The sequence below is a fragment of the Modestobacter sp. KNN46-3 genome, assembly GCF_011039295.1.
In genome coordinates this window covers 1-41676 of the sequence record NZ_JAAKGN010000029.1, presented here as the reverse complement: position 1 = coordinate 41676, position 41676 = coordinate 1, and the positions used below count along the sequence as shown (strand labels likewise).

Sequence of the window (41676 nt, the reverse complement as noted above, 5' to 3'; positions counted from 1 at the left end):
CCACGTGATCTCACCATATGTCTTGGTTGGCGAGTGAGAATGGGATAGGCCGAACTGCCTCGCCGAGTGTCGAGTTGTCGACCTGTCGCCCCCGCACGAGGGGTCGACGAGTCGACACTCAGCGAGCCAGTTCGGCCGCGATCCGGGTGATCAGCTGATCGGGCCGGTGCAGGTCGGCCGGTCACGAAGAGGACCCGCCAGCCCGCGGCGAGCAGTCGGTCGAGCCGGCGGCGGTCGGCGGCGAACTGGCCGGGCTCGGCGTGCCAGAGCCCGTCGTACTCCAGCGCCAGCCGCTGCTCGGGCCAGGCGAAGTCGACCCGGGCCACGAACACCCGCCCGTCGTGCAGGGGGAGCTGGGCGACCGGCGTCGGCAGCCCGGCCCGGTGCAGCAGCAACCGCAGCCGGGTCTCCTGGGGCGAGCCGGCCAGCCCGTCCGCCAGCCCGGCGGCGGCCCGGGCCCGCCGGCACCCTCGGCCGGTGGTCGCCGCGGCCATGGCCCGGACGTCGCCGAGGTCGAGCAGGCCGACGGCGGCGAGCTGGTGGATGAGCACCACGGCCTCGTCGAGCGGGCGGTCGGCGCCCAGCGACACGGCGGTCCGTGCGGGCGTGGTGACCGGGACACCGCGCCGGCGGGTGACGTCGCCGGGACGGAGCGCCGCGCGGCTCACGCGTACGCCGCTGACCACGCTGGTCCGCGTCGCGGGCGGCACGGTCAGCTGCACGTCGTCCTCCGGGCCGGCTGCGGCCAGGCCCCACAGGACGGCGGCACTGGCTCCGGTGACGACAGCGCCCGGCAGCAGGACCGACGCGGCGGCCACGGCGCGGAGCTCGTGCGTGACGGCCACGTCGGCGCACGCGTAGACGTCACGGAATAGCCGGTGCCAGGCGCTGCTGTCCAGCTGCCGCCGGGTGAGCAGGCCCGCCCCGACCGCTGCGGTGCCGCGGAAGACGCGTCCACGCAGCGCCGGTGGACAGTGCGCGGGTACGACCACCGGGCGAGCCTGGCCGACGCAGGGCGGTGACCGGGCCCGCCGTCCACAGGCATGCCGCGGCCGTGCGCCGAGTGTCGACCTGTCGACGTGTCCCTGCATCGACAGGGGTCGACAGCTCGACACTCGGCGGCGGCGCCGGCGGGGGCCTGGCGGAGGCGGGGGTGCGGCGGCGGAGAACTAGCCTCCCGGTCATGGTGCGACCGCTGGGCCTGCCCTTCGACCCGATCGAGCGCGCGGCGCAGAGCTGGGAGCAGCACTTCGGCCCGGCCGCCTCGATGCGGGCGGCGACTAGCGTGTTCCGGGTGCAGCAGATCCTGCTGGCCCGCTTCGACGAGGCGCTCAAGCCACACGGGCTGACCTTCGCCCGGTACGAGGTGCTGGTGCTGCTGACCTTCTCCCGCACCGGGCAGCTGCCGCTGAAGGTGATCGGCAGCCGGTTGATGGTGCACCCGACCAGCGTCACCAACGCGATCGAGCGACTGGTGGCGGCCGAGTACGTCGAGCGGCGGCCCAACCCCGCCGACGGCCGCGGGGTGCTCGCCGCGATCACCGACGCCGGACGGGACGTCGTCCCGCGGGCGACCGAGGCGCTGACCGGCCAGGACTTCGGGCTCGCCGACCTGCCCGACGCGGAGCTGGACGTGCTGTTCGACGTGCTCAAGAAGGTCCGGCTCGGCGCGGGGGACGTCGCCGACGACTGACCCGCCCGGAGGGTGGCCGCAAAGTAGTTGGACGTCCTACTATCTGGGCATGACGGAGCAGCCGGGCAACGAGGCCCGCAGCCGGTGGCAGCAGCGCTACGACGCGGCCCTGGCCGCCGGGCGGGTGCGGGACGCGGACTTCACCACGCTCTCCGGGCTGGAGGTGGAGCCCGCCTACGGGCCGGCCGACGAGTCCGCCGTCCCCGGGTTCGACCGGATCGGCTGGCCCGGCGAGTTCCCGTTCACCCGCGGGCTGCACGCCACCGGCTACCGCGGGCGGGCCTGGACGATCCGCCAGTTCGCCGGCTTCGGCAACGCCCGGCAGACCAACGAGCGGTTCCGGTCGCTGCTGGCCGAGGGCGGGGGAGGGCTGTCGGTCGCCTTCGACATGCCGACCCTCATGGGCCGGGACTCCGACGACCCCCTGGCGCTCGGCGAGGTCGGGCACTGCGGGGTGGCGATCGACTCCGCGGCGGACATGGACGTGCTCTTCGAGGGCATCCCGCTGGACCGGACGACGACGTCGATGACGATCAGCGGCCCCGCCGTCCCGGTGTTCTGCATGTACCTGGTCGCGGCCGAGCGCCAGGGTGCGGACCTCGCGCAGCTCGACGGCACGCTGCAGACCGACATCTTCAAGGAGTACATCGCACAGAAGGAGTGGCTGTTCGCCCCCGAGCCGCACCTGCGGCTGATCGGCGACCTGATGGAGTACTGCGCCGCGGAGATCCCGGCCTACAAGCCGATCTCGGTGTCCGGCTACCACATCCGGGAGGCCGGTTCGACCGCCGCGCAGGAGCTGGCGTACACGCTGGCCGACGGCTTCGCCTACGTCGAGCTGGGGCTCTCCCGCGGGCTGGACGTCGACGTCTTCGCACCAGGCCTGTCGTTCTTCTTCGACGCACACGTCGACTTCTTCGAGGAGATCGCCAAGTTCCGCGCCGCCCGGCGGATCTGGGCCCGCTGGCTGCGCGACGTGTACGGCGCCCGCACCGACAAGGCCCAGCAGCTCCGGTTCCACACCCAGACCGCCGGGGTCTCGCTGACCGCCCAGCAACCGGACAACAACATCGTGCGGACGGCGGTCGAGGCGCTGGCCGCGGTGCTCGGCGGCACGAACTCGCTGCACACCAACGCCCTGGACGAGGTGCTCGCCCTGCCCAGTGCCCGGGCCGCCCAGATCGCGCTGCGCACCCAGCAGGTGATCGCCGAGGAGACCGGGGTGCTCAACGTGGCCGACCCGCTCGGCGGCTCCTGGTACGTCGAGGCGCTGACCGACGAGCTGGAACGGCAGGCGGAGGAGGTGTTCACCCGGATCCGGGAGATGGGCAGCGACGGCACGATGACCGCCGGCATCCTGCGCGGCATCGAGGACGGCTGGTTCACCGGCGAGATCGCCGAGGCGGCGTTCGTGTACCAGCGGGCGCTGGAGAAGGGCGAGAAGAAGGTCGTCGGCGTGAACACGCTGACCGGCGCCGGCGCTGCCGCCGACGACCTGGAGATCCTCCGGGTCAGTCACCAGGTGGAGACCGACCAGCGGGCCGAGCTGGCCGACCGGCGGCAGCGCCGGGACGACGCCGCGGCGCGCGCCGCCGTCGCCCGGATGGTCGAGGTGGCCCGGACCGAGGAGAACATGGTGCCGGCGATGCTCGAGGCGGCCCGGGCGGAGGCGACGCTGGGCGAGATCTGCGACGCCCTGCGCGCCGAGTGGGGCACCTACACCGAGGCCGCCCGGTTCTGACGTACCCGCCGGGCAGCATGCGCGGCATGGCAGACCACACCGGGCACCGTCACCACGCCATCGACTACGTCGAGCTCACCGTCCTCGACCTCGCGGAGGCGCAGCGGTTCTACGCCGACGCCTTCGGCTGGGAGTTCACCGCCTACGGCGACACCTACGCCGGCATCCGCGGTCCCTCCGGCGACCCGGCAGCGGAGGTGGGCGGTCTGGCCGTCGGCAGCGAGGTCCGCCCGGGCGGCCCGCTGGTGCTGCTCTGGTCGGCCGACCTCGACCGCACCCTCGCCGCAGTGGAGGCGGCCGGGGGCCGCGTCGTCCAGGGGCCCTACGACTTCCCGGGTGGCCGGCGGTTCCACTTCGCCGACCCGAGCGGCAACGAGTTGGGGGTCTGGTCACCGGCCTGACCCGGCCCGGGGCGGTCCGTCGCCGGCGAGTGGGATGATCGAGGTCATGCAGCCCAACCGTCCCGCTCGAACCGATCCCCGGGCCGCTGCCCAGCAGGCCCAGATGGCGGCGTCGTTGGCCGGTGCGGTCGACCTCGCCGCTGTCCAGGCGCGCAACGAGGCGGCAGCCCGCGCCGCGGCCGCCCCGCCGCCGAGCGCCACCGCCCCAGCCGGTGCGCCCGGCAGCGCCGTCATCGACGTCACCGAGGCGACCTTCCAGAGCGAGGTCCTCGACCGTTCCTTCCAGGTCCCCGTCGTCCTGGACCTGTGGGCCGAGTGGTGCGGGCCGTGCAAGCAGCTCTCCCCGGTGCTCGAGCGGCTGGCCGCCGAGGGGGCCGGTTCCTGGGTGCTGGCCAAGGTCGACGTCGACGCGAACCCGGCGCTCGCCCAGGGCCTGCGGGTCCAGGGCATCCCGGCGGTCAAGGCCGTCTGGCAGGGCCAGCTGGTCGCCGAGTTCACCGGCGCCATCCCCGAGGAGCAGGCCCGGCAGTTCGTGACCGAGCTCGTCGCGGCCACCAGCGGGGGCGCGGTGCCCGGGGCCGCGGAGGGCGACGGCGAGGCCGAGGAGCCGGAGGACCCGCGCCTGGACGCCGCCGAGGCCGCTCTCGACCGGGGTGACCTGGCCGCCGCCGAGGCTGCCTACCAGGCGATCCTGGAGACCGAGCCGGAGCACCCGGTGGCTGGGCTGGCGCTGCGTCAGGTCCAGCTGTTCCGCCGGGCCGAGGAGGCCGGGCCGGATGCGCTGGCCGCCGCCGAGGCCGCTCCCGACGACATCGCCGCGCAGACCCGCGCCGCGGACTTCCTGCTCGGCACCGGCGACGTCGACGCCGCGTTCGGCTGGCTGCTCGACGTCGTCCGGCGCACCGCGGGCGAGGAGCGGGACGCCGCCCGGCAGCACCTGGTGGAGCTGTTCGGCATCGTGGGCGACGAGGACCCGCGGGTCGGCCCGGCCCGCCGCGCCCTCATGACCGCCCTCTTCTGACCGCGGTCAGCAGTGATCAGGTCCCCTGATCACTGACTGTCCTCCCGCACCAACGCTGGTGCGGGGGGACAGCGGGTGATCAGGTCACCTGATCACTGCCGGGGGCTCAGGCGCCGATGTCGCAGGCGGCCAGGCCGTCGACGACCCCGCTGCGGAAGACGTCGACCAGCTGGAACCCGGTCAGCTGCACATCGGGCAGCACCGCGGGGTCGGTGGCGTGCTCGAGCAGGAACGAGACGCTCTCGTCCGCGTCGCCCGGGGAGATGCTCAGCACGGTGGTCTCGTCGCCGAGCACCGCGGAGGTGAAGGCGCCGGACAGGCAGACGGCGGACCGCAGCGCGGCCCGGTCGTCGACCGACAGCCCCAGCTGGTCGCGGGCGGCGAGCGCGTAGGGGATCGCCACCGCGGTCAGCACGGCGTAGTCCCCGCCCTCCTCGGCGGCGTACAGCGGCAGGGTGAGGTCGGCCTCGTCGAAGCGCACGGTCGCGTCGGCGGGGCAGTAGTGGAGATCGACGTCGGTGTCCTCGCCGGCGCAGTCCGGGGCCTCACCGGAGAACGGTTCGACGTCGGGCGGGGTGAACTCCTCCCCCAGCTGGTCGAAGGCCAGCTGCCAGAACTCCCCGAGCCCGTCGGGGACGAAGTCCTCGACCGTCTGCTCGTAGGGTGCGTCGCCGCCGGTGGCGAAGTCGAGGTCGCTCTGGAAGGCGCTCTGCGTGTACAGCCGGGTGGCGTCGAAGTCGTCGCGGCAGGCCGAGGGGCCGTCGTCGAACCCCTGCTGGAACGCCGACACCCGGTCGAAGTAGGAGCCGTGCGCCTCGCCCTCGTAGGCGCCCGTCCCGACCGGGTCGCGCAGCAACAGGTAGCCGCGCAGCACATCGTCCAGCTCACCCGGGCGGATCGAGTTGTACCGGGCGTTGCCGTCGGCGACCCACGCCGTCCAGGCGCCGGCGAAGCAGTCGGCCTGGGTCTCGATGTTGATCGACCGCTCCACCGGGTAGCCGACCCGGCCCTGCACGGCGTGCCCGAACTCGTGCGCCATCACCAGGGCCGGGATGAACCGGCCGTACCCCTCGCTGCCGACGGTGCCGAAGGCCAGCGCACCCAGGAACGCCCGGTCGTACTGGATCGCGTCACCGTTGGGGTACTCGGTGCCCGGGCCGCAGTAGAAGGCGTTGTCGACGACGGTCTCCGGTGGTTCCCCGCAGCCGATCTCCCCGTTCGGGTACTGCGCTGGGTCGAGGTCGCCCGGGTCGACGGAGTAGTAGCCGCCGGCCAGCGGGGTGAAGGGCTGCCCGAACGTCGGGGTGAACTGCGCGGTCCAGTAGGCGTTGAGGTCGGCGAGCGCGTTGCGGGAGATCCGGTCGACCTCGTCGTCGGCCGCACCGATGATCGGGAACTCCGCGGGCGTGACGTCGCCCTGGGGCCCGGCTGCGGGGCTCGCGCGCCCCTGGATCAGGGTCACCGCGCAGCCGGACAGCACGGCCGACCCGAACAGTGCACCCGCGACGGCGCCGGCGAGCAGCCGGCGGGGCGAGGAGGACATGGGTTCTCGAATCCGTTCAGGCCGCCTGCGGCGGCAGCACCGCCGTCCATCCTGCCGGACCGTGCCGGTCTCGGCAGGCAGGGGAGGACCGGTCGGGCCGCCGGACGGCGACGGGGCGGGGACCCTCGCAGGTCCCCGCCCCGTTCCCGATCGACTCGATCCGGTCAGCGCTCGATGGGCTCCAGCCCGCTGCCCGGCCCCTCGGCCGCGCCGGATGCCTCGGCCGCCGCGATCTGCGCCTGGTCGGCCGGCGCACCCGCGTCGGGGAGCTCCGGCTCCGGGCCCTCGTGCACGAACCACAGGGTGGCCAGCGGCGGTGCGGTCAGCGTCGCCGACCACGGCTGTCCGTGCCACGACTGCGGGACCGCCTCGATGCCGCCGAGGTTGCCGACCCCGGAGCCGCCGTAGCCCTCGAAGTCGGTGTTGATCACCTCGCGCCAGCGTCCGCCGCGGGGCAGCCCGATCCGGTACTGCTCGTGCGGCTGGCCGGAGAAGTTGACCACGCAGGCCAGCAGCTGCCCGCCCTTGCCGAGGCGCAGGAAGGTGAGCGTGTTGCCACCGGCGTCGTTGGCGTCGATCCACTGGAAGCCGGCCGGGTCGACGTCCTGGCTCCAGAGCGCCTCGCTGTCCCGGTAGACCGTGTTGAGGTCGGTCACCAGTTCCAGCACGCCGCGGTGCGCCGGGTCGTCGAGGTGCCACCAGTCCAGCGACCGGCTCTCCGCCCACTCCGACAGCTGCCCGAACTCCGAACCCATGAACAGCAGCTGCTTGCCGGGGTGGGCCCACATGTAGCCCAGGTAGGCGCGCAGGTTGGCCAGCTGCTGCCACCGGTCACCGGGCATCTTCCGCAGCAGGGAGCCCTTGCCGTACACAACCTCGTCGTGGCTGATCGGCAGCGTGTAGTTCTCCGAGTAGGCGTAGACCATGGAGAACGTCAGCTGGCCGTGGTGGTAGCTGCGGTAGACCGGCTCGTTGGCCATGTAGCCGAGCGAGTCGTGCATCCAGCCCATGTTCCACTTGAAGCCGAAGCCCAGACCGCCGAGGTACGTGGGCCGGGTGACGCCCGGCCACGCGGTCGACTCCTCGGCGATCGAGATGACGCCGGGCACCTCCCGGTAGAGGGTGGCGTTCATCTCCTGCAGGAAGGCCACGGCGTCGAGGTTCTCCCGGCCGCCGTACTGGTTGGGCGTCCACTCGCCGTCGTTGCGCGAGTAGTCCAGGTAGAGCATCGAGGCGACGGCGTCGACCCGGATGCCGTCGACGTGGAACTCCTGGGCCCAGAACAGCGCGTTGGCGACCAGGAAGTTGCGCACCTCGGGCCGGCCGAAGTCGAAGACGTACGTGCCCCAGTCGGGCTGCTCGCCGCGCTTCGGGTCCGCGTGCTCGTACAGCGGCGTGCCGTCGAAGCGGGCCAGTGCCCACTCGTCCTTCGGGAAGTGCGCGGGCACCCAGTCGACGATGACGCCGATGCCGGCCTGGTGCGCGGCGTCGATGAGGTACCGCAGGTCGTCGGGGGAGCCGAAGCGCGACGTGGGCGCGTAGTACGAGGTGACCTGGTAGCCCCACGAGCCGCCGAACGGGTGCTCGGCCAGCGGCATGAACTCCAGGTGGGTGAACCCGGCGTCCTTCACGTAGGCGACCAGCTCGTCGGCCATCTCGCGGTAGGAGAGCCCCTGCCGCCAGGAGGCCGCGTGCACCTCGTAGACGCTCATCGGCTGCTCGTGCCACTTGGCCTCGGCGCGCTGGGCCAGCCACTCGGCGTCGCCCCACTCGTGGGCGGAGGTGGTCACGACCGAGGCGTTGGCCGGCGGCACCTCGGTGGCGAAGGCCATCGGGTCGCTCTTGACCCGCCACTGACCGTCGGCGCCGAGCACGTGGTAGCGGTACCGGGTGCCGGCCTGCGCACCGGGCACGAAGATCTCCCAGACGCCGGAGGAGCCCAGCGACCGCATCGGGTAGGCGCGCGCCTCCCAGTAGTCGAAGTCGCCGGTCACCTTCACGCCGCGGGCGTTGGGCGCCCAGACGGCGAAGGAGACGCCGTCCACGCGGCCGCCGGGGGTGTCGTAGCCGATCACGTGGGCGCCGAGGACGGTCCACAGCTTCTCGTGCCGGCCCTCGCGGAAGAGGTGCTGGTCGAGCTGGCCCAGGGTGGGCAGCCAGCGGTACGGGTCGTCGACGGTGAAGGTGTCGGTGCCGCCCTGCCCGTTCGGGTAGACGACCTCGATCCGGTAGTCGCCGGGCTGCTGGGGGAGCCGGGCCTCGTACACGCCGCCGCGGAAGATCTGGCGGGCCTCGTAGCGGCTGCCGTCCTGGTCGACGACGGCGACGGCCTCGGCGTCCGGGCGCAGCGTGCGCACGACCCAGCCCTCGGACACGCGGTGGGCGCCGAGGACGCCGTGCGGGTCGAAGGACCAGCCGTCGACGACCGCGGCCAGCTGCTCCTGGTTCACCTCGGGAGCGGACGGGGTGGACTCGGCCGGCACCGAGGTGCTCACCGGCGGCTCCCCCTCGGGGAGGGCGTCGACGAGCCCGGCGGCAGCCGGCTCGGGCGCCTCGTCCGGCGCGGGAGGCAGGTCGGTGACCTGGTCGGTGACCAGGTCGGCGGTGGTGACCGCCGCACCGGCCTGGTCGTCAGCGGCCGGGGCGCCCGTGGCGGGGCTGTCGGCCGAGGCGGTCTCGATGGAGGCGGTGTCGGTGGAGGCGGGGGAGACCGTGTCCGGAGCGGGCTCGGAGGCCGTCTCCGCCGGGGAGTGGCCGCCGGTGCCGCCCTGCTCGCCGCCCTCGGGGGCCTGCGGGGTGTTCGGCTCGGCCGGGTCGGGGCTCGGCGGCTCCGGCTGGGGAGCCGGCGGGCCCGTCGGGTCGCCCGGCTCGGCGATCGGCGCCGGCGCGATCACGGGCGCGGCGGTGACCTTCTTGGTCGCCTTCCGCGGTGCCCGCTTGGCCGGGGTCTCGCCGGGCGCGGCCTTCTTCGCCGCGCGCTTGGCCGGGGCAGCCCCGTCGGCGGCGGTGCTCACCTGGTCACCGTCGGACGCGGCGGCGGCAGCGGTGCCCTTCGCCGGTGCCTTGCGGGCGGTGGCCTTCTTGGCGGGGGCCTCGGCCGCCGCCTTCTTCGCCGGCGCCTTCTTGGCGGCGGCCTTGCGGGTGGCCTTCGTGGCCGGGGCGGGCGGGCTGTCGGTCTCGCTCGCCTCGCGGACCTCCTCGGTCTTCTCCTCGACCCGGCGCATGAGCTCTGCCTTGTCGGCGGGCTCGCTGTTGGTGTCCGTGCCCGGCGGGGTGCTGGCGTCGTCGGTGCTCATCGGTGGTCCTTCCAGGTCTGTCTCGTCGTCGTGCTGGTCGTCCGGTCAGGCCCTTCTGCAGGGTCCCGCCGCGAGGGTGCGAGCGGTGGGGGCAGCGGGGCCCTCCTTCAGTTGCCGGCGGCCAGCCGGGACAGCGAACTGAGCGGGATCATCAGCCAGTGCGGTCGGTTGCGTGCCTCGTACACACACTCGTACACCGCCTTGTCGGCCTCGAAGGCCCGCAGCAGCGCGGAGTCGCTGGACAGGGTGACCCCGCCGGCGGCGGAGTAGCCCTCGCAGAAGGCGCGCCGGTTGCGCTCGGCCCACTCCTGCGCCCGGTAGGCCCGCTGCGGGTCGTCGGGCTGCTCGACCAGCATGTGCCGCGCGGCGTAGTCGAAGGAACGGAGCATCCCCGCCACGTCCCGCAGTGGGGTGTCCAGCTCGCGTCGTTCGGCCAGCGGACGGGCCGGCTCGCCCTCGAAGTCCAGGACGATCCAGCCGGTCGTCGTCCGCAGCACCTGGCCCAGGTGGAGGTCGCCGTGCACCCGCTGACGGACGACCGGCTCGGTCGTGTCGGCGACCGCGGCGTACAGGCTGCGCAACGCGTCGGCGTGCTCGGCGAGGTCGGGGACGACCGCCAGGGCCGCCTCCAGCCGAGCCGTCATCTGCCCGGCGACGGTGGCGTACCAGTCACGGTCGGCCGGCTCGGAGGGGAGCACCTGGGCCAGGTCGGCGTGGACCGAGGCGGTCGCCTCGCCCAGCCGCTCGCTCTCCCCGGCGAAGTCGCCCCCGACCTCGTCGGCGTGCAGGTCGGCCTCGGCGTACAGGTCCCGGACGCTCGAGGTGGCCAGCCGCCACCCGTCGCTGGCGTTGGGGACGAAGGTCTGGAGCATGGCCACGGTGGCCGGCTCCAGCCCGTTCGGGTCGTCGACCTCGATGTACCCGAGCAGCCCCGCGATGTGCTGGTTGTCCGCCTGCCGCAGGGCGTCGTGGATCTCCACGTCGGGGTTCAGCCCGGGCTCGAGCCGGCGGAACAGCTTGAGGATCGCCGTCTCGCCGAAGACCAGTGAGGTGTTGCTCTGCTCGGTGGAGATCACGTCCCCGGGCAGGCCCTCGGGGATGTAGGCCACGCCGGCCGGGTGGAACCGCATCGGCCCGACGGTGGAGGCCGCCACGAGGTGGGTCAGCCACGGCACGGTCGCGTCCCGGTCCCGCATGGCGTCGTAAGCGTAGTTCTCGCCGTGCGACCCGGAGACCGCGCCGACGAAGGCCGTGGAGAGCTCCTCGGCCGGTGCGCTGCGCCAGGACAGCGGCACCAGGTACGTGTCACTGGCCCCGTCGGTGTACTCGACCCGCACGCGGTGCACCGACAGCGCCGGGTCGGACTGGTCGAGGAAGAAGCCCTCCTCGGTCACCCCTGCCCACTCGCGGCCCTTGCCGCCGAACCAGCGCTGACCGGGCATCCAGTCGGCCAGCATGTCGGTCAGAGCGCTCATCGGGACTCTCCGTCGGTCGGGGTCGTGGTCGTCGGGGCCTCGGCACCGAGGCCGCCGGTGCCGGCGGTGGCGTCGGCGGGGCCGACCACCCCGGCCTCGAGCAGCGACTGCGCCACGCTGCCGCTCGCGGTGGTCTCCCAGTCCTCGTCCTCCTCGCCCGCCGAGGCGGTGGGCTTGGACAGCTCGAACCAGTAGAAGCCGTGGCCGCCGAGCGTGAGCATGTACGGCAGGACGCCGATCTGCGGGAACTGCACCCGCCCGGTCAGCTCGACCGGGGTGTAGCCCTCGAAGCGGCGGAGGTCGAGCTCCACCGGCTGCGGGAACCGGGACAGGTTGTTGACGCAGAGCACGACATCGTCCCCGAACTCGCGCACGAAGGAGAGCACCGTCGGGTTCCGGGAGCCGATCTCGGCGTAGCTGCCGACACCGAAGGTCGGGTGCTGCTTGCGCACCGCGATCATGGTGCGGATCCAGTTCAGCAACGAGTTGGAGTTCCGCAGCTGGGCCTCGACGTTGGTGACCTGGAAGCCGTACTCCGGGTCGGCCACCAGCGGCAGGTGCATCCGCTGCGGGTCGGCGGTGGAGAACCCGCCGTTGCGGTCCGGGGTCCACTGCATCGGGGTGCGGACGCCGTCCCGGTCACCGAGCCAGATGTTGTCGCCCATGCCGATCTCGTCGCCGTAGTACATGACCGGCGAGCCCGGCAGCGACAGCAGCAGGGCGGTGAAGAGCTCGAGGGTGTCGATGTCGTTGTCGAGCAGGGGCGCCAGCCGCCGGCGGATGCCGATGTTGGCCTTCATCCGGGGGTCCTTGGCGTACTCCCCCCACATGTAGTCGCGCTCCTCGTCGGTGACCATCTCCAGGGTCAGCTCGTCGTGGTTGCGCAGGAAGACACCCCACTGGCAGTTGTCGGGGATGTCCGGCGTCTGCGCCATGATCTCCGAGATCGGGAACCGCTGCTCCCGGCGCACGGCCATGAACAGGCGCGGCATCACCGGGAAGTGGAAGGCCATCTGGCACTCGTCGCCGTCCTCGCCGAAGTACTCGACGACGTCGGCCGGCCACTGGTTCGCCTCGCACAGCAGCACCCGGTCGGGGTACTCGGCGTCGACGACCTTGCGCACCTTCTTGAGGAACTCGTGGGTGCGGGGGAGGTTCTCGCAGTTGGTCCCCTCCTCCTCGAAGAGGTAGGGGACGGCGTCGAGCCGGAAGCCGTCGATGCCCAGGTCCAGCCAGAAGCGCAGGGCGTCGATGATCGCCTCCTGCACCTTCGGGTTCTCGAAGTTCAGGTCGGGCTGGTGGCTGAAGAACCGGTGCCAGAAGTACTGCTTGCGCACCGGGTCGAAGGTCCAGTTCGAGCTCTCGGTGTCGACGAAGATGATCCGGGCGTCGGCGTAGCCGGTGTCGTCGTCGGCCCAGACGTAGAAGTCGCCGTAGGGGCCGTCGGGGTCGCTGCGGCTGGCCTGGAACCAGGGGTGCTGGTCCGAGGTGTGGTTCATGACGAAGTCGATGATCATCCGCATCCCGCGGGAGTGGGCCTCGCCGATGAGCTCCTTGAAGTCCTCGATGTCGCCGAACTCCGGCAGCACCGCGGTGTAGTCGCTGACGTCGTAGCCGCCGTCGCGCAGCGGGGAGGCGAAGAAGGGCGGCAGCCAGAGGCAGTCGACACCGAGCCACTGCAGGTAGTCGAGCTTGCCCAGCATGCCGCGCAGGTCGCCGATGCCGTCGGCGTTGCTGTCGGCGAAGCCGCGGACGAGCACCTCGTAGAAGACGGCGCGCTTGAACCACTCGGGGTCGCTGCCAGGGGCGGGCAGGCCCGACTGCTCGCCCGCGCCGGGGGTCGACTGTGCGGGGACGTGGAGGGTCATGAACTCGGTCCTCGTTCGTTGCGGGGGGCGGTGGATCGGTGCGGCGGGTGCGCCGGCCGGGGGCTCGGCCGGCACACCCGCCGCTGTCGAGGACGGGGTCAGTGCGGCGGGTGCGACCCGGACAGGCTGCGGTGGACGGTGAACACGTGCGCCGGCTCCCGGTAGGGGTCCAGCTCGACGTAGTTGGCCTGGCCCCAGTCGTAGTGGGCCCCGGTGATGTCGTCGGTGACCGAGAAGCCGTCCGACCAGTCCAGGCCCAGGGCGGGCATGTCCAGGGCGGTCGTCCCGATCTGGGTGTAGGTGCTGTTGAGCGACACCACCACGAGCACGCAGTCGTCGGAACCCGGGTCGGTCTTGGAGAAGCAGAGCAGGTTCGGGTTGTCGATCGGGTGGAACCGCAGTGTGCGCAGCTGCTGCAGGGCCGGGTGCGCGCGCCGGATCTCGTTCAGCCGGCGCAGGTAGGGCGCCAGGGTGCGACCGGAGGCCTCGGCGGCAGCCCAGTCACGGGGACGCAGCTGGAACTTCTCGGTGTCCAGGTACTCCTCGCTGCCCGGACGGAGACCGACGTGCTCGAACAGCTCGTAGCCGGAGTAGACGCCCCAGGTCGGGCTCATCATCGAGGCCAGCACCGCGCGGATCTTGAACATCGGCGGGCCGCCCACCTGCAGCGTCTCGTGCAGGATGTCCGGGGTGTTCACGAAGAAGTTCGGGCGCATGTAGTGCGCGTTCTCGGCCAGCTCCCGGCCGTACTCCTCCAGCTCCCAGCGCTCGGTGCGCCAGGTGAAGTAGGTGTAGCTCTGGGTGAAGCCGATCCGCGCCAGCTGGTGCATCATCGCCGGCCGGGTGAACGCCTCGGCGAGGAAGAGGACGTCGGGATCCGTCTTCTTGACCTCCCAGATCAGCCAGTGCCAGAAGTTCAGCGGCTTGGTGTGCGGGTTGTCCACCCGGAACACCCGGACCCCGGCGTCCATCCAGTGCCGGACGACCCGCAGCACCTCGGCGTAGATGCCCTCGGGGTCGTTGTCGAAGTTGATCGGGTAGATGTCCTGGTACTTCTTCGGCGGGTTCTCCGCGTAGGCGATCGTGCCGTCGGGCTTGGTGGTGAACCACTCGGGGTGCGAGGTGACCCAGGGGTGGTCCGGCGCCGCCTGCAGGGCGAGGTCGAGGGCGACCTCCATGCCCAGCTCGCGCGTCCGGCCGACGAAGGCCTTGAAGTCGTCGAGGGTGCCGAGCTGGGGGTGGACGGCGTCGTGCCCGCCCTCGTCGCTGCCGATCGCCCACGGTGAGCCGACGTCGTCGGCCTGCGCCACCAGGGTGTTGTTCTTCCCCTTGCGGTTGACCTTGCCGACCGGGTGGATCGGCGGCAGGTACACCACGTCGAAGCCCATCTCGGCGATGGCCGGCAGGCGCTCGGCAGCCTGGGCGAACGTCCCGTGCGTCGGGGTGCCACCGACCACGGGGCCCTCCGAGCGGGGGAAGAACTCGTACCAGGAGCCGTACAGCGCACGCGACCGGTCGACCCACAGCTCGTGCCGCTGCGACCCGGTGACCAGCCGGCGCACCGGGTGGTCGTGCAGCACCTGCTGCAGGGTGGGGGAGAGGGCGGGGGCGATCCGCGCGGTCAGCTGCAGCGACTCGTCCCGCAGCGCGGTGGCCGCACCGGTGAGCGCCTCGCGGTGCTCCTCGGGGGCCTCGGCAGCCACCTCCTCGAGCAGCCGGGCACCGGACTCCAGGTCGTTGGCCAGCTCCTCGGGGCCCTGGCCGGCCTCGACCTTCACCTCGACGTCGTGGTGCCAGGTGCTCAGCGGGTCGTCCCAGGCCTCGACCTGATAGGTCCAGAGACCCTCGCGGTCGGGCACGACCGTGGCGGTCCAGCGGTCGGGCTCGGGCCCGAACTTCGTCATCCGGAGCAGCGGGGCCGCCGAGGGCTCCTCGCCCGGAGGCGTGAAGACCACGTTGGCGGCCACGGCGTCGTGGCCCTCGCGGAAGACGGTGGCGGTGATCGGCAGGTGTTCACCGACCACGGCGCGGGTCGAGAACGACCCGCAGGACACGACGGGGGCGACATCGGAGATGCCGAGGCGGAGGTCAGCGCGGCCAGTCATCGGGGCAACGCTATCCAGATCATCAGCTGCGCACACGTCGGCGGGGGACGGGCTCAACCGGGAGGGGGAGTGACGAGTGGGGTCGGAGTGGTCCCGGGCGGGTCCACATCGATCGTCGTCCCGGCCTGGAGGTGAGCGTCGTCACGCTAGGGTCATGGAGGTGCGAGCCCTCCGCAGACTCACCGTCCGCGCCTCCCTCCCCGAGGCACTGATGCCGCTGTCGCAGCTGGTCACCAACCTGCGCTGGTCCTGGCACCCCGAGACCCGCGACCTGTTCGAGGCGCTGGACCCGGAACTGTGGGCGAGCTGTGGTGGTGACCCGGTCAGGGTCCTCGGCGAGGTCAGCGCCGAGCGGCTGGCCGCGCTGGCCGACGACCCGGTCTTCCTGCAGCGGCTGAGGGCGGTCGCCGACGACCTCCGCGAGTACCTCGACGCGCCGCACTGGTACCAGTCCCTGGGCGCCGAGGCGCCGGCCACCATCGCCTACTTCTCCGCCGAGTTCGGCATCACCGAGGTGCTGCCGCAGTACTCCGGCGGGCTGGGCATCCTGGCCGGTGACCACCTCAAGGCCGCCTCGGACCTCGGCGTCCCGCTGATCGGGGTGGGCCTGCTCTACCGGTCGGGCTACTTCTCCCAGGGCCTGTCCGCCGACGGCTGGCAGCTGGAGCACTACCCGGCGCTGGACCCGCACGGCCTGCCGCTGAAGCTGGTGCGGGACGCCGACCGCAACGCCGTGGTGATCGCCGTGCCGCTGCCGGAGGGGCGCACGCTGTACGCCCACGTCTACCGGGCCCAGGTCGGTCGCGTCTCGCTGCTGCTGCTGGACAGTGACATCGAGGAGAACAGCCCGGCCGAGCGCGGGGTCACCGACCGGCTCTACGGCGGCGGCGAGGACCACCGGCTCCGCCAGGAGATGCTGCTGGGCATCGGCGGGGTGCGTGCCCTCCGCGCGTTCTGCTCGCTGACCGGCACCCCGCCGCCGGAGGTCTTCCACGCCAACGAGGGACATGCCGGCTTCCAGGGCGTCGAGCGGATCCGGGAGCTCACCGAGTCCCACGGCCTGTCCTTTCCCGAGGCGCTGCAGGCGGTGCGGGGCGGCACGGTGTTCACCACCCACACCCCGGTGCCGGCGGGCATCGACCGCTTCCCGAAGGCGCTGATCGAGCGCTACTTCGCCGGCTTCGGCGTCCCGCTCGACCAGCTGCTCCCGCTGGGCGCCGAGGACGACCCGAGCAAGTTCAACATGGCCCACATGGGGCTGCGGCTGGGGCAGCGGGCCAACGGGGTGAGCGAGCTGCACGGCCACGTCAGCCGGGACATGTTCGGCCCGCTGTGGCCGGGCTTCGACCCCGACGACGTCCCGATCGGGTCGATCACCAACGGGGTGCACGCCCCGACCTGGACCGCCCGCGAGCTGGTGGAGCTGGGCACCCAGACCACCAGCCAGGGCGACCCGCTCGAGGTGGACGAGGACGTGCACTTCGACGGCGTCGACCGGATCCCCGCCGCGGAGCTGTGGCGCACCCGACGGCTGCTGCGCGGCCGGCTGGTCGAGGAGGTGCGCCGCCGGGTGCGCGCCACGGCGTTGTCCCGCGGGGCGGCGGAGGCCGAGCTCGGCTGGACCGAGACCGCGTTCGACCCCGACGTGCTGACCATCGGATTCGCCCGTCGGGTGCCCTCGTACAAGCGGTTGACGCTGATGCTGCGCGACCCGGGTCGGCTCAAGGCGCTGCTGCTGGACGAGGAGCGGCCGGTCCAGCTGGTCATCGCCGGCAAGAGCCACCCGGCCGACGACGGCGGCAAGCAGCTGATCCAGCAGATGGTGAAGTTCGCCGACGACCCGGAGATCCGGCACCGGATCGCCTTCCTGCCCAACTACGACATCGGCATGGCCCGCTACCTGTACTGGGGCTGCGACGTCTGGCTGAACAACCCGCTGCGACCGCTGGAGGCCTGCGGCACGTCGGGGATGAAGTCCGCCCTCAACGGCGGGCTCAACCTCTCCATCCGCGACGGGTGGTGGGACGAGTGGTTCGACGGCCAGAACGGCTGGGCCATCCCGACCGCGGACGGCGTCGAGGACCCGGAGCGGCGGGACGACGTCGAGGCGCAGGCGATCTACGAGCTCCTCGACCGGCAGGTGGTCCCGCGCTTCTACGAGGTCGACAGCGACGGCCTCCCCACCCGCTGGGTGGAGATGGTCCGCGACACCCTGCGGGAGACCGGCCCGAAGGTGCTGGCGACCCGGATGGTGCGGGACTACGTGCAGCGGCTCTACGTGCCGGCTGCGGGGGCCGCCCGCTCGATGGCCGCCGGCGGCTACGAGCCGGCCCGCGCCGAGGCGGCCTGGCGGGCGAAGCTGCTGGAGCACTGGCCGGGTGTCCGGGTGGCCCACGTGGAGGCGGCCGGCGTGGGGGAGACCCCGGAGATCGGTGGCGGGATCGACCTGCGGGCCGAGGTGGAACTGCCCGGGCTGGCCCCGTCCGACGTGCTGGTCGAGGCGGCCTACGGCCGGGTCGACGACGCCGACGGCCTGCACCAGGTCACCACGCTGGAGCTGCGACACGACGGCGTGGAGGGCTCGCGGCACTGGTTCACCGGCACCGTGCCGCTGACCCGCACCGGCGCGTTCGGCTACACCGTGCGTGTGCTCCCGCACTCGGCACACCTGGTGGTCCCCGCCGAGCTCGGCGTCGTCGTCAACGCCTGAGGAGAGGAACCGGCGGTGGTGGTCACCTGACCCCGGTCGGTGTCCACACGGGTGCGGCGGGTGTGGCGGCTGGGGCGGGTCGTGCGCAATGGACCGACGTCCCGGCGAGCCACGCGCCCGTGCGGCACGGGATCCGTGCGCGGTCATTAGGCTGGCCGTCATGCCCGACCGCTGTGAGGTCCTCCCCGGAGACTCTGTCGTCGCCCGCCATGGCGGTGGTCTGCTGTGGGTCGATGCCCCCGGGTCACCGGCGCTGGTGGCCGCCCTGCACGCCTGCCTGGGGGTCTCCGGCCCCGGGGCCGAGCGCGTGCTCGGCGCCGTCGCCGGTCAGGTGTCCCGGCTCGCCGACGGGCCGGCGTCCTTCGCCCTCGTGCTCGCCGACACCTCCGGTGGCACCGGGGCCGGCGTCGCGCTCTGGTCGGGCAAGGGCCAGCCGGCCGTGGACGGCGTCCCGGTCTCCGGCTCGGCGGTCGACGGCTGCACGCTGGCCTCCGGGTTCGCGCTCGGGCAGACCCTCTACGTCGGCCCGGGCCAGCCCGCCGCGGCGATGCCCCCGGGCGTCGCACTCGACCTCGTCGAGGGCACCGTGCCCGGTTCCGGTGCCCTGCTGCAGCTCGCGGCGCCCGCATCGCCGTCCGTCGCCGTCCCGCCGGCCACCTCCCTGCCCACCGGTGAGTCCTTCACCGCCGGCTCCGACGCGGGCTTCGGCAACTCGGGTCGGGTCGCCAGTCAGCCGGTCGGTCAGGGCGGGGAGCAGACCGCCTTCTGGCGGCCCGAGCCCCCGGCCGCGCCGGTGCTGCGCTTCGACGACGGCCTGGTCGTCAACGTCGACGAGGACCTGGTCCTCGGTCGCCGTCCCGACGGCCACGACCTGGTGACCACCGGCAACGCCCGGCCGGTGCCGATCGCCGACACCCAGAACGTGCTCTCCTCCGCCCACGCCGCCATCCAGCGCGCCGGTCGGGAGGTCTCCCTGACCGACCTGGGCTCGCTCAACGGCACCCACGTCGCCGGCCCGGAGGCCACCGAGTGGACCCAGCTGGAGCCCGGCGTGCCGCACCCGCTCGCCGACGGTGACCGGCTGCTCCTCGGCTGGACCGTCATCACCTTCGAGCAGGCCGCGGAGTGATGCGAGGCCCCCTGTGCGGGGGGCCTCGCCGGGATGCGCCCGTCAGCGCACGCCGGACCCCGGGTTGCCCGCGTCCCACTCCGCCCGCGACCGGGTGACCGCCTCCCGGGTGCTCGCCGACCAGTCCGCGAGCACCCGCACCAGGCCGCTGAGCTCGCGGCCGCGCTGGGTCAGCTCGTAGGTGACCGTGGCGGGCACCGTGGGGTAGACGGTCCGGGTCACCAGCCCGTCGCGCTCCAGCCGCCGCACGGTCAGGGTGAGCATCCGCTGGGAGACGCCCACGACCGCCCGCTGCAGTTCGCCGAAGCGCCGGGTGCCGGCGGAGAGCTCGGCGATGACCAGCACCGACCAGGTGTCGCCGACCCGGTCCAGGACGTCGCGGATGCCGCAGTCCGGGTGGGTGGGAGAGCCGCAGGGGTCGAGCAGGTCGGTTCCCCCGGTGTGCCCTGCTGACATGGAAGTGCCTCCTTGTCCGGCCCCGGTGGGCCGTCGACGATCACGCCAGTCGTGCATCGTCCCCTCGAGGAAGAAGATCCCATGCTGCTCGTCACCGGCGCGTCCGGTCAGCTCGGCTCACGCGTCCACACCGGCCTGGTCACTGCGGGGCTCCCGGCCCACGCGGGCAGCCGCACCCCCAGCGCGTTCGGACCCACCGGCCGGCTCCTCGACCTGGACGACCCGGCGACGCTGGACCTCGCCGGCGTCGACGTCCTGGTGCTCGTGTCGGCGGGGTACGCCGAGGACGACGTCGTCCTCACCCGGCACGACCGGGTGCTGACCGCCGCCGAGGAGCAGGGGGTCGGGCACGTCGTCTACACCAGCCTGACCGGGGCCGGGGACCACCTCGGGTTCGCCCTGGCCCACCGCTGGACCGAGCGGCGGCTGGCGTGCAGCGGGTTGCGCTGGACCGTGCTGCGCAACGGCCTCTACGCCGAGCTGTTCGGGCAGCTGGCCGCCCCGCAGGACGGGGTGGTGGCCGCCCCGTTCGGCTCGGGTGCGCTCGCCGCGGTGGCGCGGCAGGACCTGGCCGACGTGGCCGTCCGGGTGGCGGCTGACGTCGCGGCCGACTCTTCGGCCCACGTCGGCCGGGTCTACGAGCTGGCCGGCACCACGGCGTTCACCGCAGCGCAGCTGGCTCAGGCCTGGGGAGCGGAGCACCGGCCGGTCACGCTGGCAGCGCAGCGGACGGCGCTGGCGGGACAGGACCTGCTGCCCTTCCAGCCGGCGATGCTGATGTCGATCTACTCGACGGTGGCTGCCGGGCTGCTCGCCGACACCCGCAGCGACCTGCCCGACCTGCTGGGGCACCCGCCCCGGGACGCGTTGGCCGCCGCAGTGGCGGCCGGCGTGCCCGAGGCGACCTGATCAGGGGTCAGGGCGTGCCGTGCGCCGTCGGCGTACGGACCACCCGCATCGCCCAGGAGGAGTGGCCGGGCAGCTGTGCGGGGCCCGGCGGCAGCGCGGTCGGCTGCGGGGGAGTGCCGGTCGGGTACTCGGTGGCCAGCACCAGCTCGTAGCCGTCGCCCCAGGGCGCGCCCGGGAGGACGACGTCGATCGGGTCGGCGCCTGCATGCAGCCAGATCAGCCACGAGTCGTCGAGCACCGGCCGCCCCCGCTCGTCGCGGTGCCGCAGGCCCCGGCCGTCCAGGTACATCCCGAGGGTCTGCAGGCCGGTGTCGAACCAGTCGCTGCTGGTGAGCTGGTGCCCGCCGGGGGCGAACCAGGCCAGGTCGCGGGTGCCGCCCGTGCCGGCGATCTCGGTGCCCTCGAAGAAGGCCTCCTGCCGCAGCACGGGGGAGCGGCGCCGCAGCCCGACCAGGGTGGACACGAAGCTCCACAGGTCGGGGTCGATGGCACCCCAGTCGAGCCAGGAGACCTCGTTGTCCTGGCAGTAGGCGTTGTTGTTGCCGCCCTGGGTGCGCCCCAGCTCGTCACCGGCGGTCAGCATCGGCACCCCGGTCGACAGCAGCAGCGTGGCCAGGTGGTTGCGCACCTGCCGGGCGCGCAGCTCGCGCACCGCGGGGTCGTCGGTCGGGCCCTCGACGCCGCAGTTCCAGTTGCGGTTGTGGCCCTCGCCGTCCCGGTTCTCCTCGCCGTTGGCGTCGTTCCGCTTCTGCTCGTAGGTGACGAGGTCGGCCAGGGTGAACCCGTCGTGGGCGGTCACGAAGTTGACCGAGGCGAAGGGACGCCGGCCGTCGGAGCGGTACAGGTCGGAGGAGCCGGTGAGCCGGTAGGCCAGGTCGCGCACCCCCACCTGGGCGCCGGACCAGACGTCGCGCACGGTGTCCCGGTACTTGCCGTTCCACTCCGTCCAGGGCGGCGGGAAGTTGCCGACCTGGTAGCCGCCCTCGCCGACGTCCCACGGCTCGGCGATCAGCTTCACCGTGCTGACCACCGGGTCCTGGTGCACGACGTCGAAGAAGGCCGACAGCCGGTCGACGTCGTGCATCGACCGGGCCAGGGCGGAGGCGAGGTCGAACCGGAAGCCGTCGACGTGCATCTCGGTGACCCAGTAGCGCAGCGAGTCCATCAGCAGCGCCAGCACCGGGGGACGGCGGACGTCGAGGGTGTTCCCGCAGCCGGTGTAGTCGGTGTAGCGCGACAGGTCGTCACCGCTGCCGGGGCCGCCCAACCGGTAGTAGCCGGCGTTGTCGATGCCGCGGAAGGACAGGGTCGGCCCGGTGTGGTCGCCCTCGGCGGTGTGGTTGTAGACGACGTCCAGGATCACCTCGATGCCCGCGGCGTGCATCGCCTTGACCATCGCCTTGAACTCGGTGACCTGCTCACCGCCGGTGCCCGCCGAGCTGTAGGCCGCGTGCGGGGCGAAGTAGCCGAGCGTGTTGTAGCCCCAGTGGTTGGTCAGCCCGCGGCGGAGCAGGTGTGGCTCGCTGACGAAGTGGTGCACCGGCAGCAGTTCGACCGCGGTCACCCCGAGGGACAGCAGGTGCTCGACGAACGCCGGGTGGGCCAGGCCCGCGTAGGTGCCGCGCAGCGCCGAGGGGACGTCGGGGTGGCTCATCGTGGCGCCCTTGACGTGCACCTCGTAGATGACCGTGTCGCTCCACGCGGTGCGCAGCACGCGGTCGCCGTCCCAGGGGAACGAGTCGTGGATGACCACCCCACGGGGCACGAACGGCGCCGAGTCGGTCGGGTCGGCGGCGAACGGGTCGGCCGGGGACCAGCCGAAGAGGGCGTCGTCCAGCACGAGCTCGCCGTCCACGGCCCGGGCGTAGGGGTCCAGCAGCAGCTTCGCCGGGTTGTACCGGGCGCCGGAGGCGGGGTCGTGCGGGCCGTGCACCCGGTAGCCGTAGCGCTGGCCGGGGCCCACGCCCGGCAGCCGGCCGTGCCACACCTGGTGGGTGGTCTCCTGCAGCCGCTGCCGGTGCTCGGTGCCATCGGGGTCGAACAGGCACAGGTCGACCGCGGACGCGCCGGCCGACCACAGGGCGAAGTTGGTGCTCGTGCCGTCCCAGTGGGCGCCCAGCGGCGCCGCCGAACCGGGCCACACCTCGACCGGTCGGTCACTCGTCCATGCGGTCACCCCGGCATCGTGCCCGACGACGGGCCCGCACCCGGTGACCACGACGCGCGGCGGGTTGGTTGGATGGCAGGCGTGTGGACTGAGCCGGTCGTCGAGATCCGCGGAGTGGACGTCGTCCGGGGCCAGGCGCACCTGTTGCGCGCGGTCGACTGGACCGTCCGGCCCGACGAGCGCTGGGTGCTGCTGGGCCCCAACGGGGCGGGGAAGACGACGCTGCTGCAACTGGTCGGCGCGCAGCTGCACCCCACCCGTGGGGAGGTGGGGATCCTCGGCGAGACCCTCGGCGCGGTCGACGTCTTCGAGCTGCGCCCGCGGATCGGGCTGACCAGCGCGGCGCTGGCGCAGCGGATCGGCCCAGGCGAGCGGGTCGGCGACGTCGTGGTGAGCGCCGGGTACGCCGTCGTCGGCCGGTGGCGGGAGCGCTACGACGTGCACGACCTGACCCGCGCGGCGCTGCTGATGCAGCAGTGGGGCGTGGCCCGGATGGCGCACCGCCCCTTCGGCACGCTGTCGGAGGGGGAGCGCAAGCGCACCCAGATCGCCCGCGCACTGATGACCGACCCGGAGCTGCTGCTGCTCGACGAGCCCGGCGCCGGGCTGGACCTGGGCGGCCGGGAGGACCTGGTCACCCGGCTGTCGGACCTGGCCCGCGACCCGAACGCACCCGCGCAGGTGCTGGTCACCCACCACGTCGAGGAGATCCCGCCGGGGTACACCCACGCGCTGCTGCTGCGCGGTGGTGAGGTGGTCGGCTCCGGCCCGGTGGACGACGTGCTGACCGCGCCGCTGCTGTCGGACGCCTTCGGTCTGCCGCTGGACGTGCAGCGCGAGAACGGGCGGTTCACCGCCCGCCGCGCCACCTAGGGTCTGACCCACGACCGATCCCGGACACCGACGTCCCGCAGCACACGGAGGCCCGCATGGCAGCGCCCGAGTTCGTCACCCTCCAGGTCGAGGACGGCGTCGGCACCATCCGGCTCGACCGGCCGAAGATGAACGCGATCGACGAGCAGCTGCACTGGGAGGTGCGGGCCGCGGCGCTGGAGGCGGGCAAGGACCCCGAGGTGCGGGCGGTCGTCCTCTACGGCGGGGAGCGGGTGTTCGCCGCCGGGGCCGACATCAAGGCGATGTCCCAGCTGACCGGCGCGAGCATGGTCGCCTGGGGCCGGGAGCTGACCGCCTCGTTCACCACGGTCGCCCACATCCCGAAGCCGGTGATCGCCGCGATCACCGGCTACGCCCTCGGCGGCGGCTACGAGCTGGCGTTGTGCGCCGACTTCCGGATCATGGGCCGCGACGCGAAGGTGGGGCAGCCGGAGATCCAGCTCGGGGTGATCCCGGGCGCCGGCGGCACCCAGCGGCTGGCCCGGTTGGTCGGCCCGGCCAAGGCCAAGGACCTGGTGTTCACCGGCCGGCACGTGGGCGCCGAGGAGGCACTGGAGATGGGGCTGGCGGACGCCGTCGTCCCCGACGACGAGGTCCACGCGACCGCCGTGGCGATGGCCCGGAAGTTCGCGGCCGGTCCGCCGCTGGCGCTGGCCGCCGCGAAGCGGGCCATCGACGAGGGCCTGGACGGCAGCCTGGCGGCCGGCCTGGAGCTGGAGAGCCGACTGTTCGCCGAGCTGTTCGACACCGAGGACCAGGCGACCGGGATGCGCTCGTTCCTGGAGAGCGGCCCGGGCAAGGCGACCTTCACCGGCCGCTGAGCACCCGGCGCCGCCGGGGACGGGCATGCGGCACCATGCCCCGGTGACCGCCGTGCGCCCCACCGACGTCGACCGCTCCGACCCGGGCGGGCGGGCCTGGGTGGAGCGGGCAGTCGCGCTGGTGGAGGCCGACGCGCACCGGTCCGCCGACACCCACCTGCTGGTCTACCCGCTGCCGCCGGAGTGGGGCATCGACCTGTACCTGAAGGACGAGTCGACCCATCCCACCGGCAGCCTCAAGCACCGGCTGGCGCGCTCGCTGTTCCTCTACGCGCTGTGCTCGGGGCAGCTGCACGAGGGCAGCACCGTGGTGGAGGCCTCCAGCGGGTCGACGGCGGTCAGCGAGGCCTACTTCGCCCGGATGCTCGGCCTGCCCTTCGTCGCGGTGATGCCGGCGAGGACGAGCGCGGAGAAGATCGCCCTCATCGAGTTCCACGGGGGCCGCTGCCACCTGGTGGCCGACGCCGGCACCGTCTACGACGAGGCCCGGCGGATCGCCGCGGAGACCGGCGGTCACTACCTCGACCAGTTCACCAACGCCGAGCGGGCCACCGACTGGCGCGGGAACAACAACATCGCCGAGTCGGTCTTCGAGCAGCTGAGCCGGGAGCGGCACCCCGTCCCGGAGTGGGTCGTCGTCGGCGCCGGCACCGGCGGCACCAGTGCCACGATCGGCCGGTACGTCCGGTACCGCCGGCTGCCCACCCGGCTCGCCGTCGTCGACCCGGAGGGCTCGGCGTTCTTCCCCGGTTGGCGGGACGCCGACCCGGCCACCACCGGGCGGGGCTCGCGGATCGAGGGCATCGGCCGGCCCCGGGTGGAGCCCTCGTTCGTGCCGACCATCGTCGACCGGATGGTCTGCGTGCCCGACGCCGCCTCGCTGGCGGCCATGCGACACCTGGAGCGGGTCGCCGGGCGCCGGGCCGGCGGCTCGACCGGCACCAACCTGTGGGGCGCGTTCGGGCTCATCGCCGAGATGCTCGCCGCCGGCCGCACGGGCAGCGTGGTCACGCTGTTGTGCGACGGCGGGGAGCGCTACGCCTGCACCTACTACGACGACGCCTGGGTGACGGCGCAGGGCCTGGACCTCGCACCGCACACCGCCGTCCTCGAGCACTTCGCCCGCACGGGGGAGTGGACAGCCGCCGGGTGAGCCGGGTCACCCGGCCCCGCCCTCCCCGTCGGGTGTTACCCGCAAGTAGCCTCGATGATCGGCACGAGGCGGGCCTCGCCCGCGCCCACCCGAACCACCGCGGAGGTTGGTCTGACGATGAACATCGTCGTTCTGGTCAAGCAGGTCCCCGACTCCGGCAGCGAGCGGAAGCTGGACCCGTCGGACAACACCGTCGCGCGGGCCACCGCCGACAACGTGATCAACGAGATGGACGAGTACGCCATCGAGGAGGCGCTCACCGTCAAGGAGGCGCAGGGCGGTGAGGTCACGGTCCTGACCGTCGGTCCCGACACCGCCACCGACGCCATCCGCAAGGCCCTGTCGATGGGCGCGGACAAGGCCGTGCACGTCAGCGACCCGGCGATCCACGGCTCCTGCGCCGTGCAGACCAGCGCCGTCATCGCTGCCGCGCTGTCGCAGCTGGAGTACGACCTGGTGCTGTGCGGCGCCGAGTCCACCGACGGTCAGGTCTCGGTGATGCCGGCGCTGCTGTCGGAGCGGCTGGGCATCCCGCAGCTGTCCGGCGCCCGCAAGCTGACGATCGAGGGCTCGATGGCCAAGATCGAGCGGCAGACCGACGGCGGCTACTGGGAGGTCGAGGCGCCGCTGCCGGCGATCGTCTCCACCTGGGACACGATCAACGAGCCGCGCTACCCCTCCTTCAAGGGGATCATGGCGGCCAAGAAGAAGCCGGTGGAGACCAAGACCCTGGCCGATCTCGGCATCGACGCGTCGACCGTGGGCCTGGCCACCGCCACCAGCAAGGTCGTCGACTTCGCCGGCCGCCCGCCCAAGGGCGAGGGCGTGAAGGTCGCCGACGAGGGCGACGGTGCCGAGAAGCTGGTCGGCTACCTGGCCGCCCAGAAGATCGTCTGACCGGCTGCGACCGTGCTGAAGACTCAGAGCTGAGGAGAGAACAGACATGGCAGAGGTCCTGGTCCTTGCCGAGCTCAACCCCGCCGCCGGTGGGCCCCGCAAGTCGACGCTGGAGGCGCTGACCGCCGCGCGTGCGCTCGGTGAGCCCGCCGCCGTCGTCATCGGCGCCCCCGGCACCGCCGCGGGCATCAAGGACGTGCTGGCCGAGTACGGCGCGGCGAAGGTCTACGTCGCCGAGTCCGACGACGTCGACGCCTACCTGGTGGCCCCCAAGGCCGAGGTGCTGGCACAGCTGGTCGCTGAGAAGTCGCCGGCCGCGGTCGTCATCCCGTCCTCCCCGGAGGGCAAGGAGATCGCCGGCCGGCTGGCCATCAAGACCGGCAGCGGCTTCCTGACCGACGTCACCGAGATCGCCGCCGACGGCACCGCCACCCAGGTGGCGTTCGCCGGGGCGACGATCGTGCACTCGCAGGTCACCGTCGGCACGCCGATCTACACCCTGCGCGGCAACTCGGTCACCCCCGAGCCGGCCCCGGCCGCCGGCACCGAGGAGACGGTGCAGGTCGCCGTCTCCGAGGCCGCCAAGCAGACCCGGGTGCTCGACCGGGTCGTGGAGCAGAAGTCCAACCGCCCGGAGCTGACCGAGGCCGCGATCGTCGTCTCCGGCGGTCGGGGGGTGGCGAGTGCGGAGAACTTCTCGGTGATCGAGGGGCTGGCCGACTCCCTCGGTGGCGCCGTCGGCGCCTCCCGCGCCGCCGTCGACTCCGGCTTCTACCCGCACTCCTTCCAGGTCGGGCAGACCGGCAAGACGGTCTCGCCGCAGCTGTACATCGCGGTGGGCATCTCCGGGGCGATCCAGCACCGGGCCGGCATGCAGACCTCGAAGACCATCGTCGCGGTGAACAAGGACCCCGAGGCGCCGATCTTCGAGCTCGCCGACTTCGGCGTGGTGGGCGACCTGTTCACCGTCGTCCCGGCGGCCACCGAGCAGATCAGCGCCCGCAAGTAGCAGGAGGACCCTCCTGCTCCCTCGCGACGAGGGGCCGCAGGAGGGTCGCCCCAGCACGTCGCGTCGGGCGCCGGCCTCCGGGTCGGCGCTCGGCGCACGTCGCGGCCACAGGCACGAGGAGGCGGGAAGGCCGTGCGCACTTCCACCTGTCGGACACGATCGGGTTGCCCCCGGCGGGCGAGGCCTACGCTGGCTCTGCCATGACCTACCTCGACCACGCGGCGACGACCCCGATGCTGCCGGTCGCGCTCGCGGCCATGACCGAGCAGCTGGCCCGGGTGGGCAACGCCTCCTCCCTGCACGCCAGCGGCCGCGAGGCCCGGCGGGTGGCCGAGCAGTCGCGGGAGCGCCTGGCCGCCGCCCTGGGGGCGCGGCCGTCGGAGGTGCTGTTCACCGGTGGTGGCACCGAGGGGGACAACCTCGCGGTCAAGGGGCTGTACTGGGCCCGCCGCACCGCCGACCAGGGACGTCGCCGGATCGTGGCCAGCCCGGCCGAGCACCACGCCGTCCTCGACAGCGTCGAGTGGCTGGAGAAGCACGAGGGCGCCGAGGTCACCTGGCTGCGGGTCGAGCCGACCGGCCGGGTCACCGCCGACGCGCTGGCCGACGCCCTCGGCGACGGGGGGGACGTCGCCCTGGCCACCGTCATGTGGGCGAACAACGAGATCGGCGCCGTCAGCGACCTGACCGCGCTGGCCGCCGTCGCCCACGAGGTCGCGGTGCCGTTGCACACCGACGCGGTGCAGGCGATCGGCCAGTCGCCGCTGGACTTCGCCGCCAGCGGCGTCGACGCCCTGACCATGACCGGGCACAAGGTGGGTGGCCCGATGGGCGCCGGTGCGTTGCTGCTGCGCCGGGACGCCGAGTGCACCCCGCTGCTGCACGGTGGCGGGCAGGAGCGCGACGTCCGGTCCGGCACCCTGGACGTCGCCGCGATCGTCGGGCTGGCCGCGGCCACCCACGCCACGGTCGCGGACCGGGCCGAGCGCACGGCGCGGGTGGCCGCGCTGCGCGACCGACTGGTCGCCGGGGTGGTCACCGAGGTGCCCAACGCCCAGCTCAACGGCCCACCGCTGGACGACGTGGTGGCCGGTGGTCCCGGGCGGCTCCCGGGCAACGCACACCTGTCCTTCCCCGGTGCGGAGGGCGACGCGCTGCTCATGCTGCTGGACGCCCGGGGCATCGAGTGCTCGACCGGGTCGGCCTGCAGCGCAGGCGTCGCCCGGCCCAGCCACGTGCTGCTGGCCGCCGGCGCCGACCCCGCCCGGGCCCGCAGCTCGCTGCGGTTCAGCCTGGGGCACACCTCGACCGACGCCGACGTCGACGCACTGCTCGAGGTGATCGGCCCGGTCGTGGAGCGGGCCCGTCGGGCCGGGACCGGGCGGCACTGAGATGCGACTGATCGCCGCCATGAGCGGGGGAGTGGACTCCGCGGTCGCCGCCGCACTCGCCGTCGAGGCGGGGCACGACGTCACCGGCGTGCACCTGGCGCTCTCACCCGACCGGCAGACGCTGCGCAGCGGTGCCCGAGGGTGCTGCAGCGTCGAGGACTCCCACGACGCCCGGCGGGTCGCCGACGAGCTGGGCATCCCGTTCTACGTCTGGGACCTGGCCGACCGGTTCCGTGAGGACGTCATCGACGACTTCGTCGCCGAGTACGCCGCCGGCCGGACCCCGAACCCCTGCCTGCGCTGCAACGAGAAGATCAAGTTCTCCGCCGTGCTCGACCGGGCCCGGGCGCTGGGCTTCGATGCCGTCGTCACCGGGCACCACGCCCGGCTGGCCGACGGCGAGCTGCGTCGCTCGGTCGCCCCGGCGAAGGACCAGTCCTACGTGCTCGGCGTGCTCACCGCCGAGCAGTTGGCCGGCGCCGTCTTCCCACTCGGCTCGATGACCAAGGAGCGGGTGCGGGAGCTGGCGGCCGAGCGCGGCTACGCGGTGGCCACCAAGCCGGACTCGCACGACATCTGCTTCATCTCCGACGGCGACACCCGCGGCTTCCTCGCCCGGAAGCTGGGTGAGCAGCCCGGCCCGGTCGTCGACGCCGCCACCGGCCAGACCGTCGGGACGCACGCCGGCGCGCACGGCTTCACCATCGGCCAGCGTCGTGGGCTGGGTGTCACCGTCGGTGACCAGCGCCCGCGGTACGTGCTCGGGATCGAGCCGGTCAGCCGCACCGTGACGATCGGCACGGCGGACCAGGCGGAGGTCGACGAGGTGCGCACCGGGACGCCCACCTGGACCGGGCCGGTGCCCGACCTGCCGTTCCGGGCCCAGGTGCAGCTGCGCGCCCACGCCACGCCGGTCGCCTGCGAGGTCTCCCTCGCCGACGACGGTGGGCTGTGCCTCGTGCTGGGGGAGCGCCAGCGCGGAGTGGCCCCGGGCCAGTCGGCCGTGCTGTACGCACCGGACGCCGAGCGGGGTGACCTGGTGCTCGGACAGGGCACCGTGATGCGCGCCGGTGAACGGCCGGAGACCGCACTGAGCTGACCGTCGCCGGTGCCGGCGGGACGGCGGGCTACGGTCGGCACGTGACCTCGGCGACGCACTTCCCGGACGACAGCAGTGAGCCGGGCGCCGACGGCGAGGTGCGGTCGGCGCTCCCGGTGTGGGGGCCGGCCACCGGGGTCGGGTCCCTGCCCGGCACCGACCCGGTCGAGGCGATGCGGCTGGTCGTCGGCGAGCTGCCGGACCTCCCGCACCTGCCCGAGCTGCCCGGCCGCGGCGCCGGGTCGGACCTGATCGGTCGCGCGGCCGCACTGCTGGTCGACCTCTACGTGGACCTCACCCCGGCTGGCTGGCGGCTGGTCGCCCGTCCGGGCGCCGACCTGCGCCGGGCCCGGGAGGCACTGGCCCGCGACCTGGACGCCCTCTACGAGGTGGCCGAGCGCTACGTGGGGCCGTTGAAGATCCAGGTGACCGGTCCGTGGACCCTGGCCGCCGGGCTGGAGCGCAGCCGTGGCGACCGGGCCGTGGTGGACGCCGGGGCGCGCCGCGACCTGGCGCAGTCCCTCGCCGAGGGGATCGGTGCCCACGTCGCGGCCGTCTCCGCCCGGGTGCCCGGGGCCTCGGTCCTGGTGCAGCTGGACGAGCCGTCGGTGCCCGCCGTGCTGCAGGGCGGCCTGCCCACCGTCAGCGGCTTCGGCAAGCTGTCGGCGATCGAGTCGAACGTCGTGGAGGAGCAGCTCGCCGGGCTCGTCCGCCAGGTGTCGGCGCCGGTCGTGGTGCACTGCTGTGTCCAGCGCGCTCCGCTCGACCTCTTCCGGGCCGCCGGGGCGCAGGGGCTCTCCTTCGACCTGGGCCTGGTGCAGGACCTCGACGCCGTCGGCACCGCCATCGAGGCGGGCACCCACCTGCTCGTGGGCGTCGTCCCCGGCACCGACACCGACCTGGGCCGGCCGAAGGCGACCGCCAGCCGCGTGCAGGCCTGGTGGCGGGAGCTGGGGTTTCCGGCCGAGGAGCTGGCCGGCGCGGTGACGCTCACCCCGTCCTGCGGCCTGGCCGGGGCGAGTCAGGGCTACGCCCGGACGGCGATGGCACACGTCCGCGAGGCCGCGAAGTACCTGCTGCCGGAGTGACGCCCCGGTCGAGCCCAGGCTGCCGACCTCGCTGACCGGGCTCCGTCGTCTCCGTGAGCGCCCACTGGGCGGCGGCATCCCGCGCCTGCGCCGACGTGGCGCGGCGGTCGTCGAGGAGCGGCTGGAGAGCGCGGTCGACACCGAGTGCACCAGGCAATGGTGTCGTCCGGGGCGGTGGCGGGTGTGCTGGACCGACCCTGTCAAGGGGCGACGGCAATCTGTGGACAGGCCTCTGACCTGCATCTTAGTGTTGCTCGGGGTCCTCGACGGCGGTAGTATTCGTACAAGCGTTCGAATGCTGTAGGAGGTGTCGTGAGCGAGTTGATGTCGGCTCTGGACGCCCTCGCGTCGGACGATCTCCACTCGCTCACGGACGGGCAGGTGCTGGACCGGACGGCGTTCCTGGTGCAACTGGTCAACCGTGCGTCGGCGGAGTTGACCCGCACGGTCCGGCGCGCGGACTCCACGCAGGCGGCGGAGCGCGACGGGTTGAAGTCGATGCGGTCATGGCTGATCGGGCACGCGCGGCTGTCGCAGGCGGAGGCGTCGCGGATCCTGCGGTCGGGGCGGGCGTTGGAGCACTTCCCGGCGCTGGCGGCCGGGTTCGCCGACGGGCAGATCACCGCGGCGCAGGTGGACGTGGTCGCCGGTGCCGTGGGGGAGCGGGAGCGGGCGCAGGCCGCCGAGCAGGGCATCGACCTGGCCGCGTTCGACCAGGTGTGGGCGCGCGTGGCGGCCGAGTCGCCGCACCAGTCGCTGGTCGCCGCGGTGCAGGCATTCGAGGACGCGCTGGACCCCGACGGCCCGGAGCCGGATGCGACGGAGGGTCGCCGGCTCGCGATCGCCAAGCACGCCGACGGCAGCATCACCGGCCGGTTCGACCTGGATGCGGTGGGTGGGGAGAAGGTGCAGGCGGCGATCGAGTCGATCGTGCAGGCCGACCGCCCCAAGGGTGATGCGCGGACCCGGGCGCAGCAGAACGCCGACGCGCTCGTCCAGCTGTGTGACAACCAGTTGGCCAGCGGTCAGCTGCCGATCCTGCGCACGGTGAAGCCGCACGTTGTGGTCGGCATCGACCTCGATGACCTGGTCGACCCGGCCATGGGTGCCGGTGCGGCGGGGATGGGTTTCGGGGCGACGATCTCCGCGGCGCGGGCTCGCTACCTGGCTTGTGACGGCAGCATCTCCCGGATCGTGATGGGTTCCGACGGCGTGCCCCTCGAGCTCGGCCGGGACCACCGGGTGGTCACCCCCGGGCTGCGGAAGGCCGTCGAGCGGCGGGACAAGGCCTGTGTGTTCGCCGGCTGTGGGGCCCCGTCCTGGTGGTGCGACGTCCACCACCTCATCCACTGGCTGCACGGCGGCGAGACCTCGCTGGGGAACTCAGCGTTGTTGTGCGAACGGCACCACACCAAGGTCCACCACGGCTTCCGGGTGGAACGCCCACCGGACGGGCGATGGCGCACCTACCGCCCCGACGGCACCGAGATCCTCATCGGGCTACCGCTGTAGCAGCGTAGGAGGCTGCTCGTCGGGCTACCGCTGTAGCGGCGTAGGAGGCTGCTCGCTGCCCGAGGTGGCGCGCTGCCGTTTCCCGTCGGAGCCGCCGGATAACGTCTCGTCCGTGAGCAGCGAGGCAGGGGAGCAGGACACGGTGGAGCTGGCCGACCAGCCCACGGTCGAGGCGGCCGTCGACCGGGAGGACGTCACCGAGGTGCCCGACGAGGCCCGCACCCGGCACCGCGACCTGTCCGAGGAGCTCGACCGGTACGCCTTCGCCTACTACGTGCAGGACGCCCCGCTGGTCAGCGACGGCCAGTACGACGAGCTGATGGGCGAGCTCAAGGCGTTGGAGGCCGCCCACCCCGCTCTGCTGACACCGGAGTCGCCCAGCCAGAAGGTCAACGGCGGCTTCGGCGCCACCTTCGCCCCGGTCGCCCACCCGGAGCGGATGCAGAGCCTGGACAACGCCTTCTCCTCCGACGAGCTCTCCGCCTGGGCCGCCCGCGCGGAGCGGGACGGTGCCGCCGGCGCCGGCTACCTCTGCGAGCTGAAGGTCGACGGGCTGGCCATCGACCTGGTGTACGAACGCGGCCGACTGATCGGTGCGGCCACCCGCGGCGACGGGACGACGGGGGAGGACGTCACCGCGAACGTGCGCACCCTGGCCGTCGTCCCCCAGCAGCTGACCGGCGACGACGTGCCGGAGTTCCTGGAGGTTCGCGGTGAGGTCTACTTCCCGGTCGCCGCCTTCGCCGAGGTCAACGCCGGGCTGGTGGAGGCGGGCAAGCCGCCGTTCGCCAACCCGCGCAACGCCGCGGCCGGCTCGCTGCGGCAGAAGGACGCCCGCGAGACGGCGAAGCGCCCGCTCAGCATGGTCGTGCACGGCATCGGCGCGCGCCGCGGCTTCGAGCCCGCCCGCCAGTCCGAGGCCTACGAGCAGCTGCGCGCCTGGGGGCTGCCGGTCAGCGAACGGTACGAGGTGGTCGACGACCTCACCGGGGTCTGGGCCTACATCGAGCGGTACCGCGAGCAGCGGCACGCCGTCGAGCACGAGATCGACGGCGTCGTCGTCAAGGTCGACCAGGTCTCCCTGCAGCGCCGGCTCGGGTCGACCAGTCGCGCGCCGCGGTGGGCCATCGCCTTCAAGTACCCCCCGGAGGAGGCGACGACGAAGCTCCACGACATCCGGGTCAACGTCGGCCGCACCGGGCGGGTCACCCCGTTCGCCTACATGGAGCCGGTGAAGGTCGCCGGGTCCACCGTGCAGCTGGCCACGCTGCACAACGCCAGCGAGGTCAAGCGCAAGGGCGTGCTGATCGGCGACACGGTCGTCATCCGCAAGGCCGGCGACGTCATCCCCGAGGTGCTCGGCCCGGTGGCCGCGGCCCGCGACGGCTCCGAGCGGGAGTTCGTCTTCCCCACGCACTGCCCCGAGTGCGGCACCGAGCTGCGGCCGGAGAAGGAGGGCGACGCAGACATCCGCTGCCCGAACGCCCGCTCCTGCCCCGCCCAGCTCCGGGAGCGGGTCTTCCACGTCGCCGGCCGCGGCGCCTTCGACATCGAGGTGCTCGGCTACGAGGCGGCGACCGCCCTGCTGGAGAGCCGGCTGCTCGCCGACGAGGGCGACGTCTTCACCCTCGACGAGGACGCGCTGTGCCGCACCGACTTCTTCACCAAGAAGGACGGCACCCTCTCGGCCAACGGGAAGCGTCTGCTGGCCAACCTGCAGACCCGCAAGGACGTCCCGCTGTGGCGGGTGCTCGTGGCGCTGTCGATCCGGCACGTCGGCCCCACGGCGGCCCAGGCGCTCGCCCGGGAGTTCCGCTCGGTCGACCGGTTGATGGCCGCGAGCGAGGAGGAGCTGGCCGCTGCCGAGGGCGTCGGGCCGACCATCGCCACGGCGGTGCGGGACTGGTTCACCGTCGACTGGCACCGCGACGTGGTGGAGAAGTGGCGGGCCGCGGGGGTGCGGCTGGCCGACCCCGAGTCTGACTCCGGGCCCGGGCCGCTGACCGGCATCACCGTCGTCGTCACCGGCTCGCTGCGCGACCACAGCCGGGACCAGGCGATCGCCGCCATCCAGGAGCGCGGGGGCAAGGTCACCGGCTCGGTGTCGAAGAAGACCGGCTTCGTCGTCGTCGGCGCCGATCCCGGCAGCAAGTACGACAAGGCCGTCGCGGTGAAGGCGCCGGTCCTGGACGACGACGGCTTCACGGTCCTGCTCGAGCAGGGGCCGGACGCCGCCCGCGAGGTCGCCACCATCGGCGACGGCGCGGAGCCGGCGGACAGCTGAACCGTCGCCCCGGCGGGCCGGAGGGCTACGGCGGGGGCAGCCGGGCGACCGTGGCGGCGAGCCCGGTCAGGTGGGCCAGCCGCAGCAGCTCCGACCGGCGGAACACCGGCCCGCCGGACCGGCCGAGCAGCACCGCGGTGCCCTCGGGGTCCAGCGGCGCGGCCATCATCTCCACCGCCATCTCCTGCCAGCGCAGCGGCACCCAGTCGCCGTCGCTTGGCAGCAGCAGGGGCGTGGTCAGCGGCAGCCACGGGGGGCGGACGCTGTCCAGCGACGGTGCGGCGGCGGAGGCGGCCAGCACGGTGAGCTGGTCCGCGGAACCGGCGAGCACCACCGCCCACCCACTGCGGAACACCCGGGGGAGCTCGGCGGCCAGCACCTTGGCGGTGCCCGCCCCGGCCGGGGTCAGCGCCTCGAGCAGCTCCAGCTCCCGGTGGGTGTCCATCGGACCGGCGAAGGGGCGCAGCGACTCGACCTGCACACCCGGCACCGCGGTGGCGGCGGTGATCAGGCTGTCGGCGACCCGGTCGGCGGGGAGCTCCACGACGACGTCGTCGACGGCGACACCGTTGCCGCGCTCCAGGACGTCGACCGAGACGATGTCGATGCCGGCCTGGCCGAGCGCCGTGGCGACGGCGCCCAAGGTGCCGGGCCGGTCGGGGACGACCAGCCGCAAGAGGTAGGACACGGATCCCCCCGGACGTCGTGCTGAGGCGGAGCCGATCACCGTCGATCGCGGACAGGGGGAGCCTGCCGCATGGAGGGGTCCCGGACCAACCCGGCTCGCGGTCGGGCGGCCCGGTCGCGCCACGTAGAGTGGCTGAGTCCTGGAGCGAGTCGAGGCCGGGCCCGTCCGGCCGGCGAAGTGGGGTCCCAGCGCAGCATGAGCAGCATCTCCCGTTCCGACGTCGCACACCTGGCGCGTCTGTCGCGCCTGGCCGTCACCGACGAGGAGCTCGACCGGTTCGCCGGCCAGCTCGACCAGGTGCTCGCCGCCGTCGCCCGGGTCGGTGAGGCCGCGGTGCCCGACGTGCCGCCGATGACCCACGCCGTCCCGCTGACCAACGTGCTCCGCCCCGACGAGGTGACCCCCAGCCTGTCCCGCGACGTCGTGCTGGCCGGTGCGCCCGCCGCCGAGGACGGCCGCATCCGCGTGCCGCGCATCCTGGGGGACGCCGAGTGACCGGCACCAGCAGTGACCTGACCCGCGCCGACGTCGCCGAGCTGTCCCGGCTGCTCGGCTCCGGTGAGGTGAGCGCCGTCGAGGTGACCCGCGCGCACCTGGACCGGATCGCCGCCGACGACGGCCGGCTCGGCGCCTACCTGCACGTCGAGGACGACGCCGCGCTCGCCGCGGCCGCCGCGGTCGACCAGGCCCGCGCCACCGGCGCCGAGCTCGGCCCGCTGGCCGGCGTGCCGCTGGCGCTGAAGGACCTGGTGGTCACCGAGGGCGTGCCCACGACGAGTGGCTCGAAGATCCTCGAGGGCTGGCGCCCGCCGTACAGCGCCACGGTCGCCACCCGGCTCGCCGAGGCCGGCACCGTGCTGCTGGGCAAGACCAACATGGACGAGTTCGCGATGGGCTCCTCCACCGAGAACTCCGCCTACCAGGTGACCCGCAACCCCTGGGACGCCGAGCGCATCCCCGGCGGCTCCTCCGGCGGCTCCAGCGCCGCGGTCGCCGGGCACCTCGCGCCCTGGTCGATCGGCACCGACACCGGCGGCTCCATCCGGCAGCCGGCCGCGCTCACCGGGCTGGTCGGGCACAAGCCGACCTACGGCTCGGTCTCCCGCTACGGCCTGATCGCCTTCTCCTCCAGCCTGGACCAGGCAGGGCCGATGGCCCGCACGGTGCTGGACGCCGCGGTGATGCACGAGGTCATCGGCGGTCACGACCCGCGCGACTCCACCAGCATCGACACCCCGCTGGCCCGGCTGGCCGACGCCGCCCGGGAGGGTGCGGCCGGCGACCTGCGCGGCGTGCGGGTCGGGGTCGTGCGCGAACTCGGCGGTGACGGTCACGCCGAGGGCTACGAGCCCGGCGTCCTGGCCCGCACCCGCGAGGCGATCGAGGTGCTGGCCGGGCTGGGCGCGGAGGTCACCGAGGTCTCCTGCCCGTCCTTCGACCTGGCGCTGCCCGCCTACTACCTGATCGCGCCGAGCGAGGCCTCCAGCAACCTGGCCCGCTACGAGGGCGTCCGGTTCGGCCTGCGGGCCGGTGACGACGGCAGCCGCGACCTGGACGAGGTCATGGCGATCACCCGGGAGCAGGGCTTCGGCCCGGAGGTCAAGCGGCGGATCATCCTCGGCACCTACGCGCTCTCCAGCGGCTACTACGAGGCCTACTACGGCCAGGCGCAGAAGGTGCGCACGCTGATCACCCGCGACTTCAGCGCCGCCTTCGCCGACGTGGACGTGCTGGTCAGCCCCACCACCCCGACCGTCGCCTTCCCGATCGGGACCCGGGTCGACGACCCGATCTCGATGTACGCCGCCGACCTGTGCACCCTGCCGGCCAGCCTGGCCGGCCTCCCGGCGATCTCGGTGCCCAGCGGGCTGTCCGAGGGGCTGCCGGTGGGGCTGCAGGTGATGGCCCCGGCGCTGGCCGACGACCGCTGCTACCGGGTCGCCGCCGCACTCGAGGCCGCGCAGGACGCCGCCCGCGGCCACCGGCTGCTCGACGAGCTGGGCGCCACAGCGGGTGCCGCGTGAACGGGCCCATGAAGGCCGCCTGGGGGCTGACCGTCTTCGTGATCGTCGCCGGCGCGGTGCTCTGGGCCGTCACCGGCCAGGCGATCTTCGCCGTCTTCATCGTGCTGGGCGTGCTGACCGCTGTCGGTGCCTGGTTCACCACCCGCAGCGCCGCCACCGGCTCGACCACGACGTCCCACCCGGAGGAGAAGCCATGACCAGCACCGCCGACCGGCTGGTCGAGTTCGACGACGTCCTGACCCGCTACGAGCCGGTCATCGGGCTGGAGACCCACGTCGAGCTGGGCACCGCCTCCAAGATGTTCTGCGGCTGCGCCACCACCTTCGGTGCCGAGCCCAACACCCAGACCTGCCCGGTGTGCCTGGGCATGCCCGGCTCGCTGCCGGTGGCCAACGCCGCCGCGGTCGAGGCGACCATCAAGATCGGCCTGGCCCTGGGCTGCCGGATCGCGAACTGGTCGCGCTTCGCCCGGAAGAACTACTTCTACCCCGACATCCCCAAGGGCTTCCAGACCAGCCAGTACGACGAGCCGCTGTGCGTCGCCGGCCACCTGGACGTCGAGGTCGACGGGACGACGCACCGCGTGGAGATCGAGCGGGTCCACCTGGAGGAGGACACCGGCAAGAACCTGCACGTCGGTGGCGCCACCGGGCGCATCCACGGCGCCGACCACTCGCTGATCGACTTCAACCGGGCCGGCATCCCCCTGGTCGAGATCGTCACCCGCCCGGTGCCCGGCGCCGGCCGGCTGGCCCCCGAGGTCGCCCGCGCCTACGTCACCGAGCTCCGCGAGATCGTCCAGGCACTCGGCGTCTCCGACGTCCGGATGGAGCAGGGCAGCCTGCGCTGCGACGTCAACATCTCGCTCAACCCGGTCGGCGACCTGGAGTGGGGCACCCGCACGGAGACCAAGAACGTCAACTCGCTCCGGTCGGTCGAGCGCGCCGTCCGCTTCGAGATGCGCCGGCAGGCCGCCGTCCTCGACGGAGGCGGCCGGATCGTGCAGGAGACCCGGCACTTCCACGAGGACACCGGCAGCACCTCCTCCGGGCGCAGCAAGGAGGAGGCGACCGACTACCGGTACTTCCCCGAGCCCGACCTGGTGCCGCTGGCGCCCGACGCGGAGTGGATCGAGAAGCTGCGCGCCGAGCTCCCCGAGCTGCCCGCCGCCCGGCGCGCCCGGCTCCAGCAGGAGTGGGGCATCTCCGGCACGGAGATGACCTGGCTGGCCAACGCCGGTGCGCTCGGCCTGGTCGAGCAGACCGTCGCCGCCGGCGCCACCCCGGGTGACGCCCGCAAGTGGTGGCTGGGCGACCTCGCCCGCCGGGCCAACGAGGCCGGCACCGAGCTGGGCGAGCTGGCGATCACCCCGGCGCAGGTGGCCGAGCTGGTCGGCCTGGTCAACGCGGGCACCATCAACGACGGGCTGGCCCGCCAGGTGCTCGACGGCGTGCTGGCCGGCCAGGGCGGCCCGGCGCAGGTCGTCAAGGCGCAAGGGCTGGCGGTGATGGGGGAGTCCGACGAGCTGGTCGCCGCCGTCGAGGCCGCGATCGCCGGCGCCCCCGACGTCATCGCCAAGGTCAAGGCCGGCAAGGTCCAGGCGCTGGGTGCGCTCGTCGGGGCGGTCATGAAGACCACCCGCGGCAAGGCCGATGCCCCCACGGTGAAGCGGATGCTGGAGGAGCGGGTGCTGGGCTCCTAGCCTGGGGCGGTGGGGCTGCCCGCCGTCGAGCTGCGCCCGCTGCGGCGGGCGGACTTCCCGCTGCTCAGCCGCTGGCTGGCCGAGCCACTGGTCGCCCGGTGGTGGGACGACGACCCGAGCCCCGCCGCGGTCGAGCGGCAGTACGGGCCGAGCGTCGACGGCGCCGACCGGACGGCGGTGTACCTCGGCGTCCACCACGGGCAGCCGTTCGGGCTGGTGCAGGTCTACGCCTTCGCCGACGAACCGGAGTCGCTCGCCGAGCTGTCGGCGATCTGCGAGGTGCCCGCGGGCGCACTGAGCATCGACTACCTGGTCGGCGAACCGGGGGCCCGCGGCCGGGGGCTGGGCGCAGCGATGATCGCCGCCGCCGTCGCCCGCGGCTTCGCCGACCACCCCGAGGCGCACGACCTCCTGGTGCCGGTGGCACTGGGCAACGAGGCCTCCTGGCGGGCGCTGCGCCGCGCCGGGGCGCACTGGTACGCCGACGGTGAGCTGGTGCCGGACAACCCGGTCGACCCACCCGACCACGTGGTCCACCGCTTCACCCGGTAGCCCGGTCGGCCCGGCCTCAGAGCGGGGAGCCGGCCGAGGAGGTCGGCGGGAGCACCCGCAGCACCTTGTCGTCGTCCTCGGCCGGCGTGCCCACCCCGTCGCGGTTGGAGGTGGTGATCCACAGCGCGCCCTCGGCGTCCAGGGCCACCGAGCGCAGCCGGCCGTAGTCCTCGTCCAGGAACGCCGTCGGCTCCTCGACCGGGACCCGTGCCCCGTCGAGCTCGACGACGTGCACCTGCTTCCCGTCGAGCGCCCCGAGGAAGACGTAGGGGCCGGTGACCGCGCAGCCGCCCAGCCCGCCCTCCTCCCCGGGCACCTCGAGCACCGGTGCGACGCCGCCGGGCCCGTAGTCGCCGCCGGCGACGAGTGCGTTGAACTCGTCGGTCCCCTGCAGCGCGTCGTCGGTCCCGTAGAGCTGGTCGCCGCCCTGGCAGAGCGCGGTGACGTCCCGGTGCCCGCGGGTCAGGACCGGGTCGGCGCCGACCGGCTGACCGAAGACGTCGACGGCCAGCACCTTCCCGGCCAGCGACGCCGGGTCGGCCGCCAGCGCAGGGTCCCCGACGTCGCCGGTGCCCACGTAGAGCACGCCGTCCGGCCCGAACAGCAGACCGCCGCCGTTGTGCACCTCGCCGCGGGGGATGCCGGTCAGCACCGGGTTGGGGGTGCCGCCGATCGGGAAGCGCACCACCCGGTTGTCGGTCGCGGTGGAGACGTAGGCGTAGAGCAGCCCGTCCTCGGCGAACGTGGGCGAGAGGGCCAGCCCGAGCAGCCCGCCGTCCCCGCCGGTGTCGACGCTCGGCACGGTCATCAGCTCTCGGGGCTGGGCGCGGTCGGGGAAGACCTGCAGCAGCCGCCCGGTGTCCCGCTCACCGACCACCGCCGTCCCGTCCGGCAGCAGCGCCAGGCCGGTGGGCACGACGAGGTCGGTGGCGACCACGTTCGGGTCACCGGCCTGCGCGTCCTCGGCGCCCGGGGTGGACGGCCGGCCGGGCGCCGGGATCGGGCTGCTCTCCTGCGGCGGTGCGACCTGCGGGGGCTGCCCCTGCGGCACGTCGCGGAAGGGGCCGGCCGGCTCGTAGCCGCCGCCGCAACCGGCCAGCAGCAGCCCGCCCAGGAGCAGTGCCGTCAGCCGCCGGGCACCGGGTGCCGTCGTCCGCCGTCCCACCTCGGCAACAGTACGGCGGTTGCCCGGCGCGCTGCGCCGAGCGGGCCCGCCTAGGGTCGGGACCCGTGCCCGACGTCACCGGTCCCGACACCGCCACCACGCTGCCCCTGGGCCCGGAGGAGACGCTGCACGTGCTCGTCCCCTCCCGGGCCCTCGCCGAGGCGGTCGAGGCCCTCTCGCCCCGCGTCCGCGCCCACCGGTTCCCCGACGAGGGGCCGCCCACCGGGGAGGCGGCGCAGGCCCAGGTGCTGGTGCCGCGCGGCGGCGGCGAGATCGCCGCCGAGGTGCTGGACGCGCTGCCGCAGCTGCGGCTGGTCCAGCTGATGAGCGCGGGGGCGGAGAAGTTCGTCGGCCGGCTCCCCGAGCGGGTCACCCTGTGCAACGCCCGCGGCGCGCACACCCCCTCGACCGCGGAGTGGGCGGTCGCCGCCACGCTGGCCGCGCAGCGGGGCATCCCGCACTTCACCCGCGAGCAGGACGCCGGTCGCTGGGACTTCCGCACCGAGCACTCCCTGATCGGCGCCAGGGTGCTGATGGTGGGCGCCGGCGACATCGGCCGCACGATCGGCCGGATGATGGCCGGCTTCGACGTCGACATCACGTACGTCGCCCGCACCGCCCGGGACGGGGTGCGGAGCATCGACGAGCTGCCGCAGCTGCTGCCCGAGGCCGACGTCGTGGTGCTCATCGTGCCGGTGACCCCGCAGACCATCGGCCTCGTCGACGCCGCCTTCCTGGCCGCGATGAAGGACGACGCCCTGCTGGTCAACGCCGCCCGCGGCGTGGTCGTGGACACCGACGCCCTGCTGGCCGAGCTGACCTCGGGCCGGCTGCGCGCCGCCCTGGACGTGACCGACCCGGAGCCGCTGCCCGCCGGGCACCC

Annotated in this window: 33 protein-coding genes; 23 read left to right on the top strand and 10 right to left on the bottom strand. The window is 73.5% G+C overall.

The annotated features are described in order from the left end of the window. The coding region (locus G5C62_RS09150; RefSeq protein ID WP_241175798.1) for an endonuclease domain-containing protein at positions 1-992 on the bottom strand (992 nt) is incomplete at its 3' end. Between the two features lie 191 nt (positions 993-1183). Here G5C62_RS09150 and G5C62_RS09145 point away from each other — a divergent pair. Genes G5C62_RS09145 through G5C62_RS09130 form a run of 4 tightly spaced genes read left to right on the top strand, consistent with a single transcriptional unit; the run spans position 1184 to position 4856 of the window. Then, positions 1184-1693, top strand: coding sequence for a MarR family winged helix-turn-helix transcriptional regulator (locus tag G5C62_RS09145; RefSeq protein WP_164700738.1), 510 nt, complete (start codon positions 1184-1186; stop codon positions 1691-1693). 49 nt (positions 1694-1742) lie between these two features. After that, a complete protein-coding gene (locus G5C62_RS09140; RefSeq protein ID WP_164700737.1) occupies positions 1743-3434 on the top strand; it encodes a methylmalonyl-CoA mutase in 1692 nt (563 codons plus the stop codon). Positions 3435-3460: 26 nt separating this feature from the next. Then, positions 3461-3835, top strand: a complete 375-nt coding sequence (locus tag G5C62_RS09135; protein ID WP_164700736.1) for a VOC family protein — start codon at positions 3461-3463, stop codon at positions 3833-3835. A gap of 46 nt (positions 3836-3881) precedes the next feature. Next, entirely contained in the window at positions 3882-4856 is a 975-nt protein-coding gene (locus G5C62_RS09130; protein ID WP_164700735.1) for a tetratricopeptide repeat protein, read from the top strand. Positions 4857-4962: 106 nt separating this feature from the next. On the opposite strand, the gene G5C62_RS09125 is transcribed toward G5C62_RS09130, so the two are convergent. From G5C62_RS09125 to G5C62_RS09105, 5 genes are all read right to left on the bottom strand, one after another. Next, on the bottom strand, positions 4963-6399 hold the full coding sequence (locus tag G5C62_RS09125) for a neutral zinc metallopeptidase (protein ID WP_164700734.1): 1437 nt from the start codon (positions 6397-6399) through the stop codon (positions 4963-4965). 164 nt (positions 6400-6563) lie between these two features. Continuing rightward, the gene (gene glgB, locus G5C62_RS09120) at positions 6564-9695 is read right to left on the bottom strand and encodes a 1,4-alpha-glucan branching protein GlgB (RefSeq protein ID WP_206330546.1); all 3132 of its coding nucleotides are present in this window, start codon (positions 9693-9695) and stop codon (positions 6564-6566) included. Positions 9696-9802: 107 nt separating this feature from the next. Next, positions 9803-11170 (bottom strand): maltokinase N-terminal cap-like domain-containing protein, encoded by a 1368-nt coding sequence (locus G5C62_RS09115; RefSeq protein ID WP_164700733.1) that lies wholly within the window; start codon positions 11168-11170, stop codon positions 9803-9805. Continuing rightward, positions 11167-13038 (bottom strand): maltose alpha-D-glucosyltransferase, encoded by a 1872-nt coding sequence (gene treS, locus G5C62_RS09110; protein ID WP_164700732.1) that lies wholly within the window; start codon positions 13036-13038, stop codon positions 11167-11169. Before treS ends, G5C62_RS09115 begins: the two co-directional genes overlap by 4 nt. A gap of 98 nt (positions 13039-13136) precedes the next feature. Beyond that, positions 13137-15143 carry an alpha-1,4-glucan--maltose-1-phosphate maltosyltransferase gene (locus tag G5C62_RS09105; protein WP_164700731.1) on the bottom strand — a complete coding sequence of 669 codons (2007 nt, stop codon included), beginning with the start codon at positions 15141-15143 and terminating at the stop codon, positions 13137-13139. Between the two features lie 154 nt (positions 15144-15297). Here G5C62_RS09105 and glgP point away from each other — a divergent pair, with 154 nt between their 5' ends. Continuing rightward, the gene (glgP, locus tag G5C62_RS09100; RefSeq protein WP_241175797.1) at positions 15298-17853 is read left to right on the top strand and encodes an alpha-glucan family phosphorylase; all 2556 of its coding nucleotides are present in this window, start codon (positions 15298-15300) and stop codon (positions 17851-17853) included. 160 nt (positions 17854-18013) lie between these two features. Then, the gene (locus tag G5C62_RS09095; RefSeq protein WP_036340082.1) at positions 18014-18982 is read left to right on the top strand and encodes an FHA domain-containing protein; all 969 of its coding nucleotides are present in this window, start codon (positions 18014-18016) and stop codon (positions 18980-18982) included. A 42-nt stretch (positions 18983-19024) separates the two neighbouring features. On the opposite strand, the gene G5C62_RS09090 is transcribed toward G5C62_RS09095, so the two are convergent. Then, complete coding sequence (locus G5C62_RS09090) at positions 19025-19438, bottom strand: helix-turn-helix domain-containing protein (RefSeq protein WP_164700730.1); 414 nt, start codon at positions 19436-19438, stop codon at positions 19025-19027. 81 nt (positions 19439-19519) lie between these two features. Between G5C62_RS09090 and G5C62_RS09085 the strand changes: the two genes are divergently transcribed. Beyond that, on the top strand, positions 19520-20347 hold the full coding sequence (locus G5C62_RS09085; RefSeq protein ID WP_164700729.1) for an NAD(P)H-binding protein: 828 nt from the start codon (positions 19520-19522) through the stop codon (positions 20345-20347). Positions 20348-20354: 7 nt separating this feature from the next. Here G5C62_RS09085 and glgX read toward each other — a convergent pair whose 3' ends face one another. Beyond that, the gene (glgX, locus tag G5C62_RS09080) at positions 20355-22523 is read right to left on the bottom strand and encodes a glycogen debranching protein GlgX (protein WP_164700728.1); all 2169 of its coding nucleotides are present in this window, start codon (positions 22521-22523) and stop codon (positions 20355-20357) included. A gap of 63 nt (positions 22524-22586) precedes the next feature. Here glgX and G5C62_RS09075 point away from each other — a divergent pair, with 63 nt between their 5' ends. The 10 genes from G5C62_RS09075 to ligA all read left to right on the top strand — a co-directional run bounded on the left by G5C62_RS09075 (position 22587) and on the right by ligA (position 34662). Continuing rightward, entirely contained in the window at positions 22587-23387 is an 801-nt protein-coding gene (locus G5C62_RS09075) for an ABC transporter ATP-binding protein (protein ID WP_036340073.1), read from the top strand. Between the two features lie 56 nt (positions 23388-23443). After that, positions 23444-24229 carry an enoyl-CoA hydratase/isomerase family protein gene (locus tag G5C62_RS09070; protein WP_036340071.1) on the top strand — a complete coding sequence of 262 codons (786 nt, stop codon included), beginning with the start codon at positions 23444-23446 and terminating at the stop codon, positions 24227-24229. A gap of 43 nt (positions 24230-24272) precedes the next feature. After that, positions 24273-25382 (top strand): PLP-dependent cysteine synthase family protein, encoded by a 1110-nt coding sequence (locus G5C62_RS09065; RefSeq protein ID WP_206330545.1) that lies wholly within the window; start codon positions 24273-24275, stop codon positions 25380-25382. A gap of 117 nt (positions 25383-25499) precedes the next feature. Beyond that, positions 25500-26279 carry an electron transfer flavoprotein subunit beta/FixA family protein gene (locus G5C62_RS09060; protein ID WP_036340068.1) on the top strand — a complete coding sequence of 260 codons (780 nt, stop codon included), beginning with the start codon at positions 25500-25502 and terminating at the stop codon, positions 26277-26279. A 46-nt stretch (positions 26280-26325) separates the two neighbouring features. Next, positions 26326-27288 carry an electron transfer flavoprotein subunit alpha/FixB family protein gene (locus G5C62_RS09055; RefSeq protein WP_036340065.1) on the top strand — a complete coding sequence of 321 codons (963 nt, stop codon included), beginning with the start codon at positions 26326-26328 and terminating at the stop codon, positions 27286-27288. A gap of 200 nt (positions 27289-27488) precedes the next feature. Beyond that, on the top strand, positions 27489-28679 hold the full coding sequence (locus G5C62_RS09050; RefSeq protein WP_164700727.1) for a cysteine desulfurase family protein: 1191 nt from the start codon (positions 27489-27491) through the stop codon (positions 28677-28679). Between the two features lies 1 nt (position 28680). After that, on the top strand, positions 28681-29778 hold the full coding sequence (mnmA, locus tag G5C62_RS09045; protein ID WP_164700726.1) for a tRNA 2-thiouridine(34) synthase MnmA: 1098 nt from the start codon (positions 28681-28683) through the stop codon (positions 29776-29778). 41 nt (positions 29779-29819) lie between these two features. Further along, positions 29820-30866 (top strand): methionine synthase, encoded by a 1047-nt coding sequence (locus G5C62_RS09040; protein ID WP_206330544.1) that lies wholly within the window; start codon positions 29820-29822, stop codon positions 30864-30866. A gap of 312 nt (positions 30867-31178) precedes the next feature. After that, a complete protein-coding gene (locus G5C62_RS09035; protein WP_164700725.1) occupies positions 31179-32378 on the top strand; it encodes an HNH endonuclease signature motif containing protein in 1200 nt (399 codons plus the stop codon). A gap of 112 nt (positions 32379-32490) precedes the next feature. Beyond that, positions 32491-34662, top strand: a complete 2172-nt coding sequence (gene ligA, locus G5C62_RS09030; protein WP_206330543.1) for an NAD-dependent DNA ligase LigA — start codon at positions 32491-32493, stop codon at positions 34660-34662. 25 nt (positions 34663-34687) lie between these two features. Here ligA and G5C62_RS09025 read toward each other — a convergent pair whose 3' ends face one another. After that, positions 34688-35350, bottom strand: coding sequence for an ACT domain-containing protein (locus G5C62_RS09025; RefSeq protein ID WP_036340050.1), 663 nt, complete (start codon positions 35348-35350; stop codon positions 34688-34690). 195 nt (positions 35351-35545) lie between these two features. Here G5C62_RS09025 and gatC point away from each other — a divergent pair, with 195 nt between their 5' ends. The 5 genes from gatC to G5C62_RS09000 are packed head-to-tail and all read left to right on the top strand — an operon-like array spanning position 35546 to position 39628. After that, positions 35546-35845, top strand: coding sequence for an Asp-tRNA(Asn)/Glu-tRNA(Gln) amidotransferase subunit GatC (gene gatC / locus G5C62_RS09020; RefSeq protein ID WP_164700724.1), 300 nt, complete (start codon positions 35546-35548; stop codon positions 35843-35845). After that, positions 35842-37374: an Asp-tRNA(Asn)/Glu-tRNA(Gln) amidotransferase subunit GatA gene (gene gatA, locus G5C62_RS09015; RefSeq protein WP_164700723.1), complete on the top strand. Its 1533-nt coding sequence runs from the start codon at positions 35842-35844 to the stop codon at positions 37372-37374. The genes gatC and gatA overlap by 4 nt, the downstream gene beginning before the upstream one ends. Continuing rightward, the gene (locus G5C62_RS09010) at positions 37371-37571 is read left to right on the top strand and encodes a hypothetical protein (protein WP_164700722.1); all 201 of its coding nucleotides are present in this window, start codon (positions 37371-37373) and stop codon (positions 37569-37571) included. Before gatA ends, G5C62_RS09010 begins: the two co-directional genes overlap by 4 nt. After that, complete coding sequence (gatB, locus tag G5C62_RS09005) at positions 37568-39076, top strand: Asp-tRNA(Asn)/Glu-tRNA(Gln) amidotransferase subunit GatB (protein WP_164700721.1); 1509 nt, start codon at positions 37568-37570, stop codon at positions 39074-39076. Before G5C62_RS09010 ends, gatB begins: the two co-directional genes overlap by 4 nt. Before the next feature lie 9 nt (positions 39077-39085). Then, a complete protein-coding gene (locus G5C62_RS09000) occupies positions 39086-39628 on the top strand; it encodes a GNAT family N-acetyltransferase (RefSeq protein ID WP_052091596.1) in 543 nt (180 codons plus the stop codon). Positions 39629-39644: 16 nt separating this feature from the next. Here the strand turns inward: G5C62_RS09000 and G5C62_RS08995 are convergent, their stop codons facing one another. Further along, the gene (locus G5C62_RS08995) at positions 39645-40793 is read right to left on the bottom strand and encodes a sorbosone dehydrogenase family protein (protein ID WP_052091595.1); all 1149 of its coding nucleotides are present in this window, start codon (positions 40791-40793) and stop codon (positions 39645-39647) included. A 65-nt stretch (positions 40794-40858) separates the two neighbouring features. Between G5C62_RS08995 and G5C62_RS08990 the strand changes: the two genes are divergently transcribed. Next, the coding region (locus tag G5C62_RS08990) for an NAD(P)-dependent oxidoreductase (RefSeq protein WP_206330542.1) at positions 40859-41676 on the top strand (818 nt) is incomplete at its 3' end.

Coding starts and splice junctions, on each gene's coding strand:
- G5C62_RS09145 (WP_164700738.1), top strand. CDS start 1,184: ATGGTGCGACCGCTGGGCCTGCCCTTCGACCCGATCGAGCGCGCGGCG.
- G5C62_RS09140 (WP_164700737.1), top strand. CDS start 1,743: ATGACGGAGCAGCCGGGCAACGAGGCCCGCAGCCGGTGGCAGCAGCGC.
- G5C62_RS09135 (WP_164700736.1), top strand. CDS start 3,461: ATGGCAGACCACACCGGGCACCGTCACCACGCCATCGACTACGTCGAG.
- G5C62_RS09130 (WP_164700735.1), top strand. CDS start 3,882: ATGCAGCCCAACCGTCCCGCTCGAACCGATCCCCGGGCCGCTGCCCAG.
- G5C62_RS09125 (WP_164700734.1), bottom strand. CDS start 6,399: ATGTCCTCCTCGCCCCGCCGGCTGCTCGCCGGCGCCGTCGCGGGTGCA.
- glgB (WP_206330546.1), bottom strand. CDS start 9,695: ATGAGCACCGACGACGCCAGCACCCCGCCGGGCACGGACACCAACAGC.
- G5C62_RS09115 (WP_164700733.1), bottom strand. CDS start 11,170: ATGAGCGCTCTGACCGACATGCTGGCCGACTGGATGCCCGGTCAGCGC.
- treS (WP_164700732.1), bottom strand. CDS start 13,038: ATGACCCTCCACGTCCCCGCACAGTCGACCCCCGGCGCGGGCGAGCAG.
- G5C62_RS09105 (WP_164700731.1), bottom strand. CDS start 15,143: ATGACTGGCCGCGCTGACCTCCGCCTCGGCATCTCCGATGTCGCCCCC.
- glgP (WP_241175797.1), top strand. CDS start 15,298: ATGGAGGTGCGAGCCCTCCGCAGACTCACCGTCCGCGCCTCCCTCCCC.
- G5C62_RS09095 (WP_036340082.1), top strand. CDS start 18,014: ATGCCCGACCGCTGTGAGGTCCTCCCCGGAGACTCTGTCGTCGCCCGC.
- G5C62_RS09090 (WP_164700730.1), bottom strand. CDS start 19,438: ATGTCAGCAGGGCACACCGGGGGAACCGACCTGCTCGACCCCTGCGGC.
- G5C62_RS09085 (WP_164700729.1), top strand. CDS start 19,520: ATGCTGCTCGTCACCGGCGCGTCCGGTCAGCTCGGCTCACGCGTCCAC.
- G5C62_RS09075 (WP_036340073.1), top strand. CDS start 22,587: ATGGCAGGCGTGTGGACTGAGCCGGTCGTCGAGATCCGCGGAGTGGAC.
- G5C62_RS09070 (WP_036340071.1), top strand. CDS start 23,444: ATGGCAGCGCCCGAGTTCGTCACCCTCCAGGTCGAGGACGGCGTCGGC.
- G5C62_RS09060 (WP_036340068.1), top strand. CDS start 25,500: ATGAACATCGTCGTTCTGGTCAAGCAGGTCCCCGACTCCGGCAGCGAG.
- G5C62_RS09055 (WP_036340065.1), top strand. CDS start 26,326: ATGGCAGAGGTCCTGGTCCTTGCCGAGCTCAACCCCGCCGCCGGTGGG.
- G5C62_RS09050 (WP_164700727.1), top strand. CDS start 27,489: ATGACCTACCTCGACCACGCGGCGACGACCCCGATGCTGCCGGTCGCG.
- mnmA (WP_164700726.1), top strand. CDS start 28,681: ATGCGACTGATCGCCGCCATGAGCGGGGGAGTGGACTCCGCGGTCGCC.
- gatC (WP_164700724.1), top strand. CDS start 35,546: ATGAGCAGCATCTCCCGTTCCGACGTCGCACACCTGGCGCGTCTGTCG.
- gatB (WP_164700721.1), top strand. CDS start 37,568: ATGACCAGCACCGCCGACCGGCTGGTCGAGTTCGACGACGTCCTGACC.